Raw genomic sequence first — 42,154 nt, forward strand, 5'->3', positions numbered from 1 at the left:
GCCGACAAGGCGCGGGCCCCCTTCTCCGTGGCGTCGGGCGGTGTCCGGCGGATCGGTGCCGGACAGGACGCGGCGACCGGCGCCAGGCGGCCCCAGCCCCTGGGGGACGGCCGGCCTGCGGGGCGCGCCGGCCCCTGGGGGACGCGCCGCAAGGTGCCGTGCCGCGGCCGACGTCGTACCTAGCCGACGTCGTACCTAGGGGTTCGGGCCCGTCGCCACCGGGCGGGTGGGGTCGTTGGACCACTCCGACCAGGAGCCGGCGTAGAGGGCCGCGGGGATGCCGGCGATCGTCAGGGCCAGCACCTCGTGCGCGCCCGAGACGCCCGAGCCGCAGTAGACGCCCACGGCTTCGCTCCCGCCGTCGCCCTCGCCCGCGCCGAGCTTCGAGAAGCGCGCCGCCAGGGCCTCCGCGGACAGGAAGCGGCCGTCCGCGTCCACGTTCTCCGTCGTCGGTGCCGACACTGCGCCCGGGATGTGGCCGCCGACCGGGTCGATCGGCTCCACGTCGCCCCGGTAGCGCTCCGCCGCCCGTGCGTCGAGGAGCAGGCCGGAGCGTGCCAGCGCCGCCGCCCCGTCCGCGTCGAGCAGACCGACGGCGCCCGGCTCCGGCGCGAAGTCGCCCGGCTCGGGGGTCGGGGTCTCCTTCGACAGGCCGTGGCCCGCCGCCGTCCACGCCGCCAGCCCGCCGTCCAGGACCCGCACGCGCGCGTGCCCCGTCCAGCGCAGGAGCCACCAGGCGCGGGCCGCGCCCCACCCGAGCCAGTCGTCGTAGACGACGACCGGGGTGTCGGCGGAGACACCAGCCCGGCGCATCGCCGCTCCGAAGGCCGCCGGGTCCGGCAGCGGGTGCCGCCCGCCGCTCCCGGGCGGACCGGCCAGCTCCGTGTCCAGGTCCACGAAGACCGCGCCGGGGATGTGCCCGGCCTCGTACGCGGGCAGCCCGGGCGGGCCGCCGAGCTGCCAGCGGACGTCCAGCAGTACCGGGGGCCTGGCCCCGGCCGACTCGCTCACGAGTTCGCTTGCGGTGATGATGGGCTTCATGGGTGCCATCCTCGCGCAGCACACCCTGTCTCGGACCATGGCGTAGCTCCGGAACGGCGGCACGGCATCACAGGACCGCGAGGACCCGGCCCGGCGATCCAGGCATCCTCGCGCGGGATCGCGCCAAAGAACGGCGCGGCCCTGGCGCGCTGCACGCCCGGTGGTGCGAGCATCTGCACGGAGGCGCGCGACCCAGCGCGCGTACGGCAGGTGAACGGCGGGCAGTAATCCGCTGCGGTCCCCGGGGCCCCGCCCCCACCGCCCGTACGCGCTCGTGCGCACGGCTTGTCCCCCCGTACGGCCACGACGATGGTCCGAGGAGAGAGTGACGATGACCGAGGCGACTCGGCGCACACCCGGTACACCCTGTTGGGTGAGCCTGATGGTGCACGGGCTTGACGCGACACAGGAGTTCTACGGCGCGCTCTTCGGGTGGGAGTTCGTTCCCGGCCCCCAGCAGCTCGGCCCGTACGTCCGCGCGCTGCTCGACGGCAGGGAAGTGGCGGGTATCGGCCAGCTGCCGCCCGACCGGCATCTGCCGGTCGCCTGGACGACGTACCTGGCCACGGACGACGCGGACGAGACGGCGGAGTCCATCCGCTGCTGCGGCGGGACGGTCGCCGTCGGCCCGCTCGACGCGGGCGACGCGGGGCGGATGGCGATCTGCTCCGACCCGACGGGCGCGGTCTTCGGTGTCTGGCAGGCCGGGGCACACCTCGGCACGGCGGTCGCGGGCGCGCCCGGCACCCCGGTGTGGAACGAACTCCTGACGTACGAGACGTCGGCGGTCGGCAAGTTCTACCGGACGGTGTTCGGGTACGAGGTCGAGCCGGTCGTCTCCGCCGACCTCGACCGTCTGACCCTCCATCTGGAGGGCCGCCCGGTGGCCTCTCTGCACGGCGTCGGCACGGCGCTGCCGCGCGACCGGGGCGCGCACTGGATGACGTACTTCGAGGTCTCCGACACGGACGCGGCCGCCCGCCTGGTCACCGAGCTGGGCGGCCAGGTCCTCAAGCCGCCCAGGGAGGGCACGGCGGGCCGACTCGCCCTGGTCACCGACCCGGAGGGCGCGGTCTTCACCATCGTCCGCTCGGCGCGCGGCTGAGAGGCACCCCGAGCGGCCCGCTCCTTCCGGTCAGCTCCGGCCGCTGCGGACCAGACTCCGGCGGAGCCGGGACGCGCCCCGCCGCACGTCGCCGCCGGGCAGTCCGAGTTCGGTCAGCCGCTCCCGCGGGAAGTACCGCTCCGTGCCGCCGTCGCCCTGGAGCGCCTTGAGGAACTCGGCCGTCCCGGGGCGCAGCAGCGGGTGGAGTCTCGGCTGCATGCAGTAGCCCACGGCGCGTACGAGCGGGGTCAGGGTCGCCGGCGCCGCGCCGGGCACGGCCGGGCCGTCGCCCGACTCCAGGTCCGGCACGACATGGTCCACGACGGTGAGCGGCACCCGGTTGCTGTTCTCGTACGGGTTGAGCCGCTCCAGGACCGTGTCGGTGCCCACTCGGGCGATGGGGACGTCGTAGTAGACGGAGGCGGTGAGCATCGCGGTGGAGAAGCAGCCGACGACGAGCCGCGGGCGGCAGCGCTCGTAGAAGGTCTCGGCGAGCAGCGGACCGTCCAGGACGGTGAGCCGTACGCCGGACGCCTCTGCCGCCTCGTGCAGGGCCGTCGAGTAGCGGGCGGGTGCGGTCGGGTGCGGCTTGAAGATCACCGACGTGTGGCCGGCGGCAGCGGCTCCGCGCAGCATCCGGATGTGCAGCTCCTCCTCCTCGTCGGCGGTGAGGATGCCGAGGGCGGCGAGGTACTGGCCGAGGAGGAGGGCGCTGGGCGCGGCCTCGACCGCCTCGGTCACCTGCCGGTCGTCCCCGGCGGCCTCGGCGATCTCCGCGAGCACCGCGCGGAACGCCGTGTCGGGTACGAGCTCGGGCTCGACGTCGTACTCGGCGAGGAGGAGCGGGCGCAGACCGGGCACCAGGTCGAGGTGGAGCAGGCGCTGGATGCGGCAGGCGATCGACTGGGGCAGCTCGTCGCGCGTCGGCCCGTAGCTCATGAGGCCGTCCGCGTACACCTCGACGGTGCTCTCAGTGAAGACCGCGGCGAGCGCCTTGGCGGGGTTGACCTGGATGGACTCGACGACCAGCTCGACCGGGGCGGTGCCGAGACCCCAGGCCGTCCGGAACACCCGCTGCCACAGCGGGGCCTCCTCCGGACGGGGCGACCAGGAGCTGGGGTGGTGGGGGTGGATGGCCTCGTTCCAGTCGATCGCCTCGTCGAACCGGGTGGCGATCCGGTCGTATCCGGTCATGGCGTCGAGCCGCAGTGCCGTCTCCGGGATCTCCGCGTTGTTCGACACGAGGAGGATCCGCCGGACGTCCTCGCGGGCACCGAACAGGCCCGCGTCGAGCGCCGCCGCGAGAGTGGCCGCGCCGTAGAGCGTGGACACCTGGAAGATCTGGGTACGCGGGTTCGCGGTCATGGGTCAGGCGGTCCTTCCGGTGGCGCGCAGGCTGGTGAGCAGGGTGCTGCGCGCGGTGTCCATCGTGGCCAGCGTCTCGTCGAGCACCTGCTGCGGCATGCGGCGCAGGGCGTCGGTGACGTTCTGCCTGAGCCGCTTGGTGACGGCCGGCTCGTACTGGTCGGCCTTGCCCATGTGGAAGGCGATCATGGCGCAGTAGGTGCGTACCGCCTTCGGCAGAAAGCGATCGGCCTCGGGGTCCTTCGACACCTCCTCGAGAAGGAGGTCGTAGGACGGAATGAAGTCCAGTTGGCGGTTGTCGGTGATCTGTGTGAGCGAGGTCGTGACACCGCGCCGGTAGAAGACTCCGTGCAGGCTGAGAGCCGCGTAGGTGGTGGCTTTCAGGTGGAGGCGCCAGACCCAGAGCCGGTCCTCGGCGGTGCGCAATTTCGTCTCGAACCGCGAGGCGCCGTTCTCGAAAAGACGGCTGCTGTAGATACCGAAGGGGACGAAGGGATAGTCCACCATCGTCACCATCTTGGCCGGTGCGATTCCGTCGCGCGGATTCATCACGGTGTCGCGGAGTTTGGCGGGCGCGTAGCGGATGCTGCGGGAGCTGCCGGTCGACTGCACATGGTCGGTACGGGCGAAGTCGCACCCGAGCGACTCGATGCCGCGGACCATGGCGCGCAGGTGGCCGGGGGCGTACCAGTCGTCGCCGTCGAGGAAGGTGACGTAGTCCCCGGTCGCCGCGTCCAGGCCCGTGTTGCGCGCCTGCGCGACGCCGAGGTTGGTCTCGTGGCGGATGACGGTGGCATTGGGGATCCGGCTCTGCCAGCGATCCAGTACGTACGGCGTCTCGTCCGTGGAGCAGTCGTCGATCAGCAGGAACTCGAATTCCGGGTCCGCGTTGTTCGCGAGGCTGCGCATGGTGTCGGGGGCATAGATCCCGACATTGTGGAGAGGCACGATGACGGACAGTTTCGGCACACGGAATCCCAACACTCAAACAGACGATCAATCAGTCGATCAGGCGGGCGATCGAGTCGTGACGTTCACCCGGACAAACGCCGACCAGGCGGGCAGCGTATCCGTCGTCATTTCCCGTCGGACGGTCCCGATGTGCATTCCAGGTGAACTCTTGTCGTCCTGCGAAGAAACCGGCTCCGGAATCCGAGCGCCAGCAGGGCGAGAAGCGAGACGGCGGCGATCGCACCGCCGATGCGCAGACCCGGGGGCCGGAACGAGCAACTGACCGTGGTTGCCCCGCCGTCGAGCGGAACGGCCAGGAGGCCCAGGTACCGCTTGGCGGGGGTCGGCTGCGCGTCGCCCGCGGCGCAGCTCCAGCCGGAGATGCGCGGTGCGGCGATGACGGCGGTTCCGGTGCTGCCGGCCGGGAGTTCGGCCGTGAGGCCGTGCCCGGAGACGTGCACGGCGGTGGCTCCGGTCGCGGTCAACTGTCGTACGGCCGTGTCCAGTCGTTCCTGGAGGAGGCAGCCGACGGGCTGCCGGGGCAGCTTCGGGGCTCCCCGGTCGCCGCGCAGTTCGATCCGTACCTCGCCGGATTCCGGAACGGTGCCGAGCGGCTGCATGGGGGCGAGCACGGACGGGAGTTTGCCGACGAAGGACACGGGCTGCTGTCCGTCCAGGGCGGCGGTGCCCTGGAGTTGGGGCGCCCAGAACCAGACGCGTGAGTTCGCGAGGCATGTGGCGGTCAGCGTGGCGGTGCCCTTCGGCCCGTCCGTACGGCGGACCTGGGCCGGCGTCTCGTACACCTTCGAGCCGAGCAGCAGCTCCTGGTTGGCGAAGGCGGAGTCACCGAAGCGGATCCCCGGCGCCGGCAGCCTGACGTCGGGGCGGACGGTGACGAGCGGGGGGACGGGCGTGTCGGTGGTGGTGATGACCGCCTCGGGCAGCTCGTCCGTCCGCAGGGGCACGGTGGGCTCGGAGCGCATCCGGGTGCCGATCGAGAAGATCGCGTCGGTCACCGGGTTGTCCAGGCCGACCGGGTGACGCCCCTTGGCGTAGTAGCCGAAGCCGAGGGAGGAGAGCGTGCGGGAGTAGACGTCCGAGCTCAGGCTGGAGTAGTACTCACCGCCCTGCCCGCCGACCAGCAGGGGGTCGTTGCCGCCGGGCACGTCGCCGGGGTCCGTGCGGTGGCGGGGCCAGGCGTCCTTCTCGGCGACGGCCCGGGCCATGTCCTCCTGCCAGGGGCCGACCCGGGGGGACCAGTGGACCTGGGCCAGCTGCTGCTCGGCGATCCTGCCGCCGGTGATCGCGGTCTCGCCGATCTGTGTCAGGACGAGGAGGGCGACGGCCACGGCGGGCAGGACCCGGGAGCCGGCCGCGTACCGTCGCGCGAGGACGACGGCAGCGGCGGCGAGGACGGCGAGGGCCAGCGCGGCGGCGAAGGCGGGGTAGGTCCAGCGGTCGACGACGACGCTGCCCCGGACCGCGAACGCCATCGCCGCGACCAGTGCCGTCGCGCCGAGGAGGGCGGGTGTCCGGGGCAGCCCCTGGGCGGTGGACAGCCAGCCCGCGATCACCAACAGACCGCAGAGCACGAAGGCCTGACGGTACGGAAGGCCGTTGGGCGAGGCGCCGGCGTGCCAGAGCAGATGGGTGGGCTCCCACTGCATCGAGAGCGTCACCAGGCAGATCGCGGCCACCCAGGCGATCCGGACGCGGGGTGCGACGGCGCTGTTGAACGGCAGGGTGAGGGCGAGGGCGAGCGCCGGGGTGCCGATGAAGAGGGCGGGGCTCGCGACGCCCGCGGTGGCCGGGAGCAGCCGGGCGAACACGTCCGCCCAGTCGACGGCGGTGAAGGTCACCTCGGGGGTCGGGTCCGCGACACGGGTGGCCAGGAAGATCACCAGGACGAGCGGAGCCGCGAGTCCGATGCCCAGGAGCACCGCCCGGGTGGCGCGCAGCAGTCCGGCCAGGCGCCGACGGGCCGTACGCCCCGACTCCTCGGCCGTGAGCAGCCGGACGACGAGGAACACGGCCGCGCCGACGGTCGCCATGTACGCCGTGTAGAAGTTGGCGAACCAGGCCAGTGCCACGATCAGCGGACCGAGGAGGGGACGGCGGCCGGTCCGGGCCCACTCCCCCACCAGGCACAGCAGCGGGAAGGCGAGCAGTCCGTCGAGCCACATAGGGACGGTGGCGCCGTGGTTCAGGGCCCAGCCGCACAGGGCGTACGCCGTTCCCAGGACGGCCGCCACCGGCCAGGGGCCGCGGCGCAGCGTCAGGAGCAGCACAGCCATCGCACCGCCGGCCGCGGTGATCTTGGCCGTGGTGACGACGTAGAGGGCGAGCTCCGCCCGGTCGGCCGGGAAGAGCACGACCATCAGGTCGAAGGGGCTGCTCAGATACGTGCCGTAGTCGCCGAGGAAGTTCGTCCCGAAGCCCGCGCTCCAGTTCAGGAAGAGATCGCCGTCGGCGTCACCGAGCAGGAGTCGCCGCCAGTAGGCGTGGTACGGCAGGTACTGCTGGCCGAGGTCGACGGTGTTGCGGGTCGTGGGCCCGAAGGGATGGGCGCCGGCCAGGAACGCGCCGAGGCAGAAGCCGAGGCAGGTCAGCAGCGCGGCGACGGCCGCCGCCCGTACGCGAAGGCTGCGTCGGCCCGCGCGGATCAGCCGGGCCGCACCGGACCGGCCTCCGGCTCCGTCCGTCGCACCGGGCCGGTCGCCCTCGGTCCGCGCGCCCTCGCCCTGGTCGGGCACGGTCTCGGCAGCAGGGGGCACACGTCCTCCGGGGTGATTCGTGCGGCGCGCGGATGCGCGAGGGCCCCGGCGCTCACGTCGGTGCGGCTTCCCGTCACGGGCCGAGGCCCATTACCTCCGATCCGGGCGTCCCGCTTCCGATCACCAGGGGATCTCCGGGCACACCGCAGGTGAACACGGGGTGCCGTCGACCGGGGAGCGGGCGCCGAAGCAAAGTAGCCCGCACACGCAATAGCCACCGCTTGCACTTATCCCGCGTCTGCAACTATTGTCGAAGCACGCAAGACCCCCCTGCAATCGTTTTGGAAGGTGCTTCGCCATGCCTCTCGCGCTCCTGGCCCTGGCCATCGGGGCCTTCGGGATCGGCACCACCGAGTTCGTGATCATGGGCGTGCTGCCCCAGGTCGCCGGCGACTTCGGTGTCACGATCCCCACCGCCGGCTGGCTGGTGACCGGCTACGCCCTCGGCGTCGTCTTCGGAGCCCCGCTCCTGACCGTGCTCGGCACCAAGGTGTCGCGCAAGAAGATGCTCCTCTTCCTGATGGGCCTCTTCGTCGTCGGCAACCTGCTGTCCGCCTTCGCCCCGTCCTTCGGCGTGATGCTGATCGGCCGGATCGTCGCCTCGCTCGCCCACGGCGCGTTCTTCGGCATCGGCTCGGTGGTGGCGGCCGGTCTGGTCGCCCCGGAGAAGAAGGCGTCGGCGATCTCGCTGATGTTCATGGGCCTGACCGTCGCCAACATCGTCGGCGTGCCGCTGGGCACATACATCGGCCAGGCCGCCGGCTGGCGCGTCACCTTCACCCTCGTCGCCGCCCTCGGGGTGATCGGTCTCCTCGGCGTGGCCAAGCTGGTGCCGGAGACGGGCCGGGCCGAGAGCGCGAACGTCCGTACCGAGTTCGCCGCTTTCAAGAACGTCCAGGTCTGGCTCGCCATGGCGATGACCGTCCTCGGATACGGCGGCGTGTTCGCGGCCATCACGTACATCACCCCGATGATGACCGAGGTCACCGGCTACACCGAAGGCGCCGTGACCTGGCTGCTCGTCCTCTTCGGCGTCGGCATGTTCCTCGGCAACCTCCTCGGCGGCAAGTTCGCCGACCGCGCCCTCATGCCGCTGCTCTTCACCACCCTGGGCGCCCTGGCCCTGTCCCTGCTGGTCTTCACGGCGACCGCGCACAACAAGGCGCTCGCCGCGATCACCCTCACGCTGATCGGCGCGCTCGGCTTCGCCACGGTGCCGCCGCTGCAGAAGTGGGTCCTCGACCAGGCGACAGCCGCCCCCACCCTGGCCTCGGCCGCCAACATCGGCGCCTTCAACCTCGGCAACGCGCTCGCCGCCTGGCTCGGTGGCGTCGTGATCTCCGCCGGCCTCGGCTACACCGCCCCGAACTGGGTCGGCGCGCTCCTCTCGGCCACCGCCCTGCTGCTGGCCTTCCTGGCCGCGTTCCTCGACCGGCGCACCAAGGCCCGCTCCCGGGTCGTGGCGACGGGCGTCGCCCCGACGCCGACACCGGCAGTCGCCACGGCCGTCGGCCACTGACCCCCGTACCCCTGGCTCCTCATCACCTCGTCACCACGAAAGAAGAACGCACCATGAGCACCACCACCCCCACCGCCGTCACCCCGCTGAGCACCCAGGACGCCGAGCTCCTGCTCGACGCCGCCCGCCGCGCGGCCGACGACGCCGGCGTGACCGTCAGCGTCACCGTCCTGGACGCGGGCGGCCACCTGCTGGCCTTCCGCCGGGACGACCGCGCCGTGCTCGTCTCCGGCGAGACCAGCACCCGCAAGGCGTACACCGCGCTGCAGTTGAACGCCCCCACCGCCGACCTCGTCGACCTGGTGAAGCCCGACGGCCCGTTCCACAGCCTCACCACGGCCCTGGACCGACCGCTTCTCTTCATCGCCGGAGGCCTTCCCGTCCACCGCGACGGTCGCCTCATCGGCGCCATCGGGGTCGGCGGCGGCGCCCCGGAACAGGACCACGGCTTCGCCACCACGGCCCTCACGGCGCTGGCCTGAGACCGGGCGGGGCTGGGCTGGGCGCGATGCTCGCCTGAGACCGGCTGGGCGGGTCGCGGTGCTCGCCGGAAATCGGCTGGGCGGGCCGCTCTGAGACCTGCAGGGCGGCTCGCGACGCGCGGCCGAGCCATCGACGCCGTCGCGGCGGGCCTGAGTCGCCGGGGATCCGTCAGGACGGCGTGACCGGCAGGACGTCCGAGGACAGGGCCGCCGCCCGCGCCGTCGCCGTCGTCATACGACGACTCAGCGAGCCCGCTCGGCAACCCATGTCCGCATAAGAACGGCCTCAGACGGCAGCGTGTCGCCGTCTGAGGCCTTCCTCAATGTCCTTCCGCAGCCCATCGGCGTGGTCGTAGCGAGCCGTCGACGAAGATCGAGCTGCCGAAAAGCAGGGCTGCAGCTGGGCGCGCGCGGTGTCCGAGGTCACGCCTCCTACTGTGCGTCGATCTCGGCGATCAGGGCCTCGATACGGGTCTTGATCTCGTCGCGGATGGGACGGACGGCGTCGACGCCCTTGCCGGCCGGGTCTTCGAGGGCCCAGTCGAGGTACTTCTTGCCGGGGAAGATCGGGCAGGCGTCGCCGCAGCCCATGGTGATGACGTAGTCGGACGCCTGGACGGCCTCGGTGGTCAGGACCTTCGGCTTCTGGTCGGAGATGTCGACGCCGACCTCCTTCATGGCCTCGACCGCGGACGGATTGACCTGGTCACCCGGGATCGAGCCGGCGGAGCGGACCTCGATCCGGTCGCCCGCGAGGTGGCTGAGGAACCCGGCGGCCATCTGGGAGCGCCCGGCGTTGTGGACGCAGACGAAGAGCACGGAGGCGAGCGGAGCAGTCATCGGTTCTTCCTTGGGCAGGGATGGTGCGCGAGGCGGGCGACACCGGCCGCGAGACGTCCGCCAGGAAGGACGGGGCACGAGGGCGCGGTCATGGCGAGAACCCCCTGGGTTCAATGAGGTCAGCCCAGGCTGGCATCAGCGCAGAGTGATGTGACAGTATCAGCTCATGATGACGTCAGTCGATACTGATCTGATCCGGGTGCTGGGTGATCCCCTGCGCCTCCAGATCGTGACCCTGCTCGCCCGCGAGACGCTGTGCACCACCCACCTCGTGGAGGAGACCGGTGCCAAGCAGACCAACCTCTCCAACCACCTGAAGGTGCTGCGCGAGGCAGGAGTCGTCGAGACCGAACCCTGCGGCCGGTTCACCTACTACCGCCTGAAGCCTGATGTCATCGAAGGCCTGGCCGGGCAGTTCGCCGCCCTCGCCGAGGCCGCGCGCGCCAACGCCGACACCAAGAGAGTCTGCCCGTAGCCTCTCGCCTCACCTGCCCCAGGAGACCCTGCCCGTGACCGCCACCGAGCCCGCCGCGAGCGACGCCATAGCCGCCGGCACGTCGCCGCAGCCCGCGCCCGGCGCCACCCCGCCCCGTACCCCGCTCGCCGCACGTGCTGCGGCCGAGCTCGTCGGCACCGCCGCCCTCGTGGCGATCGTCGTCGGCTCCGGTATCCAGGCCACCGACCTCACCGACGACGTCGCATTGCAGCTCCTCGCCAACTCCACCGCCACGGTCTTCGGCCTCGGCGTCCTGATCGCCCTCCTCGGGCCGGTCTCCGGTGCGCACTTCAACCCGGCGGTCACGCTGGCCGAGTGGTGGACGGCCAGACGCGGGGGCGGCGGCGTGAACGGCCGCGAGCTCGCGGTCTACGTCCCGTCCCAGATCGTCGGCGCGATCGCGGGCGCTGTGCTGGCGGACGCGATGTTCGGCGAACCGCTGGTGAAGTGGTCCACGCACGACCGCTCGGCAGGCAACCTGCTCCTCGGCGAGATCGTCGCCACTGCGGGCCTGATCCTGCTGATCTTCGGCCTGGCCCGTACCGACCGGCTCCGCTTCGCCCCCGTCGCAGTCGCCTCCTACATCGGCGCCGCGTACTGGTTCACCTCATCCACGTCCTTCGCGAACCCGGCGGTGACCATCGGTCGCGCCTTCACCGACACCTTCGCCGGCATCGCCCCCGCCTCCGTACCGGCGTTCATCGGCATGCAGCTCATCGGCACGGTCGTGGGCCTGGCCCTGGTCGCCGTCATCTTCATCCACGGCAAGACGAACACCGAATGACACAGGCCGTGGACGTGGTGGTGATCGGCGGCGGCCAAGCCGGGCTCGCCGCCGGCTACCACCTGCGCCGCCTCGGCCTCGACTTCGTCATCCTCGACGCCCAGCCCACCCCTGGCGGCGCCTGGCAGCACACCTGGGACTCCCTGCACCTGTTCTCCCCGGCGGCGTACTCCTCGCTGCCCGGTCGGCTCATGCCACCGCAACCGGGCGAGACGTACCCGGACGCGGCCCACGTCGTCGACTACCTCACCGACTACGAGAAGCGATACGGCCTCCCCGTCGTCCGGCCCGCCCGCGTCGAAGCGGTCCACCGTGACGGCGAGTTCCTGCGTGTCGAGGCCGATGCCGGCTCCTGGCGTACCCGTTCGGTGATCAGCGCGACGGGAACCTGGTGGCGTCCCTTCGTACCCGCCGTTTCCGGGCGTACGGATTTCAAGGGAGCCCAGCTCCACACCGTCGAATACCGCCGCCCCGCCGACCTTGCTGGGCAGCGCGTGATCGACGTCGGCGGCGGGAACTCCGGCGCCCAGATCGCCGCCGACCTCGCCTACGACACCGAGCTGACCTGGGTCACCCTCCGCGAGCCGCGCTATCTCGACGACGACATCGACGGTCGCGCCCTTTTCGACCACGCCACCGCCCGCCGCCGCGCCCTCGACGAAGGCCGCACCGACACCGGCGGGGTGGCGTCCCTCGGCGACATCGTCGCCGTCCCGCCCGTACGCGAAGCGCGAGACTCCGGACTCCTCAAAGCACAGCCGATGTTCGCCCGGCTCACGGCATCCGGCGTCGAGTGGGCCGACGGCACCCGTGCGGATGCCGACGCGATCGTCTGGTGCACCGGCTTCCGCCCCGCACTCGCCCATCTCGCACCGCTGGGCCTGCGCGGCCCGCGCGGTCACATCCCCATGGCAGGGACGCGGGCTCTCGGTGAGCCCCGCCTGCACCTGCTCGGTTACGGAGACTGGACTGGTCCCGCCTCCGCGACTCTCGTCGGCGCCGGCCGCCCCGCCCGCGATGCCGCCCGACAGATCGCCCAACTCCCGCGCTGACAGCAGGAAGGCGAAGGGCTGCGACAGCCGAAGCCCGAAAGGCCTCCGTGGAATCAGTCATGCCGAGCGATCTTGACGGCGGAGACCAGCAGAATCACGGCCAGAGCTGGGATCAGCACCAGATCCGGGATCACGCCGAGCAACAGCCCTCCCACCACCGCGCCCGCGACAGAGCCGCCGATCATGGTCATCGTGAAGCGGAGGTTCGCGCCGAGCACCGCGAAGCTTCCGTCGCGGCTGTAGCGGGCGAAAGCCACCAACATGGTCGGCAGTGACACCAGCAGCGACAGACTGCCTGCCAATTTGATGTCCACCGCGAACAGCAGCACGATCGTCGGGATCAGCAGCTCGCCCCCGGCCACACCCATGATCGCCGCGACCACCCCGATGCCGAAACCGGCCGCGACTCCGCTGAACACCTGAGCCCACCCGGGCAGAGTCAGCGTTTCGACAGCCGCACTGTGTGTGGCCACCAGTGCTGCGGCCATGAGCACCATCAGCGCAGCCAGCACCTTGTACAGAGTGGCGCTCCGCATCCTTACCGCCCACGACGCACCGGCCCACGCCCCCAGCAGGCTGCCGGCCAACAGGTTGACCGCGACGGGCCAGTGCGCAGCAACCTCGACCGCCGGGACAGCTGCCAGCCTGGCGGGCAGCGCGACCAGGACTACGACCAGGCTCATCGCCTTGTTCAGGATGACGGCCGAGAGCGCAGCGAACCCGAAGAGGCCGATCAGCAGTGGCAGGCGGAATTCCGCGCCTCCGAGGCCAATCATCCCGCCCAGAACGCCGATGGCGGCGCCCGCACCGAACGTCACGGAGGCCGGGTGCGTCGAGGTGAGGAGAGCTTGGTTCTGGTCAGTCGTCACGCCGGGCATCCTCGCTGGCCTCTACCCCGGCCTGCTACGCCACGACCCCGACTTCGGCTGAAGGCATCGAGCGCTCGCCCAGGATTCGTCCGGACCTCCAGCCGCCGGCGTCAACACCCATGCCGCGAACACCTCGCCGGGGGGAGTCGCCGAAGGCATCCCGAACCGATGTCGAAGTGCTACGCGTCATCGTGGGCAGAGTTGCCGGCGCTTCAGCGTCCCGGGGATGTGAAGCGACGGTTTGTTGGATTCTGACTGTGACATCGCCGGTCATGAATCGTCTCGGCGGGTGGCGGTGGCACCCCGCCTCTGCAAGGCATCCAGCACCCCCTCGTGCGCCATGTCGACCGCGACGTCCAGTCGGATCCCCTCCGGGCACGGGCTGACGGTGAAGGTGAAGAACGAACAGCAGCCGCTTTCGCGCGCCACCAGATCACGCACCGCCTCATCGACGACCGGCTCGCCACCGAACACCATCTCCAGCGTCAGCCGGTCCGGCCGGGACACTTTCATCAGGTGCCGGGTGAACAGCGAGTCGAACTCCGCGACCCGCAGCGGCCGCTCGGCCGTGGGGAGGGTGCAGGAGTCCGGCACCCAGGTCGTCATCGTGACCACCTCCCTCGATGCCTGCTTCCGCCCTCTGGAGCTACGCGGTGGCGGCCTTGGTGAGCAGCTGTCCCATGGCAGCCAGGACCGTCGGCTCGACGCGGTAGTAGACCCAGGTGCCGCGCCGCTCGGAGGAGAGCAGTCCGGCGTCCTTGAGCTTCTTCAGGTGGTGGGAGACCGTGGGCTGGGAGACGCCGACGTCGGAGATGTCGCAGACGCACGCCTCGCCGCCCTCGTGCGAGGCGACCGCGGAGAAGAGCCGCAGGCGGACCGGGTCCCCCAGGGCTTTGAACATGGCCGCGGTCCGTACGGCTTCCTCCGCCGTCAGTGGGCGCTCGTTCAGCGGCGGGCAGCAGGGCTCGACCTCGGGCTCCAGCAGCGGCAGCACCTTCACATTCGACATACGTCTATGTTGACACATGTCGAACCAAGCCCATAGGGGCCGCGGGCGCGAGCCCCCTCCGCCGCATCGCCGGTCCACATGCCGCGGCTCGGCCGAGTTCGCCGCTCGCGATGGCTGCGACTTCGGCTTCACTCCAGGAATCCCCCAACATCGATGGATGTCTATGTTGACGCTTATCGATGTGGGTGCCATGCTGAAGACACAAGGCATCGACAAACGTCGAAACAAAGGGGACTCGTCATGAACGCCACCGCCACCGAGCAGCTGCCCGTCGTGGTCATCGGGGCCGGCCCTGCCGGGCTGGCTGCCGCCGCTCACCTGGTCGAACGGGACCTTGAGGCGCTGGTCCTGGAGGCGGGTGCGCAGGCGGGTGCGGCAGTGCGCGAGTGGTCGCACGTACGGCTCTTCTCCACCTGGGGCGAGCTGACCGACCCGGCCGCCGAGAAGCTCCTCGCTCCCACCGGCTGGGTGAAGCCGGACGCGGGCACATACCCGACCGGCGGTGACTGGGCGGCCCGGTACCTGCAGCCGCTCGCCGACGTCCTCGGTGACCGTGTTCGTGTCGGCGCCCGGGTCACCGGCGTCTCCCGCGCGGGCCGCGACCGGATCGTCGACGCCGACCGCGAGACCCAGCCCTTCACCGTCCATGTCGCCCACGCCGACGGGCGCGAAGAGCGAATCCTCGCCCGCGCCGTCATCGACGCCTCCGGTACGTGGGCCACCCCGAGCCCGGCCGGCGGCGACGGCCTCCCCGCACTCGGCGAGCGAGCGGCAGCCGACCGGATCTCCTACCGCGTCCCCGACCTGAAGGACCCCGCCACACGGGCCCGATACGCGGGCAAGCGCACCGCCGTGATCGGCTCCGGCGCCTCCGCCTTCACCGCCCTGGCCTCCCTCGCCGACCTCGCGACGTCCGAGGACGGCACCGGCACGCATGCCACCTGGATCCTGCGCCGGGGCATCTCCGGCTCCACCTTCGGCGGCGGCACCGCCGACCAGCTCCCCGCCCGCGGCGCACTCGGCCTCGCGGCCAAGGCAGCCGTCGACGAGGGCCACGCCGACGCCGTCACCGGCTTCCGCACTCAGGCGATCGAGCGCGTCGGCGAGCAGCTCGTCCTGGCATCCGAGAACGGGCACCGCCTCGACCCGGTCGACGAGGTCATCGTCCTGACCGGCTTCCGGCCCGACCTGTCCCTCCTCGACGAGCTCCGCCTGGGCCTCGACGAGCGCCTCCAGGCCCCGGTCGAACTGGCTCCGCTGATCGACCCGAACCAGCACTCCTGCGGCACCGTCTACCCGCACGGCGTGAAGGAGCTCTCCCACCCGGAGGAGGGCGTCTACCTGGTCGGCATGAAGTCCTACGGCCGCGCGCCGACGTTCCTCGCTCTCACCGGATACGAGCAGGTCCGCTCCGTCGTCGCCGCGATCGCCGGCGATCGGGAGTCCGCCGAGCGCGTCGAACTCGTCCTGCCCGAGACCGGGGTCTGCGGCGGCGCCGGCCTCTTCGACCAGCCGCAGACCGACGAGGCGGCCGACGGCGGCGGCTGCTGCGCCCCCGCTCCCGCCCTCATCCAGCTCGGCACCGCCGCCCCGGCACCCTCCTGCGGCTCGTGACCGAGCTCAACACCCGTGCGAACGGGGCCGCGACCGGAACAGGGGACCGGTCGCGGCCCCGCGCCGTCCTGCCCGCGCTGTGCCTCACCCAGATCACCAGCTGGGGAATCGTCTACTACGCCTTTCCCGTCCTCAACCCGGCGATCACCGCGGACACCGGTTGGAGTGCGGGCTCGACCACCGCGGCGTTCTCCGCCGCCCTCGTCGTCTCCGCCCTCGCCGGGATCTACGTCGGCCGCGTCCTGGACCACCGTGGCCCCCGCATCGTCATGACGGTCGGCTCCATCCTCGGCGTCCTGAGCCTGCTGCTGGTGGCCGCGGCCCCCGACGTGGCGGTCTTTCTCGTCGGATGGCTGCTCGCCGGAACAGCGATGGCCGCCACCTTCTACCAGCCCGCCTTCGCCGCACTCACCCGCTGGTGGGCCCCGGACCACGTCCGTGCCCTGACGATCGTCACCCTCGCCGGCGGACTCGCCTCCACGGTCTTCGCACCCCTGACCGCGATCCTCGCCGACCACATGTCCTGGCGCGCCACCTACACGGTGCTCGCCGGCATCCTCGCGATCCTGACCATCCCGGCCCACGCCCTCGCCCTGAAAGCACCCTGGCCGCCGGCCCCCGACAGCCCCTCGCACCTCACCGGCGGCAGCGGTGGAGTGGTACGCAGCCGCGCCTTCTGGATGCTGGCCGCCACCTTCACCCTGTCCGCGTTCGCGATGTACGCGGTCGTCATCGGCCTCGTCCCCCTGCTCCTCGAACGCGGCTACACCACCACCCAAGCCGCATGGGCCCTCGGCCTCGGCGGCGCAGGACAAACACTCGGCCGGACGCTGTACGCCACCCTCGCCCGCCACCTCGGCGTCACCGCCCGCACGGTCACACTCATCGCGTTCGGAGGACTCACCACCGCGGCCCTCGCGACCGTGGCCGGTCCGTACGCGGTTCTCATCGCCGTATCCGTGCTCGCCGGGGTGGTCCGGGGCAACCTCACCCTCCTCCAGGCCACCTCCGTCACCGACCGCTGGGGTACCGCCCACTACGGCCGACTCTCCGGACTCCTCGGCGCACCGGCCCACGTGGCAGCCGCTCTGGCCCCCTTCGCCGGCGCAGTCCTCGCGGGTCCGCTCGGCGGCTACCCCGCCCTGTTCACGCTGCTCGCGGCGCTGTCACTCGTCGCCGCCGTCACAGCCCTGGGGACCCGCCCGCCTCCCTGACAAGCAGCACGCCGCCGGTCGATCAGGCGCGATTGACCGGGAGGACGTCCGGGGAGAGGGCGGCGGCGTGTGCGGAGGCTGAAGTCATACGGCGACGGTGGTGGCGCCGGCACAGGACCTCGTAGCCGACCTCCACAGGTCGGTTGACGTCGCCCACGACGACCTGTTCGCCCTCGACGACCATCTCCCCGTCGACGGTACGGGCGTTGTGGGTGGCACGTGCGCCGCACCAGCACAGCGCCTCGACCTGGAGCTGCTCTATACGGTCCGCGAGTTCGATGAGGCGCTGCGAGCCCGGGAAGAGCTTCGTACGGAAGTCCGTCGTGATCCCGAACGCGAAGACGTCCATGTCGAGGTCATCCACGATCCGGGCCAACTGGTCGATCTGCCCCGATGCCAGGAACTGGGCCTCGTCCACGATCACGTAGTCCGCTCTCCCGCCCTGGGACAGCTCACCGACCAGGTACGCGTAGAGGTCCATCGCGTCAGTCACTTCGACCGCCTCGGTGACCAGGCCCAGGCGGGAGGAGAGCTTGCCCTCGCCGGCACGGTCCTGGCGGGTGAAGATCACGCCCTGCAGGCCGCGGGCCGAGCGGTTGTGGGTGATCTGCAGCGCCAGAGTGCTCTTCCCGCAGTCCATAGTGCCTGAGAAAAAGACCAGTTCGGACATCAGGAGGAGGTGACCTTTCGGGTCGTCGGGCGCGCAGCCTCGGCGGATGGCGGATTCCCCGGCGAGAGGGTGCTCTTTCCGCGGTCCATCGTTCCGGAGAAGAACACCGGCTCGGGCATGGCAAGTCGAGGACCTTTCAGGTCGTGGGGGAAGGGGTGGGCGGGTGGTCAGGAACGGACTTCGAGGAGCGGCACCAGCTGCTCCGCGGGGGTCATCGATCCGTGCATGCCGACCATCGCCGACTCGTGGGGCTCGTTGACGGAAGCGGTGATCACGACATCGTCGTGGGCCGCCGCGACGACATCGCCGATCCGGCCGTACACGCGCTCGTCGACCTCGTCGCCGAACCAGCCGAGCGCGATGGCCTCGTCCCGGCTCGCCACCCAGAACTGCTCGCCGAGCACCTCGCGCCAGCACGTCAGCACATCGGCCTGAGCTCCCGGCACGGCGTAGACATGACGGGCGCGGCCCTCGCCGCCCAGGAGGGCGACCCCGGCGCGCAGCTCCCAGTCCTCGTCGAAGTCGATCCGGTGCTGGTCGTCGAAGGGGACGTCGACCATGCCGTGGTCGGCCGTGACATAGAGCGCCGAGCGGGACGGCAGCTGCTCGGCGAGGCGCTGGACCAGCCGGTCGACGAACATCAGCTGGCCGCGCCAGGCGTCGGAGTCGATGCCGAAGCGGTGTCCGGCGCCGTCGAGCTCGCTGTAGTACGTGTAGACCAGAGAGCGGTCGCCGCCGGCGAGCTGCTCGGCGGCGAAGTCCATCCGCTCCTCGCCGGAGAGCCGGCCGTGGAACGCGCCGCCGCTCAGCGCGATCTTGGTGAGCGGGGTGTCCTGGAAGATCGGCGAGGAGACCTGGGCGGTGTGGATGCCGGCCGCGTGGGCGAGCTGGAAGACGGTGGGGTACGGCTGCCAGACCCGCGGCGAGGTCCACGGCTTCCAGCGGAGCTGGTTCATCAGCTCGCCGGTGTCGGGGTTGCGGACGGTGTAGCCGGGCAGGCCGTGCGTGCCGGGGAACCGTCCGGTGCCGACCGAGGCGAGCGAGGTCGCGGTGGTGGCGGGAAAGCCGGCCGTGATGGGCCGTCCCGTCCCGCCGCGGGAGCCGCCGAGAAGCGAGGTGAGATACGGGGCCTCGTCCGGGTGGGCCTTGATCTGCTCCCAGCCGAGCCCGTCGATCAGGAAGACGCAGTTCCGGTCGGCCGGCGTGAGCTCGGCGATCCGGGCGTCGCAACCGGGCACGCCCTGTCCGGCGACGAGCGTCGGAAGGAGATCGCCCAGCGAGCCCGTGCCGTACTCGGGCACGGGCGCGGTGGAGAGGTCGAGCGGAACGGGGTCGTCCGGCCAGCCGGACGTGACGGCGGTGGGCTGGACCATCAGCGGGTCGCCGCGGTGGCTTCGGAGAGCGACTGGGCGAAGGCGAGGGTCTGGCGGACCGTGTCCGGGCCGTCGCCGGCGTCGCTGACGCGCAGGCTGAGGTCGTCGGCGGTGGCGTTGCCGGTGTAGCCGTGGTCGGCGTCGCAGTTCGGGTCGCCGCAGGCGGCCGGCTCCAGGTCGATCCGCGAGACGGCGCCCCAGCCGATGGTGAGGACGACCTCACGGGGCAGGGTGCCGGGGGTGTACGACTCCGGGTTGGCGACGACGCGGCTGACGACGACCGAGGAGATCCGGTCGAGCTTGACCGACTCGGTGGAGGTGGTGGCGTACGGCGTCGGGGAACTCGTGTCGGCGTTCTGCTCGTCGGTGTGGCTGACGATGAAGCGGTTGGCCGTCAGGACGAGGACCGTGACATGGCGACGGACCTCGTTGGAGTCGAACGTGGTCTCCTGGTGCACCAGGTACGACGCGATCGCCTCGCCACCGACGGCGGCCTCCACCGCCTCGGCCACGAGGGCCGGGTAGTAGCCGCTGCGCTCGATCGCCGCGCGCAGCCCCTGGGTCGTCGTACCGGTCTTCGCCATGGACTCCATCCTAATCCGTCGGAAGGGGCGCTCCGGGCCGCTCCGTGGCGGCCACCGGGCGGGTCGGCTCAGTAGCTGGGGAGACGGCGCGGTCCGAGGTCCGTGCGGGGCGGGGGCGGGGCGAGGCGGACGGTGGCGCCGAGCACGGAGAGGCCGTGCGTGGCGACGACGACGGGCTCCAGGGCGATCGCGACGACCTCGGGGTGGTCGTCGACGAGCCGGGAGACGCGCAGCAGCAGCTCCTCCAGGGCCGGGGTGTCGACGGGGGCGGAGCCGCGCCAGCCGAACAGGAGCGGGGCGGTACGGATGGACCGTACGAGTTCGGCGGCGTCCCGTTCGGTCGCCGGGACGAGCCGGTGGGACATGTCGCCGAGCAGCTCCGAGGCGGCTCCGGCCAGGCCGAAGGAGAGCACGGCGCCGACGGCCGGGTCGATGGCGGACCGCACGACGGTGTCCACGCCGCGCGGCACCATGGCCTGGACGACCGGCTGGAGCTCGGCGGGCTTGCCGAGGGCCTCCGTCAATTCCGCGTACGCGGTCCGGAGTTGTTCCTCGGTGGCCAGATCGAGCCGTACGCCTCCGAGGTCGGGGCGGTGGCGCAGGTGGGGGGCGGTCGTCTTCAGGGCGACGGGGTAGCCGAGGCGGGCGGCGGCCAGGACGGCGGCGTCGGGAGTGGGCGCGGGCAGGGTGGGCAGGACGACGATCCCGTACCTGCCGAGGAGCTCGCCCGCCGCGTCGGGGTCGAGGGTCACGCCCCGGGCGGTGCTCTCCGCTCCCTCCGGCGTCTCTTCGCCGAGCGCCCGCTCGATCTGCGTGGCGGCCCCGCCCTCGTCGATGTCCTCGAATTCGGGCACCCGCCCCGGCTCGGCGGCCTGCCGCCGCCACTCCCCGTACCGCACGGCCTCGGCCAACGCCCGCACCGCCCGCTCGGCGGCGGGATAGGCGGGGATGGCCCCGGGACGCGGCGCGTCGTCGCCACCGGGGGCGTCGACCTCACCGGCACCCCGTCCGGCCACGGGGCGGGAGGGGCCACCGGCGGCGGGTGCCGGGCCGGCGGTCCCTGCCCGTACGGCGGAAGCGGACGGGCCACCGGCGGCGGGTCCCGACGTGGCGGTCCCGGGTCGGTCTGCGGTCCCAGGCCGGCCGGCGGGAGCGCCGCCGTACCCGGGCGTGCCCGTGGGTACGGCGCCGGGCCCGGGCGAGGGTGTCGGTGTCGCTCCGGGCGCGGGCGGGCGGCCGGCGGGAGAGCCGTCGGCGGGTGTCGGCGTGGTGGTGGGCGCCGGTGAGGCGGCGGTCGGGGGGCGCTCGGGCACGTCGCTTCCTGCCCACGGCGTCGAAGGCGCAGTCGCGGTCGGCGCGGGTGGCCGTCCTGCCGCCGACGGACCGTGCGCGGGGCCTCGCGCGGCGGTGGCACCCGCCTGCGGCGGGGCCGCGCCTGCCGAGGAGCCGACGGCCCCCGTCGCGCCCCTCCGGGGGGTCGGTCGGGTGCTGGTCGCCACGGCGAGGGCTTCCGCGAGGCCGCCCATCTCCACGTGGACCACGACCACCGGCTTCGCGAGGGCCGGGGCGGAGGCGACCGCGTCGCGGAGCGAGGCCGCGAGGACCTCGCCGTCGCCCGACTCGACGGCGCCGTTCTCGCCGACCCACGGGATCGCCGTCACGACGACCGCGTCACAGGCGTCGTCCACGAGCGCCGCCGCCAGCGCGTCGCGGAAGTCGGCCGGGGTCGCCGCCGTCGTCAGGTCGATCGGGCGCTGCGGACGCAGCCCCTCCGTCAGACACGCGTCGTACGTCAGCAGTCCGAGCGACTCGGAATTGCCGAGGATCGCGACCCGGGGCCCGGTCGGCAAGGGCTGGCCCGCGAGCAGCAGGCCCGCGTCGACGAGTTCGGTGACCGTGTCGACGCGGATGACCCCGGCCTGCCGGAGCAGCGCGGAGACGGTGGTGTGCCCGATGCGGGTGACCGGTACCCGGTGTCCCGGCGGCGCGCTCCCGCTGTGCCGGGCGCCCTTGACCACCACCACCGGCTTGACCCTCGCCGTCCGCCGGGCCAGCCGGGTGAACTTCCGGGGGTTCCCGATCGATTCCAGGTACAGCAGGACGACATCGGTCGCCGGGTCGTCGTACCAGTGCTGGAGGAAGTCGTTGCCCGAGACGTCCGCCCGGTTGCCCGCGGAGATGAAGGAGGAGAGGCCGGCGCCGCGCCGGTGGAGTCCGGCGAGCAGTGCGATGCCGATCGCGCCGGACTGGGTGAAGAGCCCGATCCGCCCGGCGGCCGGCATCTGCGGCGCGAGCGAGGCGTTCAGCCGGACGTCGGTCGAGGTGTTGATGATCCCGAACGCGTTGGGTCCGATGATCCGCATCCCGTACGAACGGGCCTGCCGCACCAGTTCACGCTGTCGCTCCCGCCCTTCGGGCCCGCTCTCCGCGTACCCCGCCGAGAGCACGACGAGGCCCTGCACCCCGTGCTCGCCGCAGTCGGCGACCGCCTCCGGAACCCGCTCGGCGGGCACGGCGACGATCGCCAGGTCGACCGGTTCGCCGATGTCCCCGACGGAGCGGAAGGCCGGCGCCCCGTCGAGCGTGGTGCCCCCGTCCCCGAGGGCGCGGTTCACGGCGTACGTACGGCCGGTGAACCCGGAGTCCAGCAGGTTGCGCAGGACCGTCCGGCCCACCCCGCCCGGCGCGCGTCCGGCGCCGATGACGACGACCGAGCCGGGTGCGAGGAGGCGCTGCACCGAGCGCGCCTCGGCCCGCTGCTCCCGCGCGCGCTGCACGGCGAGCGAGCGGTCGGTGGGCTCCAGGTCGAGGTGCAGCCGCACGGCGCCGTCCTCGAAGCTGCGCTTCTGGGTGTATCCGGCGTCGGTGAAGACCTTGATCATCTTGGAGTTGGCGGGCAGCACCTCCGCCGCGAACCGTCGGATGTCCCGCTCCCGCGCCACCGCCGCGATGTGTTCGAGCAGCGCGGAGGCCACGCCCCGTCCCTGGTGCGCGTCCTGGACCAGGAAGGCGACCTCGGCCTCGTCGGCGGGGGCGCTGGCCGGCAGCCCCTGCTCGTTGATGCGGTCGTACCGAACGGTGGCGATGAACTCCCCGCCGACGGTCGCCGCGAGACCGACCCTGTCGACGAAGTCGTGATGGGTGAAGCGGTGCACGTCCTTGGCGGAGAGCCGCGGGTAGGGCGCGAAGAAGCGGTAGTACTTCGACTCGTCCGAGACCTGCTCGTAGAAGCTGACCAGCCGGTCGGCGTCGTCGACGGTGATGGGCCTGATGCGCGCGGTGCCGCCGTCACGGAGGACCACATCCGCTTCCCAGTGGTCGGGGTAGGCGTGTTCCGGTTGTTCCGGCTGTTCCGACGCGCTCTGCATGGGGCAAGCGTACGGCCGGGGTACGTCAGTGGCACCGGTCGCGCGGCGTCTGTGTGCCATGCAAGGTAGGAGCACCGAAACGGCCCTGGGACAGGGTCCGAAGGTCGGCTTCGAGCATCCCGCCACCCGTGAGAGACTGGTCTAGACAACCCGCTTGAGACTTGAAGGGCAACACCATGGCTGAGCGCCGCGTCAACGTCGGCTGGGCCGAGGGCCTGCACGCCCGCCCCGCCTCCATCTTCGTCCGTGCCACCACGGCCTCCGGCGTCCCCGTGACGATCGCCAAGGCCGATGGCAACCCGGTGAACGCCGCGTCGATGCTCGCGGTGCTCGGTCTCGGCGCGCAGGGCGGCGAGGAGATCGTGCTCGCTTCGGACGCCGATGGCGCCGAGGCCGCTCTGGACCGTCTGGCGAAGCTGGTTGCCGAGGGGCTCGACGAGCTTCCCGAGACCGTCTGACCGAATTCCGACGGAGCCGCACACGCCGAAATGAAGGCGAGTGCGGCTCCATTGTTTTCCCCGCCGATCCGACCACCGGCATTCCGGAATTCCGGGCAGCACAAAGAAAGCCCGAGAATTTCTATTCTTTGTATACGGCCCGCGTGTTAATTCTGGGCGCTCGCGGTGTTTACGACGTGTTGCGAAGCCCTCACACGTGAGCGCTCCTGGCGCTTCAGCCGGTGCTGCGCCAGCGAGCGCTCGGCGTGCAGCGCGGTCAGGGTGCGGGCCCGTTCGGCGTCGCCGCGCGCCACGGCGTCGACGATCGCCCCGTGCTCGGCCCACGCCTCGACCGGCTGGGCGGCGGGCTCGACCGCGTACATCCAGGCGATCTTGTGCCGCAGCTGGGTGAGCAGCGCCGTGAGCGCCGGACTGCCGGAGGCCTGTGCCAACGTCTCGTGGAACCAGCTGCCGAGCGAGCGCAGATCCTCTCCCTGACCGCGCCTGGCCCGCTCCTGCCCCAGCCTGACCAGGCCCCGCAGCACCTTGAGATGGGCGTCGGTGCGCCGCTGCGCGGCGCGGGCTGCGCCCAGTGGCTCGAGCAGTGCCCGTACGTCCAGCAGGTCCGCCGCCTCCTGCTCGGTGGGTTCGGCGACATGGGCGCCCGCGTGCCGGCGGCTGATCACGAAGCCCTCGGACTCCAGGGTGCGCAGCGCCTCACGGACGGGGACGCGGGAGACCCCGTAACGGCGGGCCAGCTGCTCCTCGGTCAGCCGGCTGCCGCACGGGAGGACCCCGGACACGATGTCGTCCCGAATCGCCGTGCATACCGACTGCGCGGGAATGCGCATCTTCGACCTCCGCCTTGATCCGCGCGAAACCGGTTCGTCGGCGACTCTATTGCAGCGGGACGGAATTTCCGAAGGCGATCCGGGAACATGGATATCTTTTGGCCAGCGAAAAGCCCCGGCTCAGGACGAGCCGGGGCTTTTCTGACGCTGTTCCGTGGCTGCGGTCAGACGTTCACGCCGCGGGCGCGCAGATACGCGACCGGGTTGATGTCGGAGCCGTACTCGGCGGTGGTGCGCGCCTCGAAGTGGAGGTGCGGGCCGGTCGAGTTGCCGGTCGAGCCCGAGAGGCCTATCCGCTGGCCCGGGGTGACGGTCTGGCCGACCGAGACACTGATGGACGACAGGTGACCGTACTGGGTGTACGTGCCGTCGTTCATCCGGATGACGATGTTGTTGCCGTACGCGCCGCCCCAGCCGGCCTCGACGACGGTGCCGGAGCCGACGGAGACGACCCGGCTGCCGGAGGCGGCCCGGAAGTCGACGCCGGAGTGGCTGCCGGAGGACCAGAGCGCGCCACCGGCCTGGTAGCTGGTGGTCACGTACGAACCGGCGATGGGGAGCTGGAAGGAGTTCAGACGCTTGCGCTCGGCCTCGCGGGCGGCGCGCTCCTTGGCCTCGCGGATCTCCTTGGCGCGGGCCTCGGCCTTGCGCTTCGCCTCCGCCTTCGCCCGGGCCTCGGCCTTGGCCCGCTCGACGGCCTCGGCGGCCTCGCGCTCCTGGGCGGCGGCCTGGGCGTCGATCGTGGCCGCGAGGGTGTCGGCGGCGACGATCTGGGTCAGGCCGGTGTCCTCGAAGGAGGGGGCGTCCGCGTCGGCGGCGAGCGCCGGTGAGGCGAGGGTTCCGATGACGCCGGTGGTGGCGATGGTCGCGATGCCGGCGATGCCCGCGCTACGGCGCGCCATACGGCTCGGACCACGATGCTTCCCGGTGGCACGGGTGAACGCCATGTAGTGGCTGATCCTTTCCTTCCTTCTCGCCTACCGGGTTAGCTGACGGGTTCGGAGCAGGAAGGTCTCCTACGGGCCCCTCCGCACGGATGCGAAGGCGTCCGATTCACCCCAGGGACTTCGTGTGGGTCCCCGGCTCCCCAGGCTCGCGCCTGACGGGGACTCGGCGATGACTGTCCGATGCCACGGGCTCGCGGCGGGTGCAACTGGCGAACAGCCGGACCGACGCTAAGCGGACTGTCTTTCAATCAGCAAACAGACACGCCCGTTTGTAAGACATGCCACAGGGCATACGCCCACCCTTTCCCTCAATACGGACAAAGAGGAGGACCCCGCCATACTGTGATGACGGGGTCCTCGAAGTGGCGCGAGGTTGTCTTGATCAGCCGGTGACGACAGTCACTTCGCCGATGCCGAGGGCACGCACAGGCTCCTCGATCTGCGCCGCGTCACCGACGAGCACGGTGACAAGACGGTCCACCGGGAAGGCGTTCACGACCGCCGCCGTCGCCTCCACCGTGCCGGTCTCGGCCAGGCGGGCGTACAACTGCGCCTGGAAATCGTCCGGAAGGTGCTGCTCGACCTGGTCGGCGAGCGTCCCGGCGACGGAGGCCGCCGTCTCGTACTTCAGCGGCGCCACACCCACCAGGTTCTGCACGGCCACATCGCGCTCGGCGTCCGTCAGCCCCTCGGCGGCGAGGGTGCGCAGCACCTTCCACAGGTCGTCAAGTGCCGGTCCGGTGTTGGGGGTGTCGACGGAGCCGCTGATGGCGAGCATCGAGGCGCCGTGGCCCTCACCGTCGGACCGCAGCACCTGGCCGAAGGCACGGACGCCGTACGTGTAGCCCTTCTCCTCGCGCAGGACGCGGTCCAGGCGCGAGGTGAGGGTGCCACCGAGGCAGTACGTGCCGAGGACCTGGGCCGGCCAGACACGGTCGTGCCGGTCGGCGCCGACGCGCCCGATGAGCAGCTGGGTCTGGACGGCGCCCGGCCGGTCGACGATGACCACCCGGCCGGTGTCGTCGGCCGTGATCGGAGGCATGGGGCGCGGCTCGGCCGTGTTCCCCGTCCACGCGCCCAGCGACTCGGCGAGGACCTTGTCCAGGTCCACGTCGGTCAGGTCGCCGACGACGACGGCCGTGGCCGTGGAGGGCCGCATGTACGCCTCGAAGAAGGCGCGGACGGCCGTGGCGTCGATCGCCGCCACCGTCTCCTCGGTGCCCTGGCGCGGCCGCGACATGCGCGACGTCGCCGGGAACAGCTCCTTGGAGAGCTGCTTGGCCGCCCGGCGGGCCGGGTTGGCCGTCTCGTGAGGGATCTCGTCGAGCCGGTTGCGCACCAGGCGCTCGACCTCGGTGTCGAGGAAGGCCGGCGCGATCAGCGCTTCGGCGAGCAGGCCGAGCGCCTTCGGCAGCCGGGAGACGGGGACCTCCAGGGAGACCCGTACGCCCGGGTGGTCGGCGTGCGCGTCGAGCGTGGCGCCGCAGCGCTCCAGCTCGGCGGCGAACTCCTCGGCGGAGTGCTTGTCCGTGCCCTCGGAGAGGGCGCGGGCCATGATCGTGGCCACGCCGTCCAGGCCCTCGGGTTCGGCGTCCAGCGGGGCGTCGAGGAAGATCTCGACGGCCACCACCTGCTGGCCGGGGCGGTGACAGCGCAGCACCGTCAGGCCGTTGTCCAGCGCTCCACGGCCCGGGGCCGGGAAGGCCCAGGGCTTGGCGGTGCCCGGCTCCGGCTGCGGGTGGAACGTCATGCTCGTCAAAGACGCGGCAGCGTCGGTCACTGGTCCGCTCCCTCTTCCTCGTCGCTGTCGCTCTGTTCGGTACCGGTCGGCTCGTAGACGAGCACCGCGCGGTTGTCCGGGCGCAGCCGGGCCTTGGCAACCGCCTGCACCTCCTCCGCGGTGACGTCCAGGACCCGGTGCACGGCGGTGAGGGCGAGCTGCGGGTCGCCGAACAGGACCGCGAAGCGGCACAGTTCGTCGGCCCGGCCCGCGACCGTGCCGAGCCGGTCCAGCCACTCGCGCTCCAACTGGGCCTGGGCGCGCTCCATCTCCTCGGGCGTCGGGCCCTCGGCGGCGAACCGGGCCAGCTCCTCGTCGACGGCGGCCTCGATCTCGGGCACCTCGACACCGCCGGACGTCTTGACGTCCAGCCAGCCCAGCGACGGCGCGCCAGCCAGCCGCAGCAGGCCGAAGCCGGCCGCCACCGCCGTGCGGTCGCGGCGGACCAGGCGGTTGTGGAGCCGCGAGGACTCGCCGCCACCGAGGACGGTCAGGGCCAGGTCGGCGGCGTCGCACTCGCGCGTGCCGTCGTGCGGGAGCCGGTAGGCGGCCATCAGCGCGCGGGCCGGGACCTCCTCCTCGACGACCTCGCGCAGCTGCTCGCCGATGGTCTCCGGCAGGGTGCCGTCGCGCGGCGGCAGCTTGCCGTCGTGGGACGGGATCGAGCCGAAGTACTTCTCGATCCAGGCCAGGGTCTGCGCGGGGTCGATGTCGCCGACGACCGAGAGCACCGCGTTGTTCGGCGCGTAGTACGTGCGGAAGAAGGACCGCGCGTCCTCGAGGGTGGCCGCGTCCAGGTCGGCCATGGAGCCGATCGGCGTGTGGTGGTAGGGGTGGCCCTCGGGGTACGCGAGGGCGGTGAGCTTCTCGAAGGCCGTGCCGTAGGGCACGTTGTCGTACCGCTGGCGGCGCTCGTTCTTGACGACGTCCCGCTGGTTCTCCATGGACTCGTCGTCCAGGGCCGCGAGCAGCGAGCCCATGCGGTCCGCCTCCAGCCAGAGCGCCAGCTCCAGCTGGTGGGTGGGCATGGTCTCGAAGTAGTTGGTGCGCTCGAAGCTCGTCGTGCCGTTGAGCGAGCCGCCCGCGCCCTGCACCAGCTCGAAGTGGCCGTTGCCGTGGACCTGCTTCGAGCCCTGGAACATCAGGTGCTCGAAGAGGTGGGCGAGGCCGGTGCGGCCCGCGACCTCGTGGCGCGAGCCGACGTCGTACCAGAGGCAGACCGCGGCGACCGGGGTCAGGTGGTCCTCGGAGAGCACCACCCGCAGGCCGTTGGCCAGCCGGTGCTCGGTCGCTGTCAGGCCGCCGGAGCCGGCCTCTGCCGTGGCCGTGTGACCCATGGGCATGTACGTCCCTTCGATCGCGATATGGAAAAGTCCTGCCACCCTATGCAAGCGCACTGACACCTGGCGAAGTTCCCGCAGGTTCGAGGCGTCCCTCTTCCGGGTCGCAGGGGCGTCGCGGACGGCCGACGACGGGCCGTACCCGGGTCGCGGTCGGCGTTGTCGGTGGGACGGTCCACAATGGTCCGCGTCAGATCAACCTTGTTGGTGAAGGAGCCGCAGCCGCGATGGCCCGCCGCAGCACGAAGACACCGCCGCCGGAAGACGCGTTCGAGGAGAGGATCCTCGACATCGACGTCGTCGACGAGATGCAGGGCTCCTTCCTCGAGTACGCGTACTCGGTGATCTACTCCCGCGCGCTGCCCGACGCCCGGGACGGCATGAAGCCGGTGCAGCGCCGCATCGTCTACCAGATGAACGAGATGGGCCTGCGCCCCGACCGCGGCTATGTGAAGTGCGCGCGCGTCGTCGGCGAGGTCATGGGCAAGCTGCACCCCCACGGCGACGCGTCGATCTACGACGCGATGGTCCGCATGGCGCAGCCCTTCTCCATGCGGCTCCCCCTCGTCGACGGCCACGGCAACTTCGGCTCCCTGGGCAACGACGACCCGCCGGCCGCCATGCGGTACACCGAGTCGAAGATGGCCGCCGCGGCGCTGATGATGACCGAGTCGATCGACGAGGACACCGTCGACTTCTCGCCGAACTACGACGGCCAGGAGCGGGAGCCCGTCGCGCTCCCCGCGGCCTACCCGAACCTGCTGGTCAACGGCGCGTCCGGAATCGCCGTCGGCATGGCGACCAACATGCCGCCGCACAACCTGGGCGAGGTCATCGCGGCCGCCCGGCACCTGATCCGGCACCCGAACGCGGACCTCGAGGCGCTGATGCGCTTCGTGCCCGGCCCCGACCTCCCCACGGGCGGCCGGATCGTCGGCCTGTCCGGCATCAAGGACGCGTACGAGAACGGCCGAGGCACGTTCAAGATCCGCGCCACGGCGACGGTGGAGACCGTGACGGCGCGCCGCAAGGGCATCGTCGTCACCGAGCTGCCCTTCACGGTCGGCCCGGAGAAGGTCATCTCCAAGATCAAGGATCTGGTCGGCTCCAAGAAGCTGCAGGGCATCGCGGACGTCAAGGACCTCACCGACCGTGCCCACGGTCTGCGCCTGGTCATCGAGGTCAAGAACGGCTTCGTGCCGGAGGCTGTCCTGGAGCAGCTCTACAAGCTGACGCCGATGGAGGAGTCCTTCGGCATCAACAACGTGGCGCTGGTCGACGGCCAGCCGCTCACCCTGGGCCTCAAGGAGCTCCTCGAGGTCTATCTCGACCACCGCTTCGACGTGGTGCGCCGCCGCTCCGAGTTCCGCCGCAGCAAGAAGCGCGACCGGCTGCACCTGGTCGAGGGTCTGCTCGTCGCGCTGCTCGACATCGACGAGGTCATCCGCCTCATCCGCTCCAGCGAGAACTCGGCGCAGGCCAAGGAGCGCCTGATCGAGCGCTTCTCGCTGAGCGAGGTCCAGACGCAGTACATCCTGGACACCCCCCTGCGCCGGCTCACCAAGTTCGACCGGATCGAGCTGGAGACCGAGCGCGACCGGCTCAACGGCGAGATCGACGAGCTGACCGGGATCCTGGATTCCGACAACGAGCTGCGCAAGCTGGTCTCGGCCGAACTGGCCGCGGTGGCGAAGAAGTTCGGCACCGACCGGCGCACGGTCCTGCTGGAGTCGGCGGGCGCGCCGGTCGCCGCCGCGTCCCTCGAGGTCGCGGACGACCCCTGCCGGGTCCTGCTGTCCTCGACGGGCCTCCTGGCCCGTACGGCGACGGAGGAGATCCCGGCCGCCGCGGAGGGCAGGCGTGCCAAGCACGACGTGATCGTCTCCGTGGTTCCGGCGACGCAGCGCGGCGACGTCGGCGCGGTGACCTCCGCCGGACGGCTGCTGCGGATCGCGGTGATCGACCTGCCGCAGCTGCCGAACACGGCCGCCGCGCCGAACCTGGCGGGCGGGGCGCCGCTGGCGGAGTTCCTCACGCTGGAGGACGACGAGACGGTGGTCTGCCTGACCACGCTCGACGAGTCCTCACCGGGCCTTGCGCTCGGCACCCTGCAGGGCGTCGTGAAGCGCGTGGTGCCGGACTATCCGACGAACAAGGACGAGTTGGAGGTCATCACCCTCAAGGACGGTGACCGGATCGTCGGCGCGACCGAGCTGCGCACGGGCGAGGAGGACCTGGTCTTCATCACGTCCGACGCCCAGCTCCTGCGCTACCAGGCGTCGCAGGTACGGCCCCAGGGCCGCCCGGCGGGCGGCATGGCGGGCATCAAGCTGACCGCGGGCGCCGAGGTGATCTCGTTCACGGCGGTGGACCCGGCGGCGGACGCGGTGGTGTTCACGGTCGCGGGTTCCACGGGCACGCTGGACGACTCGGCCGGTACGTCGGCGAAGCTGACGCCGTTCGACCAGTACCCCCGCAAGGGCCGTGCGACGGGCGGCGTGCGCTGCCAGCGCTTCCTGAAGGGCGAGGACGTGCTCATCCTCGCCTGGGCGGGCGCGACCCCGGCGTTCGCCGCTCAGAAGACCGGTGCCCCGGTGGATCTCCCCGAGATCGACCCACGCCGTGACGGCTCGGGCACCCCGCTGCCGAAGCCGGTCGCGGTCCTGGCGGGCCCGGCGAGCTAGAGCTCCGGAGCAGCCGTCTCGTCCGGCTGCTGTACGTATCGCAGGACGCCCCACATGCTGTGCTCGTCGGGGGCGTCCTGCGGGCCGTTCACGCGGCAGCCGTCTAGCTCCTTGCGCAGGGCGTCGCCGTCGATGCCCGAGCCGATGAGGACGAGCTGGCTGAGCCGTTCCTGGCCGGCCGGCCAGGGCTCGGGGTAGAAGCGCAGGAACCTGCCGACGGCGTGCACGGAGTAGCGGTTGTCGGGGTCGGCGGCGCCGAAGTCGACGAATCCCTTGATGCGGTAGAGACCCTCCGGGCGGGAGTCCAGGAACTCCATCAGCCTGCGCGGGTGCAGTGCGGTCTCCGAGGCCAGGGAGAGGGTCTCGTAGACGGCGTGCGGATGGTCGTGGTCGTCTTCGGGATCCCCGTAGAGCAGGTCCTCGATGGACATCTGCCCTTCGATCTCCCCGTCGGGCACCACCCGGTCGAAGAGAAGCTCGGGGTCGACGCGTCCGTGCGCGGCGCGGACCACCGCGGCGGGTGCGGCGAGCCCGCTGACGGCGGCATGGACGACGTCCAGCTCCCGCTCCCCCACCCGGTCGGCCTTGTTGACCACGACGAGGTCGGCGAGGGCGAGATGCCGGTCCGTCTCGGGGTGCCGCGCACGCGTGGCGGAGAACTCGGCGGCGTCGACGACCTGCACGAGCCCGCCGTACACGATCCGCTCGTTCTCACTGGCGAGCACCATCCGCACGAGCTCCTGGGGCTCCGCGAGCCCGCTCGCCTCGATCACGATCACATCGAGGCGCAGCTCGGGCCGGGTGAGCACCTCCAGGTACTCGTCCAGCTCACTCACGTCGACGGCGCAGCACAGACATCCGTTGCCGAGCGAGACGGTGGACCCGACCTGCCCGGCCACGGTCATGGCGTCGATCCCGATGTCACCGAAGTCGTTGACCATGACCCCGATCCGGGTGCCTCGGGCACTGCGCAGCAGATGGTTGAGCAGCGTCGTCTTCCCCGATCCGAGAAACCCGGAGAGGACGACGACAGGGATCTGCTGCTTGCTCAAGGAAAACCCCTCCGACGACTCGGCACACACCAAAGCCCCCAGAATAGGCAACCGGCCCACATCCCACCTACGGGCTGCCGCCGACGGCGGGCAAGGGCCCACGCGTACCCGGTCCGACCCGACTGCCCACCGGGCACACGCCCACCACAGCACGAGCACGGCGGCCCGAGAACCTCATGCCCTTCCCTGCCGGCGACGCGAAGCCGTCGCGTCCCATCGCCTCGCAGCCGCCGAGGGCGGGCCACCGCCCACTGGGCGGCCCGCACCTCTGCCCTCCTTCCCGCACGGGTGGTGCGCGTGGGAACCCCAGCCCGGCCGGAGGCCGGGGCGCACCACCCCGGCCCGCGGCCGCACCACCCGCCCCCGCCCACCGCCGCCCGCCGAGGGCCCCGCACATTTCCGGTCCCGGTCACCCTCCCCGTACCGTTCCTGCCATGAGCCCCGCACCGACCACCCCGCCGCCGCCCCCCGCGCGACGCAGGCGGTTCGGCTGGCCGCAGCGGGTCTTCTCGCAGGTCCTCCTCATGCAGCTGGCCATCGCGACCGGCGTCACGGTGCTGGCCACCGGCTTCTTCCTCGCCCCCCTCAGCGCCCAGCTCGACGACCAGGCCATGCGCCGTGCCCTCGCCATCGCCGAGACGACCGCCTCCCCTCAGGTCGCCGCCGCGCTGACGGGCTCCGCGCCCTCCGCACAGGGCCCCGTACAGGCGGAGGCCGAGCGGATCAGGCAGTCCACCGGCGCCGAATACGTCGTCGTCATGGACACCCGCGGCGTGCGCTGGTCCCACACCGACCCCGCGCAGATCGGCAGGCGCGTCTCCACGGACCCCAGCGAGGCGCTCGCCGGGCGCGAGGTCATGGAGATCGACAGCGGCACGCTCGGCCGCTCCGCGCGCGGCAAGGCCCCCTTGCACGGCCCCGACGGGACGATCGTCGGCGCGGTGTCCGTCGGTATCGAGTACGACAGCGTGCAGGACCGCCTGCTCGGCGCGATCCCGGGACTCCTCGCGTACGCCGGCGGCGCCCTGGCGGCCGGCGCCCTCGCCGCGTATCTGATCTCCCGCAGGCTCCAGCGGCGGACCCACGACCTGGCGTTCTCCGACATCTCCGCGCTGCTCGCGGAGCGCGAGGCCATGCTCCACGGCATCCGCGAGGGTGTCGTCGCCCTCGACCGCACGGGCCGCGTGCGCCTGATGAACGACGAGGCCCAGCGCCTCCTCGGGATCGGCCCGGAGGCCACCGGCCGGCCGCTGGAGGACGCCCTCGGTCCCGGCCGCACGGCCGATGTGCTGGCCGGGCGGGTCACGGGCGAGGACCTGGTGACCGTCCGCGGCCACCGCGTCCTCATCGCCAACCGGATGCCGACGGACGACGGCGGCGCCGTGGCGACCCTGCGCGACCGCACCGAGCTGGAGCGGCTCGGGCGCGAGCTGGACTCCACCCGCGGCCTGATCGACGCCCTGCGCGCCCAGGACCACGAGCACGCCAACCGGCTGCACACCCTGCTGGGCCTCCTCGAGCTGGAGATGCACGAGGAGGCGGTCGAGTTCGTCACCGAGGTCGTCGGCGTCCATCGGGCCACCGCCGAGCAGGTCACGGAGAAGGTCCACGATCCGCTGCTCGCCGCGCTCCTGGTCGGCAAGGCCACGGTCGCCGCGGAGCGGGGCGTGTCGTTGCGGATCTCGTCCGACTCGCTGCTCCCCGACCGTCTGGTGGACCCGCGCGAGCTGGTCACCGTCGTCGGCAATCTCGTCGACAACGCCCTGGACGCCGCCGCGGGCACCGCCGAACCGCGCGTCGAGATCGCGCTGCGGGCCGAGGGACGCACCGCCGTCCTGCGTGTCACCGACAGCGGCCCGGGCGTCCCGGACGACCGCCGCGAACTGATCTTCACCGAGGGCTGGACCACGAAGGAGCTGCCGTCGCACGGCAAGCGGGGTCTGGGCCTGGCTCTGGTCCGCCGGCTCGCCGAGCGCCGGGGCGGCAGCGCGCGGGTCGCCGACGGGCCGGACGGGGGCGCCGAGTTCACCGTCGTACTCCCGGAGGCACTCGGCGAGCCGGAGCCCGGATCGGCGCCGGAGCCCGCCATGGCCCGGGCGGACGAGGAGCCGCGATGATCGACGTACTGGTCGTGGACGACGACGTACGCGTCGCGCGGATCAACGCGGCCTATGTGACGAAGATGCCCGGGTTCCGCGTCGTCGCCACCGCCCACTCGACCGCGGAGGCGATCGCTCGCCTCGGTGAGGTCCCGGTCGACCTCATCCTGCTCGACCACTACCTGCCGGACGAGAACGGCCTCGCGGTCGTACGGGAGCTGCGCCGGCAGGGCCACCAGACCGACGTGATCATGGTCACCGCCGCGCGCGACGTGGCGACGGTCCAGGCGGCGATGCGCCACGGCGCGCTCCAGTACCTGGTCAAGCCGTTCACGTTCGCCGGGCTGCGCGCCAAGCTGGACGCGTACGCCGCCCTGCGCCACACCCTCGACGGAGGCGGCGAGGCCGAGCAGGCGGAGGTGGACCGGTTCTTCGGCGCCCTGTCGGCGGGTGCGGCCGAGCCCGCACTGCCGAAGGGTCACTCCCCCACCACCGCCGAGCTCGTACGGCAGGTGCTGCTCGCCGCCGACGGAGCCCTGTCCGCGCAGGAGATCGCCGAGCGCGCCGGGGTGAGCCGGCAGACCGCCCAGCGCTATCTCAAGCTGCTCGAGCGCACCGGGCGCGTACGCCTCTCGCTGAGGTACGGCGAGACGGGCCGGCCCGAGCACCGCTACGTCTGGGTCCCGGCCGCGCGCTGAGCTGCCTCCCGGGGTTCACACGGCGCCGGCGCCGGTGAGCGCCCTGACCTCCGTCTCCGCGTGCTTGGCCGCGTCCGGCGGCTCGGAGGAGGTGACCGTGCCGAGCCAGCCCGCCAGGAAGCCGAGCGGGATGGAGACGACCCCCGGGTTCTGCAGCGGGAAGACATGGAAGTCGACGCCCGGGAAGAGCGCGTCGGGGCTGCCGGAGACGACCGGCGAGAGCACGACCAGCAGGACGGCCGGGATCAGCCCTCCGTACACCGACCACACGGCGCCCCGCGTGGTGAACTTCCGCCAGAAGAGCGAGTAGAGCAGCACGGGAAGGTTGGCGGAGGCGGCGACCGCGAAGGCGAGTCCGACCAGGAACGCCACGTTCAGGTCGCGGGCGAGCAGTCCGAGACCGATCGCGGCCACCCCGATGCCTGCGGCGGCCAGGCGTGCCACGGTCACCTCGCTGTACTGCTTCGCGTGCGCGCTGCGGCGCCTCAGCGAGGCGTACAGATCATGGGCCACGGACGCGGAGGAGGCGAGCGTGATCCCGGCGACAACGGCCAGGATGGTGGCGAAGGCGATGGCTGCGACGATCGCGAAGAGCACGGTGCCACCGGTCGACCCCGCACCGCCGCCGAGGTCGAGGGCGAGAAGCGGCACGGCGGTGTTCCCGGCGGCGTTGGAGGCGCGGACGGCGTCGGGGCCGATGATCGCGGCCGCGCCGAAGCCGAGGACGATCGTCATCAGATAGAAGCCGCCGATGAGCCCGATGGCCCAGACGACCGAACGGCGGGCGGCCCGCGCGGTGGGCACGGTGTAGAAGCGGGACAGGATGTGCGGCAGGCCCGCGGTACCGAGGACGAGCGCGATGCCGAGGCTGATGAAGTCGAGCCGCGCGGTCCACTCTCCGCCGTACCGCAACCCCGGTGCGAGGAAATCCCGTCCGTGCCCACTGCGCTCGGCGGCGGCGGTGAGCAGCTGGTTGAAGTCACCGTTGAAGCGGAGCAGGACGAGCACGGTGAGGGCGATCGTGCCGGCCATGAGGAGCACCGCCTTGACGATCTGGATCCAGGTGGTCGCGCGCATCCCGCCCAGCGACACATAGATCACCATCAGGGCGCCGACGCCGATCACGGTCCAGGACCGGGCCGCCTCGCTCGTACCGCCGAGGAGGAGGGCGACCAGGCTGCCGGCTCCCACCATCTGGGCCACCAGATAGAGCACGGAGACGGTGACGGAGGACGTTCCGGCGGCGATCCGGACGGGGCGTTCCGCCATCCGTGCGGCGACGACGTCGGCGAGCGTGAACCGACCGCAGTTGCGTACCAGTTCGGCGACCAGGAGGAGCACGACCAGCCAGGCGACGAGGAAGCCGACGGAGTACAGCATCCCGTCGTAGCCGAAGAGCGCGATGAGGCCCGAGATGCCGAGGAAGGAGGCGGCGGACATGTAGTCGCCGGCGATGGCGAAACCGTTCTCCATGGGCGAGAACAGTCGTCCGCCGGCGTAGAACTCCTCGGCGGAGCCGTGGCGGTTGCGGCTCACCCAGGTGGTGATCCCCAGCGTCACCGCGATGAACGCGCTGAACAGCAGCAGTGCGAGCGTCTGATGGTCGTCGGTCACCGTCGGCCCCCTCGCGTCATCTCCTGGGCGCGCGTTTCGTCGTACACGGTCCAGCGCAGTTCCAGCGCCGCCCGGTCCCGGCGCAGCCGGGCGTGCCGGGCGTAGGCCCAGGTCATCAGGAAGGTGGTGAGGAACTGGCCGAGTCCGGCGACCATCGCCACATTCACCGCGCCGGCGACCGGCCGGGCCATCAGCCCGGGTGCCACGGTCGCGGCCACCACATAGGCGAGGTACCAGAGGAGGAAGCCGAGGGCGGCGGGGATCACGAACCGCCGGTAGCGGCCGCGTACTTCCTGGAAGGCGGGACTGCGCTGGACCGCCAGATAGATGTCGGCAGCGCTGTGGGCCGGCTGCTGTCGCGGAACGGCTCCCGGCATCGGCACGCTGTGCGCCGAGGCGCCGGCCGGCGTCTCGGTCTCGGCCGCCTCACCCCAACCGGCGGCCAGTGCGTCATACCAGGGGTCGTCGATCCGCACTGCCGGGAGGCCCGGCCCTTCGCGCTTCTCCACCGGTGAACTCTCCTTGTCAGCGAACCGTTTCGGCCGCGTGCCCAAGGATGGACAGAGCGGGAAGATCCAGGACTCTTCTCCTCCCGCTCTTCACCCCATCAGGTGACGGTTTCGCCAGGTGGTGCCACGAGCCCGTGCTGATATGCGTACCGGACGGCCTGCACCCGGTCGCGCACCCCGATCTTGGCGAAGAGGTTGTTGATGTGTGTCTTGACGGTCGCCGTGGAGATGCCGAGCCGGCGGGCGATCTCCTGGTTGGAGAGCCCGTCCGCGACCAGGCGGAGCACTTCGGTCTCGCGCTCGGTGAGTCCGTCGGGCTGCGACCCGCCGTGCTGCGGACCTCGCCATCCGTCCTGCGCCGCCTCGGACGGTCGTCCACGGGACGGTGCGTACCGCTGAGGCTGGGCCATCAGCTGTTCCAGGAGCCTCCGTTGGACGGCGGGGGCGAGCCCGGCCCGTCCGTCGAGCACGTCATGGACGGCCCGTACGATCTCCTCCCCGCCCGCGTCCTTGGTGAGGTAGCCGCGGGCACCGGCGCGGAGTGCCGGGAAGAGCGAGTCGTCGTCGGCGTAGGTGGTCAGTACGACGACTTCGGTGTCCGGGTGCTCGGAGCGGATGCGCCGGGTCGCCTCCACCCCGTCGCACCGCGGCATCCGGAGGTCCATGAGCACCACATCGGGGGCGAGTTCCGCGGTCAGCGCGATGGCTTCCTCGCCGTCCCTGGCGGCTCCTACGACCTCGATGCCGGGGAGCAGTCCGAGAACGAGCACGATCCCCTCGCGCACCATGGACTGATCGTCGGCCACGATCACGCGCGCGACCCGGCCGTTGTCGTGCTGCGCGTTCCGACCGCTCATGCCGGCACCCTCAGCCGCACCGCAAACCCTTCGTCCTCGGGGCCGGCCTCCAGCGTGCCGCCCAGGAGTTCGGCGCGCTCCCTCATGCCGATGAGGCCGTAACCGGAACCCGAACCGCTCAGCCCCGCGCCCTCGGTGTCCCCGGCCGCACCCGAGTCCCGTATCTCCAGGGCGATCTCCCCCGTCTCGTAGGCGAGCCGGAGCCGCGTCCTGGCCCCCGGCGCGTGTTTGCGTACGTTCGTGAGGGCTTCCTGGGCCACTCTCCGTACCGCCTGTGAGGCCTCCGCCGGAAGGGGCCTGCGCTCACCGACGACCTCGACCTCGGCCCGGTCCCCGCGAGCCAGCTCCCGCAGATAGTCCTCGACGGGCACCATGTCGCCGCGGAGCGCGGAGAGTGCGTGCCGGGTCTCGGCGAGCCCCTCGCGAGCCATGGACCGGGCGGCGGCCACCCGCTCGAGGACGTCCTCCCGCCGAGCGCCGGCCTCGATCTGCAGTCGCGCGGCCTCCAGGTGAACCATCTGCGCGGAGAGGCTGTGCGCCAGCACGTCATGGATCTCGCGGGCGATCCTGGCCCGTTCGGTCAGGGCCGCGGAGGCGGCCTCTGCCTCACGGGCCGCCCGCTCCTGCGCCAGCAGCCGGAACCCTGCGCTGCGGGCCTGCGCGTCCAGGCGAAGGGAGTACCCGGTGAGCAGCACAGCGGCCGTGGTCACTCCGGCTCCCAGAAACCCGGTCTCGTCCGCGTCGACGAAGCCTCCGGCGAGGACCAGCACCGTGCCCAGGGCGACGAGCAGCGGGAGGCGCTCCATCGCCGTGACCGAGACGACGATCCAGATCAGCGTCGCGGAGACATGGGCTCCGGCGGCATGGGCGCCGAGCCCGGCCGCGGCCACGAGGGCGAGCAGCCCGAGCGACCGCGAGAGCTGACCGGCGACGGTGGTGGCGTGATAGGCGACGACCGCCGCCACGCAGAGGGCGAGACCGAGCGGGGGCAGGACCCCGTACCAGCCGGGGAAGGCCCCTGAGATGTACGCGCTCGCCACGATCCATGAACAGATCGCGGTGAGCAGCAGGCCGTCGATCACGAGGCGGCCGCGTGGCACGCCGACCCGGGTCAGCGCCTCCGGCGCGGGCCACACGAGCCATCGCCCGGTCGACCTGCTGCGATCCATGTCCGTCCCCCTCCGTCGCTTCGATGCTACGGAGGGGAGATGCGTCTGTGATCGTCTCAGGGGTGGAACTCTGCGGCTCCACCCCTGGGTGGACGGTCGGTCGGACGCGCCGGGCTGGGCGTCGATCCGCGAGCGGTTCGACGGCTAGGCGTCGATCCGCGAGCGGTCGAGCGTCGCCGCGGAGCTGGTGATGAACTCCTTGCGGGGAGCCACGTCGTTGCCCATGAGCAGATCGAAGACGTGCTCGGCCGACTCCAGGTCGCCGATGTTGATCCGGCGCAGGGTCCGGTGCCGCGGGTCCATCGTCGTCTCCGCCAGCTGGTCGGCGTCCATCTCGCCGAGACCCTTGTAGCGCTGGATGGCGTCCTTGTAGCGGACGCCCTTGCGCTGGAACTCGAGCAGGGTCTGACGCAGCTCGTTGTCGGAGTACGTGTAGACGTACTTGTCCTGGCCCTTCTTGGGCTGGACGAGCTCGATGCGGTGCAGCGGGGGTACGGCGGCGAAGACGCGTCCCTGCTCGACCATGGGCCGCATGTAGCGCTGGAAGAGGGTCAGCAGCAGCGTGCGGATGTGGGAGCCGTCGACATCGGCGTCGGTCATCATGATGACCTTGCCGTACCGGGCGGCGTCGATGTCGAAGGTGCGGCCGGAGCCGGCTCCTATGACCTGGATGATCGCTCCGCACTCGGCGTTCTTGAGCATGTCCGAGACGGAGGACTTCTGGACGTTGAGGATCTTGCCTCGGATCGGCAGCAGGGCCTGGAACTCGCTGTTGCGGGCGAGCTTGGCGGTGCCGAGCGCGGAGTCTCCCTCGACGATGAAGAGCTCGCTGCGCTCCACGTCGTCGCTGCGACAGTCGGCGAGCTTGGCCGGCAGCGAGGAGGACTCCAGCGCGGTCTTACGGCGCTGCGCGTCCTTGTGCTGCCGGGCGGCGATACGGGTCCTGGCGGCCGCCACGGTCTTGTCCAGGACGGCCCGGGCCTGGGCCTTGGCGTCACGCTTGGTGGACGTCAGGAAGGCCTTCAGCTCCTTGGCGATCACGTTGGCGACGATCCTGCGGGCCGCCGAGGTGCCGAGCACCTCCTTGGTCTGGCCCTCGAACTGCGGCTCGGCGAGCCGGACCGTCACGACCGCCGTGAGCCCCTCCAGGGCGTCGTCCTTGACGATGTCGTCCTCGGCGACGCGCAGCATCTTGGCGGAGCGCAGGACCTCGTTGACCGTCTTGGTGATGGCCTGCTCGAAGCCGGAGACGTGCGTGCCGCCCTTGGGGGTGGCGATGATGTTGACGAAGGACTTGACCGTGCTGTCGTAGCCGGTGCCCCAGCGCAGCGCGACGTCGACGCCCAGCTCACGGGTGACCTCGGTGGGGGTCATGTGGCCGCGGTCGTCGAGGACCGGCACGGTCTCCTTGAAGGTGCCCGTGCCCGTCAGCCGCTGGACGTCGCAGACAGCCTTGTCCTGGGCGAGGAACTCGCAGAACTCGCTGATGCCGCCGTCGAAGCGGAAGGTCTCCTCGCTCTTGCCCACACCGTCCAGGTCCCGCTCGTCGCGGACCACGATGGTCAGGCCGGGAACCAGGAAGGCGGTCTGGCGGGCACGCTGGTGGAGCGTCTCCAGGGAGAGCTTGGCGTCCTTGAGGAAGATCTGGCGGTCGGCCCAGTACCGCACGCGGGTGCCGGTGCGGGTCTTCGGGACGCGCTTGCCCTTCAGTAGACCGTTGCCCGGGTCGAAGGGGCTGTCGGGGCCCTGCTCGGTGAAGATGCCGGGCACGCCGCGGCGGAAGCTGATCGAGTGCGTGGCGCTGTTCCGGTCGACCTCGACGTCGAGCCGGGCCGACAGCGCGTTCACCACGGAGGCGCCCACGCCGTGCAGGCCGCCGGAGGCGGCGTACGAGCCGCCGCCGAACTTTCCGCCGGCGTGCAGCTTGGTCATGACGACCTCGACGCCGGAGAGCCCGGTCTTGGGCTCGACGTCGACCGGGATGCCCCGGCCGTTGTCCTGCACCTCGACGGAGCCGTCGTCGTGAAGGATCACGTCGATGCGGTCGCAGTAGCCGCCGAGGGCCTCGTCGACCGAGTTGTCGATGATCTCCCAGATGCAGTGCATCAGGCCGCGGCTGTCGGTGGACCCGATGTACATGCCGGGGCGCTTGCGGACCGCTTCGAGCCCTTCGAGTACGAGCAGGTGCCGCGCGGTGTAGTTGGAACCGTCACGGTCTGCGGTCAGCAGCGCACTGGACGGCACGGACGTTTCGGCGGTCACGCGGTTCGCTCCTCGCTGAATTTGAAAACTGGCCCGGTGGGGTAAGGCCCGGCGTCGTTCACCGGTCTGAGGGTACCGATGCCTGGTAGAGCCGTTGTCACGCCACCCTCCTGATTTCTCATGCTAGTGCAGAGTCGCATGAGTGTTCGATCCCTCGATGGGGTGACGTGAACATCACGTTCCCTTCCAGGCATGAACCATTTAGGCTCCGGGCACGTCCTCATGAACAACCGGCAACCCAGCCGGGAGGACGAACCGAGACAAGCAATGCGAAATCCGTAGAGCGACGCAATACGGCTCATTCGCCGCCAACCGGCAGCAGACAGCCACCTCGGGAAGAAGTTTCGAGGAAAAGCCACGAGCGGGAACGTTTTCGGCCTGGTTGGATGTTGACCCTGGTACGACAGCTCGTCGAGCTAGAGAAGAGGCGACGTGACTACTGTTCTGACCCCCGCGAGCCCCCTGACGGCCGCTGACCGCTGCGACCGCTGCGGCGCCCAGGCGTACGTGCGCGTCGTCCTGACCAGCGGCGGTGACTTGCTCTTCTGCGCTCACCACGGGCGCAAGTTCGAGCCGGAACTCAAGAAGATCGCCGCGGAAATACAGGATGAGACGGACCGGCTCACCGACGTGCCGGCCAAGGCAGTAGACGAGGACCGCTGACACCTCGCATCCACGACGAGCCAAGGGCCGGTCGCTGACCGGACGACGGGCGGCCCCCCCCCCCACAACGGGGGGGGCGCCC

General features: G+C 71.5%; 36 protein-coding genes and 1 riboswitch. Of the genes, 14 read left to right on the plus strand and 22 right to left on the minus strand.

Translation table 11 applies throughout. From position 1 onward, the window contains the following. Nucleotides 1-183, plus strand: a 183-nt coding sequence (locus ACFC0D_RS27910) for a hypothetical protein (protein WP_376441465.1), incomplete at its 5' end; no start/stop codon positions are given. Nucleotides 184-195: 12 nt separating this feature from the next. Here the strand turns inward: ACFC0D_RS27910 and ACFC0D_RS27915 are convergent. After that, complete coding sequence (locus ACFC0D_RS27915) at nucleotides 196-1,041, minus strand: sulfurtransferase (protein ID WP_376441467.1); 846 nt, start codon at nucleotides 1,039-1,041, stop codon at nucleotides 196-198. A 331-nt stretch (nucleotides 1,042-1,372) separates the two neighbouring features. Here ACFC0D_RS27915 and ACFC0D_RS27920 point away from each other — a divergent pair, with 331 nt between their 5' ends. Then, nucleotides 1,373-2,146, plus strand: a complete 774-nt coding sequence (locus tag ACFC0D_RS27920) for a VOC family protein (protein WP_376441469.1) — start codon at nucleotides 1,373-1,375, stop codon at nucleotides 2,144-2,146. A gap of 30 nt (nucleotides 2,147-2,176) precedes the next feature. Here the strand turns inward: ACFC0D_RS27920 and ACFC0D_RS27925 are convergent, their stop codons facing one another. From ACFC0D_RS27925 to ACFC0D_RS27935, 3 genes are all read right to left on the minus strand, one after another. After that, nucleotides 2,177-3,511, minus strand: a complete 1,335-nt coding sequence (locus ACFC0D_RS27925; protein WP_376441472.1) for a polysialyltransferase family glycosyltransferase — start codon at nucleotides 3,509-3,511, stop codon at nucleotides 2,177-2,179. Nucleotides 3,512-3,514: 3 nt separating this feature from the next. Beyond that, nucleotides 3,515-4,480, minus strand: a complete 966-nt coding sequence (locus ACFC0D_RS27930; protein ID WP_376441475.1) for a glycosyltransferase family 2 protein — start codon at nucleotides 4,478-4,480, stop codon at nucleotides 3,515-3,517. Between the two features lie 107 nt (nucleotides 4,481-4,587). Beyond that, on the minus strand, nucleotides 4,588-7,236 hold the full coding sequence (locus ACFC0D_RS27935; protein WP_376441478.1) for a YfhO family protein: 2,649 nt from the start codon (nucleotides 7,234-7,236) through the stop codon (nucleotides 4,588-4,590). Between the two features lie 298 nt (nucleotides 7,237-7,534). Here ACFC0D_RS27935 and ACFC0D_RS27940 point away from each other — a divergent pair, with 298 nt between their 5' ends. Continuing rightward, nucleotides 7,535-8,755 (plus strand): MFS transporter, encoded by a 1,221-nt coding sequence (locus ACFC0D_RS27940; protein WP_376441480.1) that lies wholly within the window; start codon nucleotides 7,535-7,537, stop codon nucleotides 8,753-8,755. Nucleotides 8,756-8,808: 53 nt separating this feature from the next. Continuing rightward, nucleotides 8,809-9,237 carry a heme-binding protein gene (locus tag ACFC0D_RS27945; protein ID WP_376441483.1) on the plus strand — a complete coding sequence of 143 codons (429 nt, stop codon included), beginning with the start codon at nucleotides 8,809-8,811 and terminating at the stop codon, nucleotides 9,235-9,237. 432 nt (nucleotides 9,238-9,669) lie between these two features. Here ACFC0D_RS27945 and ACFC0D_RS27950 read toward each other — a convergent pair whose 3' ends face one another. Beyond that, nucleotides 9,670-10,077: an arsenate reductase ArsC gene (locus ACFC0D_RS27950; RefSeq protein WP_376441486.1), complete on the minus strand. Its 408-nt coding sequence runs from the start codon at nucleotides 10,075-10,077 to the stop codon at nucleotides 9,670-9,672. A gap of 166 nt (nucleotides 10,078-10,243) precedes the next feature. Here ACFC0D_RS27950 and ACFC0D_RS27955 point away from each other — a divergent pair, with 166 nt between their 5' ends. The 3 genes from ACFC0D_RS27955 to ACFC0D_RS27965 are packed head-to-tail and all read left to right on the plus strand — an operon-like array spanning nucleotide 10,244 to nucleotide 12,409. Then, nucleotides 10,244-10,552 carry an ArsR/SmtB family transcription factor gene (locus tag ACFC0D_RS27955; protein ID WP_376441489.1) on the plus strand — a complete coding sequence of 103 codons (309 nt, stop codon included), beginning with the start codon at nucleotides 10,244-10,246 and terminating at the stop codon, nucleotides 10,550-10,552. A 34-nt stretch (nucleotides 10,553-10,586) separates the two neighbouring features. Beyond that, complete coding sequence (locus tag ACFC0D_RS27960; RefSeq protein ID WP_376441491.1) at nucleotides 10,587-11,357, plus strand: aquaporin; 771 nt, start codon at nucleotides 10,587-10,589, stop codon at nucleotides 11,355-11,357. After that, the gene (locus tag ACFC0D_RS27965; protein ID WP_376441494.1) at nucleotides 11,354-12,409 is read left to right on the plus strand and encodes an ArsO family NAD(P)H-dependent flavin-containing monooxygenase; all 1,056 of its coding nucleotides are present in this window, start codon (nucleotides 11,354-11,356) and stop codon (nucleotides 12,407-12,409) included. The genes ACFC0D_RS27960 and ACFC0D_RS27965 overlap by 4 nt, the downstream gene beginning before the upstream one ends. A 53-nt stretch (nucleotides 12,410-12,462) precedes the next feature. Here ACFC0D_RS27965 and ACFC0D_RS27970 read toward each other — a convergent pair whose 3' ends face one another. From ACFC0D_RS27970 to ACFC0D_RS27980, 3 genes are all read right to left on the minus strand, one after another. Next, the gene (locus tag ACFC0D_RS27970; protein ID WP_376441496.1) at nucleotides 12,463-13,278 is read right to left on the minus strand and encodes a sulfite exporter TauE/SafE family protein; all 816 of its coding nucleotides are present in this window, start codon (nucleotides 13,276-13,278) and stop codon (nucleotides 12,463-12,465) included. Nucleotides 13,279-13,548: 270 nt separating this feature from the next. Continuing rightward, on the minus strand, nucleotides 13,549-13,884 hold the full coding sequence (locus ACFC0D_RS27975; RefSeq protein ID WP_376441499.1) for a hypothetical protein: 336 nt from the start codon (nucleotides 13,882-13,884) through the stop codon (nucleotides 13,549-13,551). Between the two features lie 40 nt (nucleotides 13,885-13,924). After that, nucleotides 13,925-14,287, minus strand: a complete 363-nt coding sequence (locus tag ACFC0D_RS27980; protein ID WP_376441501.1) for an ArsR/SmtB family transcription factor — start codon at nucleotides 14,285-14,287, stop codon at nucleotides 13,925-13,927. A gap of 240 nt (nucleotides 14,288-14,527) precedes the next feature. On the opposite strand from ACFC0D_RS27980, the gene ACFC0D_RS27985 reads away from it, so the two are divergent. Together ACFC0D_RS27985 and ACFC0D_RS27990 are read left to right on the plus strand one after the other, a co-directional pair. After that, nucleotides 14,528-15,901, plus strand: coding sequence for an NAD(P)-binding domain-containing protein (locus ACFC0D_RS27985; protein ID WP_376441504.1), 1,374 nt, complete (start codon nucleotides 14,528-14,530; stop codon nucleotides 15,899-15,901). Beyond that, complete coding sequence (locus ACFC0D_RS27990; protein WP_376441507.1) at nucleotides 15,898-17,115, plus strand: MFS transporter; 1,218 nt, start codon at nucleotides 15,898-15,900, stop codon at nucleotides 17,113-17,115. The genes ACFC0D_RS27985 and ACFC0D_RS27990 overlap by 4 nt, the downstream gene beginning before the upstream one ends. A gap of 22 nt (nucleotides 17,116-17,137) precedes the next feature. Here ACFC0D_RS27990 and ACFC0D_RS27995 read toward each other — a convergent pair whose 3' ends face one another. The 4 genes from ACFC0D_RS27995 to ACFC0D_RS28010 form a co-directional block, all read right to left on the minus strand. Beyond that, entirely contained in the window at nucleotides 17,138-17,785 is a 648-nt protein-coding gene (locus ACFC0D_RS27995) for a thymidine kinase (RefSeq protein WP_376441510.1), read from the minus strand. Between the two features lie 167 nt (nucleotides 17,786-17,952). Beyond that, nucleotides 17,953-19,158 carry an alkaline phosphatase family protein gene (locus ACFC0D_RS28000; protein ID WP_376441513.1) on the minus strand — a complete coding sequence of 402 codons (1,206 nt, stop codon included), beginning with the start codon at nucleotides 19,156-19,158 and terminating at the stop codon, nucleotides 17,953-17,955. Further along, nucleotides 19,158-19,742, minus strand: coding sequence for a DUF5998 family protein (locus ACFC0D_RS28005; protein WP_329115009.1), 585 nt, complete (start codon nucleotides 19,740-19,742; stop codon nucleotides 19,158-19,160). The genes ACFC0D_RS28000 and ACFC0D_RS28005 overlap by 1 nt, the downstream gene beginning before the upstream one ends. Nucleotides 19,743-19,810: 68 nt before the next feature. Next, entirely contained in the window at nucleotides 19,811-23,110 is a 3,300-nt protein-coding gene (locus tag ACFC0D_RS28010; protein WP_376441516.1) for a GNAT family N-acetyltransferase, read from the minus strand. 176 nt (nucleotides 23,111-23,286) lie between these two features. On the opposite strand from ACFC0D_RS28010, the gene ACFC0D_RS28015 reads away from it, so the two are divergent. Continuing rightward, the gene (locus tag ACFC0D_RS28015) at nucleotides 23,287-23,568 is read left to right on the plus strand and encodes an HPr family phosphocarrier protein (RefSeq protein WP_099889105.1); all 282 of its coding nucleotides are present in this window, start codon (nucleotides 23,287-23,289) and stop codon (nucleotides 23,566-23,568) included. 146 nt (nucleotides 23,569-23,714) lie between these two features. Here the strand turns inward: ACFC0D_RS28015 and ACFC0D_RS28020 are convergent, their stop codons facing one another. From ACFC0D_RS28020 to ACFC0D_RS28035, 4 genes are all read right to left on the minus strand, one after another. Beyond that, entirely contained in the window at nucleotides 23,715-24,398 is a 684-nt protein-coding gene (locus ACFC0D_RS28020; protein WP_376441519.1) for a GntR family transcriptional regulator, read from the minus strand. 164 nt (nucleotides 24,399-24,562) lie between these two features. Next, nucleotides 24,563-25,345 (minus strand): M23 family metallopeptidase, encoded by a 783-nt coding sequence (locus ACFC0D_RS28025; RefSeq protein WP_376441522.1) that lies wholly within the window; start codon nucleotides 25,343-25,345, stop codon nucleotides 24,563-24,565. Between the two features lie 12 nt (nucleotides 25,346-25,357). Beyond that, nucleotides 25,358-25,524: riboswitch (cyclic di-AMP (ydaO/yuaA leader) on the minus strand. A gap of 203 nt (nucleotides 25,525-25,727) precedes the next feature. Further along, on the minus strand, nucleotides 25,728-27,095 hold the full coding sequence (locus ACFC0D_RS28030) for a M16 family metallopeptidase (protein WP_376441549.1): 1,368 nt from the start codon (nucleotides 27,093-27,095) through the stop codon (nucleotides 25,728-25,730). Nucleotides 27,096-27,121: 26 nt separating this feature from the next. After that, nucleotides 27,122-28,462: a M16 family metallopeptidase gene (locus tag ACFC0D_RS28035; RefSeq protein ID WP_376441552.1), complete on the minus strand. Its 1,341-nt coding sequence runs from the start codon at nucleotides 28,460-28,462 to the stop codon at nucleotides 27,122-27,124. Nucleotides 28,463-28,692: 230 nt separating this feature from the next. Between ACFC0D_RS28035 and ACFC0D_RS28040 the strand changes: the two genes are divergently transcribed. Then, complete coding sequence (locus ACFC0D_RS28040) at nucleotides 28,693-31,149, plus strand: DNA topoisomerase (ATP-hydrolyzing) subunit A (RefSeq protein WP_376441524.1); 2,457 nt, start codon at nucleotides 28,693-28,695, stop codon at nucleotides 31,147-31,149. Here ACFC0D_RS28040 and ACFC0D_RS28045 read toward each other — a convergent pair. Next, entirely contained in the window at nucleotides 31,146-32,201 is a 1,056-nt protein-coding gene (locus ACFC0D_RS28045; protein ID WP_376441527.1) for a CobW family GTP-binding protein, read from the minus strand. The two genes, ACFC0D_RS28040 and ACFC0D_RS28045, sit on opposite strands and share 4 nt — an antisense overlap. 434 nt (nucleotides 32,202-32,635) lie before the next feature. On the opposite strand from ACFC0D_RS28045, the gene ACFC0D_RS28050 reads away from it, so the two are divergent. Together ACFC0D_RS28050 and ACFC0D_RS28055 are read left to right on the plus strand one after the other, a co-directional pair. Next, nucleotides 32,636-34,318, plus strand: a complete 1,683-nt coding sequence (locus tag ACFC0D_RS28050; RefSeq protein WP_376441531.1) for an ATP-binding protein — start codon at nucleotides 32,636-32,638, stop codon at nucleotides 34,316-34,318. Next, nucleotides 34,315-34,998, plus strand: coding sequence for a response regulator (locus ACFC0D_RS28055; RefSeq protein WP_376441533.1), 684 nt, complete (start codon nucleotides 34,315-34,317; stop codon nucleotides 34,996-34,998). The genes ACFC0D_RS28050 and ACFC0D_RS28055 overlap by 4 nt, the downstream gene beginning before the upstream one ends. A gap of 15 nt (nucleotides 34,999-35,013) precedes the next feature. Here the strand turns inward: ACFC0D_RS28055 and ACFC0D_RS28060 are convergent, their stop codons facing one another. The 5 genes from ACFC0D_RS28060 to ACFC0D_RS28080 all read right to left on the minus strand — a co-directional run bounded on the left by ACFC0D_RS28060 (nucleotide 35,014) and on the right by ACFC0D_RS28080 (nucleotide 41,409). After that, nucleotides 35,014-36,612, minus strand: coding sequence for a cation acetate symporter (locus ACFC0D_RS28060; RefSeq protein WP_376441536.1), 1,599 nt, complete (start codon nucleotides 36,610-36,612; stop codon nucleotides 35,014-35,016). After that, on the minus strand, nucleotides 36,609-37,121 hold the full coding sequence (locus ACFC0D_RS28065; protein WP_376441539.1) for a DUF485 domain-containing protein: 513 nt from the start codon (nucleotides 37,119-37,121) through the stop codon (nucleotides 36,609-36,611). Before ACFC0D_RS28065 ends, ACFC0D_RS28060 begins: the two co-directional genes overlap by 4 nt. A 98-nt stretch (nucleotides 37,122-37,219) precedes the next feature. Continuing rightward, the gene (locus ACFC0D_RS28070; RefSeq protein WP_376441541.1) at nucleotides 37,220-37,978 is read right to left on the minus strand and encodes a response regulator; all 759 of its coding nucleotides are present in this window, start codon (nucleotides 37,976-37,978) and stop codon (nucleotides 37,220-37,222) included. Beyond that, the gene (locus tag ACFC0D_RS28075) at nucleotides 37,975-39,147 is read right to left on the minus strand and encodes a sensor histidine kinase (RefSeq protein ID WP_376441543.1); all 1,173 of its coding nucleotides are present in this window, start codon (nucleotides 39,145-39,147) and stop codon (nucleotides 37,975-37,977) included. Before ACFC0D_RS28075 ends, ACFC0D_RS28070 begins: the two co-directional genes overlap by 4 nt. Nucleotides 39,148-39,291: 144 nt before the next feature. Continuing rightward, entirely contained in the window at nucleotides 39,292-41,409 is a 2,118-nt protein-coding gene (locus ACFC0D_RS28080) for a type IIA DNA topoisomerase subunit B (RefSeq protein ID WP_376441546.1), read from the minus strand. Nucleotides 41,410-41,841: 432 nt separating this feature from the next. Here ACFC0D_RS28080 and ACFC0D_RS28085 point away from each other — a divergent pair, with 432 nt between their 5' ends. After that, nucleotides 41,842-42,072, plus strand: a complete 231-nt coding sequence (locus ACFC0D_RS28085) for a hypothetical protein (RefSeq protein WP_329115038.1) — start codon at nucleotides 41,842-41,844, stop codon at nucleotides 42,070-42,072. Nucleotides 42,073-42,154 lie beyond the last annotated feature (82 nt).

The organism is Streptomyces sp. NPDC056222 (assembly GCF_042264065.1).
In the GTDB taxonomy this organism is placed as follows: Bacteria; Actinomycetota; Actinomycetes; order Streptomycetales; family Streptomycetaceae; genus Streptomyces.

Excerpts from the sequence above, each read along its gene's own strand:
- ACFC0D_RS27915 (WP_376441467.1), bottom strand. The coding sequence starts at position 1,041 with ATGAAGCCCATCATCACCGCAAGCGAACTCGTGAGCGAGTCGGCCGGG.
- ACFC0D_RS27920 (WP_376441469.1), top strand. The coding sequence starts at position 1,373 with ATGACCGAGGCGACTCGGCGCACACCCGGTACACCCTGTTGGGTGAGC.
- ACFC0D_RS27925 (WP_376441472.1), bottom strand. The coding sequence starts at position 3,511 with ATGACCGCGAACCCGCGTACCCAGATCTTCCAGGTGTCCACGCTCTAC.
- ACFC0D_RS27940 (WP_376441480.1), top strand. The coding sequence starts at position 7,535 with ATGCCTCTCGCGCTCCTGGCCCTGGCCATCGGGGCCTTCGGGATCGGC.
- ACFC0D_RS27945 (WP_376441483.1), top strand. The coding sequence starts at position 8,809 with ATGAGCACCACCACCCCCACCGCCGTCACCCCGCTGAGCACCCAGGAC.
- ACFC0D_RS27950 (WP_376441486.1), bottom strand. The coding sequence starts at position 10,077 with ATGACTGCTCCGCTCGCCTCCGTGCTCTTCGTCTGCGTCCACAACGCC.
- ACFC0D_RS27955 (WP_376441489.1), top strand. The coding sequence starts at position 10,244 with ATGATGACGTCAGTCGATACTGATCTGATCCGGGTGCTGGGTGATCCC.
- ACFC0D_RS27965 (WP_376441494.1), top strand. The coding sequence starts at position 11,354 with ATGACACAGGCCGTGGACGTGGTGGTGATCGGCGGCGGCCAAGCCGGG.
- ACFC0D_RS27975 (WP_376441499.1), bottom strand. The coding sequence starts at position 13,884 with ATGACGACCTGGGTGCCGGACTCCTGCACCCTCCCCACGGCCGAGCGG.
- ACFC0D_RS27980 (WP_376441501.1), bottom strand. The coding sequence starts at position 14,287 with ATGTCGAATGTGAAGGTGCTGCCGCTGCTGGAGCCCGAGGTCGAGCCC.
- ACFC0D_RS27985 (WP_376441504.1), top strand. The coding sequence starts at position 14,528 with ATGAACGCCACCGCCACCGAGCAGCTGCCCGTCGTGGTCATCGGGGCC.
- ACFC0D_RS27995 (WP_376441510.1), bottom strand. The coding sequence starts at position 17,785 with ATGTCCGAACTGGTCTTTTTCTCAGGCACTATGGACTGCGGGAAGAGC.
- ACFC0D_RS28000 (WP_376441513.1), bottom strand. The coding sequence starts at position 19,158 with ATGGTCCAGCCCACCGCCGTCACGTCCGGCTGGCCGGACGACCCCGTT.
- ACFC0D_RS28005 (WP_329115009.1), bottom strand. The coding sequence starts at position 19,742 with ATGGCGAAGACCGGTACGACGACCCAGGGGCTGCGCGCGGCGATCGAG.
- ACFC0D_RS28010 (WP_376441516.1), bottom strand. The coding sequence starts at position 23,110 with ATGCAGAGCGCGTCGGAACAGCCGGAACAACCGGAACACGCCTACCCC.
- ACFC0D_RS28015 (WP_099889105.1), top strand. The coding sequence starts at position 23,287 with ATGGCTGAGCGCCGCGTCAACGTCGGCTGGGCCGAGGGCCTGCACGCC.
- ACFC0D_RS28020 (WP_376441519.1), bottom strand. The coding sequence starts at position 24,398 with ATGCGCATTCCCGCGCAGTCGGTATGCACGGCGATTCGGGACGACATC.
- ACFC0D_RS28025 (WP_376441522.1), bottom strand. The coding sequence starts at position 25,345 with ATGGCGTTCACCCGTGCCACCGGGAAGCATCGTGGTCCGAGCCGTATG.
- ACFC0D_RS28030 (WP_376441549.1), bottom strand. The coding sequence starts at position 27,095 with ATGACGTTCCACCCGCAGCCGGAGCCGGGCACCGCCAAGCCCTGGGCC.
- ACFC0D_RS28035 (WP_376441552.1), bottom strand. The coding sequence starts at position 28,462 with ATGGGTCACACGGCCACGGCAGAGGCCGGCTCCGGCGGCCTGACAGCG.
- ACFC0D_RS28040 (WP_376441524.1), top strand. The coding sequence starts at position 28,693 with ATGGCCCGCCGCAGCACGAAGACACCGCCGCCGGAAGACGCGTTCGAG.
- ACFC0D_RS28050 (WP_376441531.1), top strand. The coding sequence starts at position 32,636 with ATGAGCCCCGCACCGACCACCCCGCCGCCGCCCCCCGCGCGACGCAGG.
- ACFC0D_RS28055 (WP_376441533.1), top strand. The coding sequence starts at position 34,315 with ATGATCGACGTACTGGTCGTGGACGACGACGTACGCGTCGCGCGGATC.
- ACFC0D_RS28070 (WP_376441541.1), bottom strand. The coding sequence starts at position 37,978 with ATGAGCGGTCGGAACGCGCAGCACGACAACGGCCGGGTCGCGCGCGTG.
- ACFC0D_RS28075 (WP_376441543.1), bottom strand. The coding sequence starts at position 39,147 with ATGGATCGCAGCAGGTCGACCGGGCGATGGCTCGTGTGGCCCGCGCCG.